Below are 57,671 nucleotides of genomic sequence, written 5' to 3'. Positions count from 1 at the left end.
ATGGTGTTACCGGCAAGTACTTGTTGGTACGTTACTTCTGTCCATTCATACTCAATACCTGTTGGTAGTGTGTCTGCGAGTACTTTTTCAATAGCAACTTGTGCTTGATCAGAGCTGTAACCTGGCGCTGGGCTACCATTTAGTTCTGCACTTGGGTAACCGTTGTAATGCATAACACGGTCAGGACCAATGGTTGGTGTTACTGTTAATACAGAGCCTAGAGGCACCATATTACCTGAGCGGTTACGTACTTTTAAATTAAGTATTTGATCAGGGTCTAAGCGGTAGTCAGCATCAGCCTGTGCATTTACTTGGTACGTACGACCAAACATATTAAAGTCATTTACGTACACAGAGCCTAAGTAAATTTGCAGTGCATCAAATACTTCATCAAGTGGAATGCCTTGAATTAGCGCTTGCTCACGGTCAATATCAATATCCATTTGTGGAACTTGGATACGGAAGCTTGAGTACAAGCCCATTAATGCAGGATCTTGTTGCGCCTTACCGATAACAGCTTGCAGACTATTAAATAAGGCTTCAAACCCTTTATTAGCTCTGTCTTCTATTTGCAGTTTAAAACCGCCGGTAGTGCCTAAACCTTGAATTGGCGGCGGTGGAAATACCGCTACAAATGCTTCATCAATGGCAGCAAAGCGTTTATTCAACTCGGCAGCAATCGCCATCGCTGATTGGCTTGGATCGGTACGTTTGTCAAAGCTTTCAAGTGGTGTAAATACAATGCCGCTGTTAGGGCTATTAGTAAAACCGTTCACTGATAAACCAGGAAATGCAACGGTATGTGCAACGCCTGGTACTTCTAATGCAATTTGCTGCATTTGAGAAAGCACATCTTCAGTACGGTCAAGGCTTGATGCATCAGGTAACTGCGCAATCGCCACTAAATACTGTTTATCTTGCTGTGGAATAAAGCCACCCGGTACAGCATCAAATAACTTAATTGTGCCACCAACAAGTGCAATGTAAGCCACCATTACAACAACGGTCATACGAATTAGTTTTTGTACCAGTTTTTCGTAACCTTTAGCACCACGATTAAATACGCGGTTAAATGGTTTAAACAACCAACGACCAAACAGTTTATTAAGTAAACGCGTGAACGCATCTGGTTTTGCATCATGCGGTTTTAATAACAATGCAGCAAGCGCAGGCGATAACGTTAATGAGTTAAACGCTGAGATAATAGTCGAAATTGTAATTGTAAGTGCAAATTGCTTATAAAATTGACCTGATAAACCGGTAATAAACGCAGTAGGAATAAATACAGCACTTAGTACTAGCGCAATTGCAATAATAGGGCCTGTTACTTCGCTCATTGCAACGCGGGTTGCTTCAAGTGGCGATAAGCCTTTTTCGATATTACGCTCTACGTTTTCAACAACTACAATCGCATCATCTACAACAATACCTATAGCCAGTACTAAGCCAAACAACGATAAGGTATTAATCGACACACCCAACCACTGCATTACTGCAAACGTACCAATAAGTGAAATAGGCACGGCTATTAGCGGGATGATTGATGCACGCCACGTTTGTAAAAATACAATAACAACAATAACTACCAGTACAATGGCTTCAAGCAAAGTGGCAATTACCGCTTCAATTGAGCCGCGAACAAATACCGTTGGGTCGTACACAATGTCGTATTCAACACCGGTAGGAAAATCTTTAGATAAGCGCGCCATTGTTTCGCGTACTTGATCAGATAGCTCAATAGCGTTAGAACCAGGGCGTTGAAATATTGGCATTGCAAGTGCTGGTTGGTTATCAAGCTCAGCACGAAGCGCGTATGTATCTTGACCTAAATCAACACGGGCTATATCAGATAAACGCGTTAACTGACCTTCATCGCCCACTTTAATAATAACTTGTTCAAATTCTTCAATACTGTTTAAACGACCTTTAACGTTTAACAATATTTGAAACTGACTGTCGTTTGAAATTGGTTGCGCGCCTAAGCTACCGGCAGCAACTTGCTGGTTTTGCGAGCGAAGTGCTGTTACTACATCTGTTGCAGTTAATTCGCGTGCAGCAAGCGCATCTGGGTTTAGCCATACTCGCATTGAGTATTTGCCAGCACCAAACATGCGAATATCACCTACGCCTGGTAAACGTGCAATTTCATCTTTAATATGCAAATCAGCATAGTTAGATAAGTAAGCTGTGTCATGCGTTTTTTCAGGTGAGTATAAATGCACTACCATGGTTAAATCTGGTGATGACTTTTCAGCCACAACACCTAAACGTTGTACTTCTTCTGGCAAACGCGGAAGCGCACTGTTTACACGGTTTTGTACTTGTACTTGAGCACGATCTAAATCGGTACCTAATGCAAATGTCACCGTTAGTGTCATGCGGCCATCACTGGTACCTTGCGAGAACATATATAACATGTTTTCAGTACCGTTAATTTCTTGCTCCAGCGGTGTGGCAACTGTTTGCGCTATAACGGTCGGGTTAGCACCCGGGTAATTAGCGGTAACAACCACTGTTGGAGGAACTACTTCTGGGTATTCACTTACTGGTAATTGGAATAGTGATATACCACCAGCAATTAAAATAACCAATGACAGCATGGCCGCAAATATTGGACGCTGTATAAAGAAATGCGAAAATTTCATCAATAAACCTTATTGCTTAGCCACAAATTGTGCGTTGTCATTTGACAATGTAAATGCCACACCACTTGTATCAATTGTTACTGTTTGCGGAGAGATTGGCATACCAGGGCCTACGCGAGCTGGGCCATTTACAGCAATAACATCACCTTCATTAAGGCCCGATGTAACCGCACGTAATGCACCGTAACGCTCACCAGTAGTGATTAGTTTGTATTCAAGTACGTTGTTTTCGCCAACCGTTAATACAAAACGATTTTTTAAGTCGGTACCAATTGCGCGTTCTGGGATAATAATCGCGTCACTAATAGAGTTGGCAGCAAGCTTAATACGTGCAAACGAGCCTGCGCGTAACTGGTTGCTGTCTTCATTAAATACTGCACGTACACGTAATGTACCTGTTGATGAATTAATTTGGTTATCAATAAAGTTAATGTAACCTTTGTATGCAAAATCGCTTTGACCCACTTTTTGCATTACAACAGTTTGATGGCTCGCAGCAGAAACATCATTAAAAGAGTGATTCCATGTGCGTTCATCAACATCAAAATAAGCGTACATAGCTTGGTTTGAAACAATTGACGTTAATACGCTTTGACCCGCAAGTATGTTATTACCTTTAGTAATATTTGCGCGAGAAATAATGCCGTCAATTGGTGATACAACTGATGTAAACTCTAAATCAAGTTCTGCTGATGTAAGTTGTGCTTGAAGTGCAGAAAGCTGTGCTTCGCGTTGGCGTAATGTTGAAGTACGCGCTTGTGCTTGCTCAGTTGAGATTGCTTTACGGTCTAATAATCGTACCGCACGTTTGTCTTCACTTTTAGCTTGCTCTAAGGCAGCTTGTGCGCTGTTGATTTGCGCTTTTAAACTAGCAACCACAGCAGCAAATGGGCGAGCATCTAATTGAAATAAAACATCGCCTTCTTTAACCACGTCGCCTTCTTTAAATTCAATGCTATCGATGATTCCTGATACACGCGGCATTAAGGCAACTTCTTGTGGAGACTCTAAACGAGTTGTATATGTGTGCCAGCTTTGTACTGGCTTAACAAGCACCTGTGCTACATCAATTGGTTGAAGTTGCTGTGCAGGTGCTGATTGAGCTGTGCTCTCATCAGCACAACCTGCTAGTGTTAAAGATGCCGCAGTAAGTGCTGCAGCAATTAGATGTTTGTTCATGAAGACGCTCCATTGTTGATTAGCCTCGCATAATACGGATTAAACCCGTGTGTAAAAACCATAGATTTTTAAATTCATTAATGCCAAAATGGCATCAATAGATTAGTTAAGGTGTAATAATGGATACAACAAGTCGACTTTTAATGTTACTTGAAGTGGTTGAGCAAGGCTCTTTTGCAAAAGCTGCAGAATTACGCAACATAGATCGCTCTGTTATATCTAAGCAAATTAGCCGTTTAGAGGATGAGCTAGGCGTTAGGTTGCTTAACCGCACAACGCGTTCGTTTTCGCTCACAGCGGCGGGCGCCGAAATGATAAAAAAAGCCGCTGAGCTTAGAGAGTTGCTCGGCGAAACAGTACGTATGGCTGAAAACTACCATTTAGAGCCACGCGGGGTGTTAAAAATCACGTCATCAACACTCATTGGTCGCCGTTATTTACAACCTGTACTTAATGATTTTCAAAAACGCTTTCCGCAAGTAGAAGTTGAACTGCGCTTAGACGATAGATTAGTAGATATAGTTTCTGAAGGGTTTGATTTAGCATTTCGTGTTGGTGAGCCAAAAGATTCATCCCTTATTGCACGTAAAATAGCGCGTAATCGCTTACTCATTGTTGCAGCACCAGAGTACATAGACACTTATGGTATACCCAAAGCAATGGAAGATTTAGCACAATTGCCAGCAGCAAGCTACGCCAGTAACTCTATTCGGATAGATGCTATAGATTACTACAACAGTAAAGGTGAGCCTTGCGAGCAAAAAATAAAAAGTGTGTTTAGAGCAAACGATGCAGAGTCATTACTGATGAAAACATTATCGGGCACCACTTACTTTGTCGCCCCTGCATTTATTATTGGTGATGAAATATCACAGGGTAAACTAGTGCCTTTATTGACTGATGTGAAACTCATGGAGTTTAGTGCGATGTATGCCGTGTATCCGCATCGAGATTTGCCGGTAAGAACTCGGTTATTTTTTGATGCTGTTCGCGAACATATAGGAAAAGATAAACCAATTTGGGAAAACGGGATCCCTAACTTCGAGCAAATGTATTAGATAATGTATTAGGTAAGGTAACTTAAGCAACTACCGCCTCACAGTCGTGATCTTTTTAAAGCTTACAATACACTTTATTACGACCAAATTGTTTTGCTTTGTATAACTGTTTATCCGCTTGGTTTACAAAGCTTTCCAATGAATTAGTACTTTTAAATTTTGCGATTCCAATACTCGTTGTAATATTGATAGCAAGGCCATCAATATCAAAAGTTGTATTTTCAAAACGTGCTCTTATTTGTTCAGCGGTATCTAGTGCAGCCTCTTCATTTGCAAAAGAGCTAAATAAAGCAAACTCTTCACCGCCAACTCTAAATACGTACCCCCTGCCAAGTGCTACCCTTAGTAAAGTGGCCACTTCGACAAGTACTTGGTCACCCACGCCATGTCCGTACTCGTCATTTACTTGTTTAAAAAAGTCTAAATCGAGTAAAAATAAATATAACTGTGACTTATCTTGTAGTTCTACTTCAAAGTAGTGGCTCATTGAAAGGCGATTACCTGCACCCGTTAATGGATCAAGTAACGCTAAATTTTTAAGTCGCTTTGAAAAATGTGAACGACTCCCTTCAAAAACATGAGAAATCGCCCAAATACTAAAATAAGCACAAATCAAATTTAGGGATAAGTTAAAGGTTTCAAAGGGTGAAAGTGTAGATTTACTCCCTAAAATAAACATTTGGATAGCTAATAAAGTTGCAGAGAAAATTACACCATATTGTTTACCTAACAACAGATAGTACAAAATAGGTAATGCAAACGACCATACAAATACACCGTTACGAGGAGATGCTAAAGCTGTAGCTAAAATAACTATGGACGTGATAAGTGTGCACATCACAACCGACTGCCAAAACTGTAGTGGACGGCGTGTAAGTGAAATATAAGTAAATATACAATAAATAGAAAAACAGATTTCGATATAGCCAAGCAATGGAAAGTTATTTACGGTTAAATTAAGCCCCGCAAATCCAGCTGATAAAAAACCAAAACAAAGGCACATCCCTCTCAGGACGTCCTTTCTTAATGATTTAGTGCTATTAAGAGCCGCGATATCCATTCTAATCACTTAATAAAAAATAAAAATTAAGTTTAACGGGAAAATATAATTTAACAAGCCTTGTCGATATAAAACCATGTAGATAAACCCTGTTATTACCTTTTTTTAGGATAATGTTATGCATTTTAGGAGCATGTTTGGCATTTTAGCTTCATCAAGCAACCTTAATAACTAGCCACCTAGCATGGATAAATTAGTCGTAATACCTGTATTACCTTGGTGTAAAAGGTGAGTTGGCTTTTTGGTTTTAATATAACGCGATAGCAATGCCATTAATTCACTGTTTGAACTATCGTTCATATATTCTCTTAATGAAATACCCTCTTCAGAAAACAAACATAAATGCAGATTCCCTTTGGCTGTTACTCTTAACCTATTACAGGTACTACAAAAGTCATTACTGTAAGGCATAATCAAACCAATTCTGCCTTGATAATCAGGATGTGCAAACTCTTGAGCAGGACCTGCTGATGCACTACGCGCAACTTGCTGCCACCCCGTTTGTAATAACTGAGCTTTTAACACCTGACCAGAAACATGGTTAGCATCAAAAAAGGCTTTGTTATCGTTTGTTTGCATCAACTCAATAAAGCGAATAGTAACGGGGCGATGCTTAACCCAATTTAAAAACGTATCAAACTCTTGCGCGTTATATTGCTTCATAAGCACGCTGTTTATTTTTACCGAATCAATCCCTGTTTCAAGCGCGGTATCAATACCTTTCATTACTGAGGTAAATTTATCGTGCCCAGTAATAGTGTTAAACATGCGTGGGTCTAAGGTATCAATACTTACATTAATTGCATTTAAGCCTGCATCTACCCAGTTATGAATGTTTTTATGAAGAGAAAAGCCATTGGTGGTCATTGCAATTGTTTTAATACCTGCAATATCTTTTGCGACGCGAATAACATCTATAAAATCTTTACGTAAGGTGGGCTCTCCGCCAGTGATCCTTACTTTTTCAATACCATGGTGAGCAAATGCTTTAAGCGTATTACTAATTTCATTCACACTTAAAAAACCACGGTCACTCCCGCCTTGATAACCGTCGGGTAAACAATAAACACACTTAAAATTGCATACGTCAGTAATAGACAAACGCAAGTAACTAAACTCTCGCCCTGTTGGGTCGATTAGCATAAACAAACCTTAACTAATATCAATAAGCCATCACTACCTAAACTGCTTTAGTTATTGATATAAAATAATAATTACAAAAATACGTGTAATAGCTAAAGGAACCTTCTAAAACAGGCCCCTTTAACTATTTTAATTATGCTTTACGCATCCAAGCCTTTTTTAACTGCGCTTGGCTTCATTGGTAGGTCACGTAAACGCACACCTACGGCATTAAATACGGCATTACCTATGGCTGGCGCAACACCTATAACCCCAGGCTCACCTAAACCAACCGGAAACTCATCACTTTGTAAAAATTCAATGTCTATATCTGGTACATCTTGCATTCTTAGCGGTAAATAAGTATTAAAGTTAGTAGCCGATACTTGCCCATCTTTATACGTATTTGACTCGTGTAAAGCAAGGCTGCTGCCCCATAATAATGAGCCTTCAATTTGCGCCAATGCCCCATCAGGATGAACAATTAAGCCTGCATCTACAACAACATAAAGCTTTTTAAGCGTTATTTTACCACTATCACGGTTAACATGAACATGTGCTGCGGTTGCAAGCCAAGCTGGCATTGTGCGCTCTTGCCCCGAACTCACTGAAAAACCAATGCCTTCACCTTTCGCTAATTTAACAGAAGCGACTTTATCAGACACTGTCTTAAGTACGTTACGTAAACGTAGCGCTCCACCAACACTCTCAGGTGCTTTACCTGCTTGCTTGCCTTTACCATCTAACATTTCGATTCTAAATTGAACCGGATCTTTGCCTTGCTTATGGGCAATTTCGTCAATAAACGACTCAAGGCTCCATGCAATCCAACCTGGTCCTACTGAGCGTAACCAGCCTGGAGTAAAGGTGCTTTGTGCAACTTCGTTATTAATAGCACGTGCTCGATGACTGCTCATGCTATACCAATGATCGGCGCCCGATGCTGAAAACGCATCAAATTTACCTTTACCATCAACACCTGGAGCTAAAAATCCGGTTGCCATTGCTTTGGTAGGCCAACCTGCCGCAAATGCATGTTCCATTCCTGTGAAAGTGCCGTTTTTATCAAACGAAGCTGTCATTTTTGCAGCAGATGCAGAGCGAGACTGATCAAATAAACTATCGTCTGCGCGTGTAAATACTAGCTTTACTGGTTTACCCACTGCTTTTGCAGTTAGGGCTGCCGGTACAGTCCAATCACCAAATAGTCGGCGACCAAAACCACCGCCTAAATAATAAGGGCGAATAATCACTTTCTCTTGGGCGACTTCAAGTGCTTTTGCAATAGCAGGTAACGTAAGCGATTGCCATTGGTTCCCCGTATGAATAATCCAATTACCGTCTTTAAATTCGGCAATTGCATTAAGTGGCTCTAGCTGATAATGACTCGCTGTTGCTGTGGTATACATTGATTCTAACGATTCATTGGCATCGGCTTGGGTTTTCTTTATATCGCCTTCATCAACAAACAAAGTACCCGAGTCGCGTTGCTCGCATAATCGCTTACCTTCGTTTTGAATATCAGCTTCAGATATATTTGCCGACTCACCCTTTTTATAACTCACCTTTAAAGCATCTACTGCTTTAATGGCACTTGGGTAGTTGTCCGCAAGTACAACAACCCAGCCTTGCACTGTGTTACTAGGGTCATTTAAAACTTCATAACCTTTGTAGCCTTTAATCGCTTTTGCTGCTGTATCGTCAACATTTGTCACCGTACTGCCATAACGGGTTGGCGGTATTACTGGGCGCGCGTACAGCATGCCTTCAACTTCTACATCTATACCATATACCGCAGTACCATTAGTTTTAGCCGGTATATCGAGCGCTTTAAAGTCTTGTTTAAGACCCGTTAAGTGACGTTTATTTGCAGGTTTTAGCGGCAGGTTTGCAACTTCATCACTGGTAAATGTACGATTAAACTCGCCTTTTTTAACAATATCAGCGTAACTAACCGATTTATCACCCGATACAATATAACCTTTTTCAGCGTGGCATTTATCCGCAGCCATACCTAGCATTTTCGCGCCTGCGTCTATTAACGCAATTCTGCCCGCAGCACCCGCTTGCGACAGAGGCTTAAAGCTTTGGAACACTGACCACGAACCGCCGGTAACCATGTAGCCCCATTTTTCGTGAGTATCTACGTAGGTAATTGATACTTTATCCCAATCACATTCAAGTTCATCAGCTACAATGCGCGCAAGAGCAGTACCAATATGTTGACCCATTTCAGCTTTAGCAATACTTACTTCTACGGCGCCATCGCTGCTCATAGTCCACCAAATGGTTGGTGAGAAAGCCTGTTGCGCAATTGATTCTTTTGCACTGAGCGAACCCGAAAATAACGCAGGGGCAAACGCCATGACTAAACCTGCGCTAGCAGTGCCAATCATAAACGAGCGACGATTTAAATTAACGGTTTCGCTATTTTTTTGAAATAATTTTTTCATTATCGGCTCCAGTTAAGCGTCTTGTGCATTTGGATCAAATATATTTACTACACTTTGTGACTCATCTGCAGCGCGTTGAATAGCCGTTTTAATACGCTTGTAAGCCATACAGCGGCAATAGTTGCCATTCATGTGGCTTACTATTTCTTCATCTGACGGGCTAGGGTTTGCAGCAAGTAATGTAGCAGCTTGCATTATTTGCCCAGACTGACAATAACCGCACTGTGGTACTTGCTCTTCAACCCATGCTTTTTGAAGTGGGTGTTCGTTATTAAGCCCTTCAATTGTGGTAATGTTTTTTCCTGCAATTGCGCCAATTGGTAAAACACATGAGCGAGTTGCTTGCCCATCTAAATGCACCGTACACGCACCACACATTGCAATACCGCAACCAAACTTCGTCCCTTTTAATCCAATTTCATCACGAATAACCCATAACAATGGTGTATCTTCACTTGCGTGTGATTCAACCACCTTGCCATTAATTGTAAACGTCACCATAGCTTGCCCCTTGATTAAGCTTTATAGCCCCAATATTAGTTAATACGTTGGCTTTTACCGTTAAAATTGTTGTAACTACTCACTCTAAAAACATCATTTACTGTGTAATACCCATTGTACTCACAGCTAAATACTTTAAACATAATCGTAGTTACAACTGATATAATTCAATTACTTTTTGTGTACTTTTAATTCATGCTTCGCTATAAAATTACTCAGCTGCTGTTGCGTATCTATATCTACACTCGCACTACTTAAATTAATTGTATTGACGACTTCACTGCTGGAACGCAGTAATTGCTGTGCCCCCTTATCAGAAGTTAAGCTTGTAAGCTTTGATAAATCAACCGCTGGAAATATAGCGGGTACACCTAAATGCTCGCCATAGTTTGCACACCAGCGCGTGGGTTCACGTGTAAAACCTGTAACTAATGCAGCTAGATCCTGCGTTTTAAGCTCAACCTGATCGGCAAGCATAAATAAAATTCCATTATAAGCAGGGTGTTTAGATAGCGCTTGCGAAGCGACAGCAATTGAAACACCTAAGCCGTCATCCCACCGTTTGTTTTCAATAATGTGTATATTTGAATGCCCGCTGAGTGCCTTTACTACCTCTGCATGCCACTTTCCTGTAACTACATATACGGGTGAATCATCAAGCGCTTGCAGCACTTCAACTGCTCGCTCAATCATTGTTTGCCCTAAGCCCACATCGGCTATTAGTTTACAACCATCAAAACGAGATGATTGACCTGCTGCCAGCACTACTTTTGCAATTAGCACAGCTCTTGACCCCAATTACTTAACGACTGTGCATTTTTATTGCTAAGCACCGCATGTATTTCACTAATGAGCGAAAGCGCTATGCTCTCTGGCGAATCCCCACCTAAATTTAGCCCTACAGGACCAAACACAGGAGCCTTAATTTGTTCACGTGTTGTACTTGCATGCTCTAGTACCTGTTCGCGTCTGTGCTTAGGCCCAAGTAACCCTATATATTTAAAAGCAACATCAGCAAATTGACTGAGCGTAATTGCATCTAGTTCAACGCTGTGAGCCATTAAAATAGCAGCATCGACTTTATTAGTTATACAATATTCTTTTAACTCACTCGGTGTAGAGCGTAAAATAGCATCTGCATTTTTAAAATATTGCCTTTTTGCATTGGCAGGGCGTGTGTCCCATACAGTTACACTCCAACCAAGCTGCTTTGCTAGAGCATAAACAGGCAATGCATCAGCGCCACCACCGACTATTAGTAAATGAGGCGGCGGATAAATAGAGGTTTGCAAGCACGTAGCGCCTTGTAATTCTACCAATTGCGCTTTGCGGTTCATTGATAAACCATGTGGCTCATCATTTTGCGTAAATACGCCACTACCCGCTGGCAAAATGGGGCTTACTTGTTGAAGGTATCGCCCTGGTTTATTCTCATTAAGTGCTTTAGATACAAGCTCTAACTGTAAATAGTCATTAGCTTTGTGAATGGGCTGCAGTAAAATATGTACTATGCCCCCACAACCAATGCCAAGCTGAAATGTTAAATCGTCTTCGTCTGTTGCGTCATAACTAATGGTTTTACTTGTTAAAGTACTCATTACTTGTTTAGCATGGCGCTGTATGTCAGCTTCTAAACAGCCACCCGAAAGCATCCCTAAGCGCTCGCCTAGGCTAGAAATAAGCATCATAGCGCCTAGTTTTCTGTAACTAGAGCCTTCTATTTTATACAAAGTAGCTAAAACCCATTCTTGATTATCTCTTTCGGGATACCATGAGTTTAAGATACTTTTTAAATCAGTAACCATATATTGCCTTTACAAAAACACTGTCTGCGGTTTAAAAATAACACTGTCAAAACAGCTCTTAAATAATTCATGCATTAAATTAGCTTTCTATTATATCGTTTAAGGTTTCGATTAACTCATCAAATTGATCATTTACATTTTGGCGTTGCTTTACGCTCAACGCCATATTTAATTCGTAGAGTAAGCTTATATATAAATTAAGGTTTTCTTCATTTATTTTGAGTAACTCTTGGCTCATATAAAGCTCGCGCTCTTTTATTACCGTACTCAATTGATCAATAAACTGGCTTTGCGTTAAGCTTTTATTTTCAAATATTTGTTTAGCAGAATCTAACCGGTTTTGCTTGTACTCTAGCCAAAGCGTATTTGAATCTTGATGTTGCTCATTGGCCGTGGTTATTAACGCTTTTTGCCCTTTACTGAGCTTACCCGCCCACTCTTCGTAGTATTCAAATTGTGACTCTAAACGCTCGGCTTTACGCTCATGCGCAGTTTGATCGTTAAACTCTTCTCGCTCTTCATCAATTTGTGATTGAATATTATTTAAAAGTTCATCTCGTTGCTCATCAGATAATGTTGCACCTAGTTCTGCAAGAGGAAGATGTGCGTACTCAAGTAAGTTTTGCCAATGCTTTTTTGCAAAAACGACTTGTTCTTTTAATTGATCGGTTTCGAGTGATTGATTAAAAAGCGTTTTAATATTTTGTATATCTAGCTTGTATGCAGGTAACTGAGTACGTCTATGCCACGTTTGAGTGGTCTTAATTATATCTTTTAGCTGCTCATTTTGTTTTTTATTCAAATCAATATAATCATCAACCCAAAACGATGAAAGCCAACTTAAATTGTTATACGTAAAGGATGCTGAGCAACTACATAAAAACAGCATACTTATAGCGAAGCATGAGCGTATTAGCTTTTTAGTTTTAAAATTATTAAGCATCACTTTCTCCTGATCGGCGCCATATAACTTGAGAATCTCAGCCATGTAATAAGATTTCAAAACAATAACTTAGCTTGTGTTCTTTATCGGTACTGCGCCTCTTAAATTGAGAATTATTTATAGCTAAAAACTGCCCCAACACAAATTCTCATCCAGCCAAAAAGTTCTCATTCTGCCTTGCAGATTCTCATTCTGCCACTGAAGAACTCTGACTTGATTTTAATGAGCACATAATTAAGTAGATTCTGTATTCGGTAAATTAGTGGCGAACACTATACGCTAATATTTACTTAGTAAAAGTGTAGTAAATCGATTAGAAAATGGATTTTTAGGATAAAGAGAAATGAAGCCATTTAAGTGAAAGTTAAAATGCAGATATGCGAAGCTTCATTTGTAATGTTGAGTTAATTCAAATTTGGTTTGATTTAGGTTTAGTTATGGATGAAGTTACTAAACCTTTATTAAAAAAGGGAAAGTTAAACTTATTGATATTCAGTCGATTAGTTTTAGTGAACTGCCGGTATTGTTATTAATAAAGCATAGACCGAGAACATGTCTCGGCCTAAAAATTAAAGTTGAAATTACAAAGTACTAAATGTCGAGTGATAGCTGTTTGTTTTGCGTTTTCGCCAACTTCAAAGTATCACAATTAAGTATACGTTTTGAATTATTGCCATGAATGTAAACGGGCCTGAGCTTACCGGTATTAATCAACCTCATTAGTTCTACCTTTGGTATACCGGTGACTTCAGCTACGTTTGCAACGGACATCGTTTTATCTCTTATAAGTTGAGTATGTAATTTACAAAAGGTATCGAATGCTTCAGGCAAAACGTGTATGGAATGCATTAAGTCTAATGAAGGTTTGTATGTTATTGATAATTCTTTATTTTTAGCAGCTATCAGTACATCAGTTATACAGATATTATGAAGAGCCATAAAGCGACGTAGCTCAGAAAGGGGGACGTAATCTTTATTGTGGCTGAACTCGGCTAAAAAGGTATAAACACCTGATATTTCAACGCGAGTATCTGTTCTTAAGGCCTTTTTTGAATCAGTTCTTATCAATCCAACTTCGACTAAAAGAGCGATTTGTTTAAAGGTTATCCCAATTATAGAGGAGGCTGTTTGAGCTTCAAACCAAAGCTGAGTTATGGGAGCTTTTGAACGAATATACTCGCTATTATACATTTCATATAGTGTGGATAATGACCCCCATTCACATAGCAAATTCTGAACAATAATTTCAATTTTGTGAAACTCAATGTTCAACGGTAGATCTGTTGGTACACGTTTAGCCCTTTCACTTAAGAATACTCTAGCACTATCTGGGTTATTAAGAATATCAGCCGCTCTATTTAATAATGTGGAGGTAATCTCCTTTGGTGGGAAACTCGTTCGTGTATTACTATCGTCAACTATCACTTTAGCTATGAGGTATGCATCGTGGACTTGTTCAGGTGATTTTAATTGATTATTCAATGGCATATGCGTTAAGCGTAAGCCGCACAAAGGTGATGTGCAGCGGCCATTTAGAAGATTAATGGTAAATTGCAGCGGTGAATTGCAATGAGGGCATTCGGATAACAGGGCACACTCATGAATAATACAGTGTCGTAAAAATGGATTTTGCCACTGGGCCCTAAAATACCCATATTGGTTAACACAATCTGGACAAACTTGTGGCGTTAGCAATCTCGCATGTGTCCAGCACTTTATCTTTAATGATGATAAAGTGCGAGTTATAGGAATAAGGTGATCAAGGAGTCCGTTCTTTGTTGATCTACCTTTGATGATACTGGTTAGCATAGCCTTATTGAGTACGCGAGATTCTGATTGTATGCCATTTCTTTTAAGTAAACGAAGTACATAACCAATACCTGACTCCGCTTCATAGTAAGAGGGTTTTATTGGGAAACGCATTAGCATAACCCCGAATAGAACTGACTTCTAAGGTTTTTATCTTGCTCATTTAGATATGCATCTAATTGTTTTTTTGTTAAAAGTTCATAATCAAATGGATTGACAGCCCCAATTGCATATTTCTCAAAGTTTTCAAATAAGGCTTCTATAAGCTGATCATAGTTTTTTGCATTTCGTGTGTTATTACGTAAAAATAAATCGCGCATTGTACTCATGGTGTGCTCACTGTACGCAAGGTAAATACGATCAAGTAGCTCACTGTGCTCATCCTTTGTTAAATTTGGCAACCCAACTTGTTGAATGAACCAATTACAACAGGCAATCCAGTTTTTCGTTTTAGGAAGGATTGGCTTAATTTCAATGGGGCGCATTTGTCGACGAGACATCTGCTCGTCATCGTCAAATTTACCGGCGGTTCTACCAAATGTAATAAGGCGCTTAGCACTGCTTGTACCGGCGAAAATAATCGAACAACGGATCTTGTTGCTATCGATCAGATAGCAAAAATATTTAATAATTCGTTGAAACTCTATCCCATCATAACTTGAGGCAATATTCTGAATTTCATCAAGAATGATTAGCTCCACTTCTAGGCCTTTGAGAAGTGAGATAAGTTGGGCATCCAATTCAGCTGCAGTAGTGCGAGAATTTTGTGTTGTTCCGTCTAGCTCTGAAATTAAAAATCGAGTTATCTCTGCAGTACTTTTTTTAAACTCCTTAAAAGCGACATAAAAGATTGGTTTTGTCGTTTTTTCTGGCTTAGTAACAGGTAAAAACTGAGCGTGATACTGCTTTAATATATACGTCTTGCCAGCACCCGAGGCACCATAAATAAGTTGAGCTCGTTTATCCTCTGAAGGTACGTGATACATATTGTGGATTTCCGCTATCCTTTGCCATATCTTCATTTGTATGTCACATGCGAAAATTGTACTGGGCATAGTTACCATTGTTTTTCATTTCCTTCATCATCATTATAACGGGTAGAGGCCATTTCTCTGGTTTTGCTCACTATCGTATCTGCGTAGGTATCTTGTTCACCTGAGTGCGATATCTGTGATTTAAGTTCATTCACTTTATGAGATTTTTTTATTCGCTCTACAATGGATAAGTTCTCTTTCGTATTTTTATTGAAAGACGCTACCTTTGGGCCTCTGTGCTGTTTGCGTTTGGGCTTTTGCTTTACGAATTCAGTTATTTCACCGACATAGTGACCAGTAGGAGTATGGGAGAAAGTTTCTGTATATATTCCGAGTTGGGTCAGAGTTTGATTGCCATTTAGTTCAGCAAAGCTGACTGGTAGTTTAGTATCATGATGGTCAATATTATCAGCCACTATTTCCACAGGATTGTTCTCGCCAGGCAGTGTTGCTTGAACTGTTACTTTTCTGGCATCTAGGTCGTCATGAAACACATAAACAGAGGGGTTTTCACCCAGCTCCATGTCTGTTTTAGTAGCCGCGTATAGTTGTTTTAGCTCATCACTGTAATAATCTTGACCTAAACATCTGATAGTTCCACGTTGCTGTAATTTATGTGAGGCCTGGGCTCTGGACACGTGGAAGCAATGTTGTAGCTGATCATATGTGAATGAAGGCATAGGCGTATCAATAATGGACTGATTCCATTTTTTGATAGGCGTATGGCCAGCCTGTTTATGGTGTTTGTGCATGTATTCTGTCAAAAATATATTCAGTAGCTTTGTAAAATCAGATACTTTTATATCCGCACGTTTAGCTAATGGAATTGTGTCGAGTGAGTTCGGGTTAGTACGTTTACCTGAATAACTTTGAAATCCAATACTCGTCTCACCACTTTGCGTTTCAATCTTCATACCCGAAAAAAAGTGATCTCTTAATACGTTAAAAAATGACTCAATGAATGGCTTTTTAGCAGGTTGATTTGAAGGTGTATAATGAATATTTAACTCAAGTCGCTCCGCAGCCTTTTTTATCAAACGATTATTAAACCCTGGGCCATTATCCATAATCAATGTAGTCGGTTTACGTCCATTCATTGTAAGATTACTATCCGCCATAAATATTTGACGTAAAAGGTTAAGCCCACCGGCAGAGTTTTCAGGTTCAAAGCTAAGCACCACAGAGATAGGTGCGCGTGTGTAAACGTCTATTGCTACATACAAAGAAATAGGCGGTGTCGGTAGACCTGTTTTATCATCAATTAAACACATATTTAGCACAACACGGTCGCATTCAACGCGTTGCATTGCGTAATAGGTTTTTATTCGTTTACGTAGCGTTGTTAGTCGCTTATTGATTTCCGCTTGTGAAAGACCTTTAAAATTAGCAAGTTTTTCGGCATCAGTAAGCTCTTGTAACCGGCGGTAAAAGGTGCGTTGTGATGCGATTTGAATCTCATTATTTTTCAAGCTAGCTTCTTGCGCTTCTCGTTTATAGTTACTGTAATATGCGCCTTTGAAAGCAGAGTTATTACACGAATAGACGGTAGCGATGTAGTGCTGTATGAAAGCCTCAGTGGCCGCATTTAGCCGTATAGGCCTATTACGCTTCACTCCCGCAAGCGCTTCATCATTAAAATCTGATTGAACCCATACGCGCCAATGGCGACATACCGTTTTCCATTGCGGGTGTTTTGTGGCTATAGTTGCAGGATGTTGACTCTCGACTCGTTTGATGAGCTCATCATATGTCTTCTTGGTTGTAGCAGGGTATCCTTCACTAACCAGTTCTTTCAAGATAGATTGATAAACCAATCGTGATGTAACCGTTAACTTTTGATATTCTGTTAGTTCAATATGTGGATGCTGTGCGCTTCTTAATATAAAGCCTTGATCATCAATTGATTTCTCAAAGTCGTCTCGAGGTAATAGGCGCTTCTTAGTCTCTATACCATCACCGGAAAGGAGTATTGATGTACTGTCAACAAACGCAATAGATTCAACGTTACCGTACTTATTAGTCAAGTCAGTACCCGTAGCATATCCGATCATTTGAGGTGACCTCGCATCAATGTAGTAGAGGCGTTTAACGGCTTCTCCATATCGAATTTATATACATTTGATGCAATTAGTCCATAAGCCTCTGCCACTGGGTTTTTAGCTATACCCTCCAAGCATTCGATGAGTTCACCAAAGGTTAAATCTCCATCAGGCAGCATTGTTAATGGGAATGAATGCTCCGAGTAATACATTGTTATCAGATTAAGGTTCGCCATAAAGATAGTATTGAGCTTATCGACGATGATTAACCGTAAACCTATTTGTGCTTTTTTTCGGGTGTACTCATTAAAAAGATGAATTTTCGAGTGATACTCTTTATCAACCTGAGACTCATGATGAACTTCAATATATTCAGCGAAGCCAGAATGATATAGGACTAAGAAGTCGGGTGTATAGCGGTAAACTTTTTTGTCTATAGTCACTTCTATTTGCTCAGGCTGGGTGGCAAACAGCTTCACATTAGGGTCACATTCCAGTTTAAAAGCCAGGATCAGCTCCTGAAATGACTCGGGATTAAGTGCGCACTGATTTTTATGGGAGTAAAATCGTATAATAAATCGACCTCTGTGAACGTTAGCGTTCGTCTTTGTAACGGTCATAATTTTACCTCCCAAAAAATAAATGTCTTTACACTATAGATAATGGGTGATAAATTAAAAGGTTTATCTTTAGAATAGTTGTTCTTGGTAAGCATTTTTACATTATTCCTTTCGTCATAATTAGGCTTATCAATCCTTGGAGCCACTGAAAATTTTGTTTTATTTTCAAGGGTTAATCTCACTTTAAAATTCAAAAGTTAAGTTCAATGTTTTTTCTACGGGCAAATTATTTATTCTCAAAAAAAATTTATCTTTAAAGTACTGTGAAGGTTTATCGAGTTGTTTTTACCTTATCCAAACCGATTTTATGTTTGTGTTTAACGTGACGTTGTTATGTTCAAGTAAAACACCCAAAGCGTAATTAATATTTAGCGTTACTCCCAAAAGCTTAAATTTAAAATTTCACACCTAGCCCCAGCAAGGTTAATGCTTTTCAAAAGGCAGTCGCTATGATTGCAGATATCGCAAAAATAGAGAAGGTTAAACTGGTCTGACCTCTTGGTATCTTCTTTGAATCTGGTTTTAAAATTCAACAAAGTGCCAATAAAATTAATCCTGGGTTCATATATGCTTCATTATTTTTGTGTTTTTTTAAGAAAAAAGAGGGGGTGTTCTCGCTTATTAGGTTAAGGTTAATGGAGGCTTAAATTTTTTTACAAACAAGATGGAGTGATATATGAAACACAAGCCAGAGGGGTGGGTTGTTTTAACGTTTCAAACTATAGATAGCAAACCCTGCTATGTGTTGTTTTGTTCATGGAAAAATGATGATGAATGGAGAGTAAGCTCAGGTTCAATGGTTCTACCTCACTTATCACCCTGTGGGAATTATTGGATTTGGCCTCAAATATCAGGCTCTGTTTATGAGCTTCCCGTTGATGAAGAAAATGGCTATACCTTTTACACCGGCGCTGTATTAGATGAATTATTAGTAAAAGGGTATCGCGATGGCACTCAGCTAAAACGCATTGCACTTAAAGATATTATGGAAGATAAATAAGGCGATTAACGCCTTGTAATCTATCTATTATATTTTACTTTTGGGGGTCGTGAGCTCTACATAATGGAAGATATTTAGGGGCTTTGGTAGGCAAAGATGAGAATCTGTATTATGTAAATGTTGCTAGTTTTATATTAAAAGCTAATAAATGAATACATTAAAAGCTAATAAATGAATACAGTAAAAGCTAATAAATGAATACAGTAAAAGCTAATAAATGAATAGAGTATAGGTATAACTAATGCGCACTCCTTTAGTAATCCAGCCTAATAAAATTTGGCTAATATCCAATGAGGTTCTGCTTGCGTTGCCGAAGGAGTTGATATTCTGGCTTCATTAATCTTTAATAAGCACAAATATTACTTCACAAAGGATTACTTATGAGAAAAGAACTCGATATTTATAAATTGCACAAACCAGATAGAACATACGATATAATTGACCTAGATATCGTATCGATGGCAGACCAAATTGCCGAAGAAAATAACCTCAGTTATAAAGAAGCAGTAATATTAGCCAAGATTGGCTTTCCAAGCGGCAAAACTAGAATAACGGATATAGTCAAAAACGGATTTAGCTGCAAAGTTGAAAAAGAAGCTTTATAGCAAGCCTACGACGTAAACTTATTTTCGAATTACCTTGTTTTGAACCATAAAGCGTATATTGCCCTAGGGAACTATCTGCAAGTTTACGGGGAATTTATACCGCTTAGGTGTGATAAAGAGCTAATTTTATTTAATCCACTCGTTTTCGAAGAAGAAGACGAATTTCTTACTGAAAAGGCTTACCTGAATGGTATTGAGGATGGCCTCAAATCCTTATCATTTAAATCAGACAAACATCTTGTTTTCAAATCATGCATTCAAGGCGGGACAGCACTTTATTGCAATGCTGAGTTTAAATCTCTGATTAATGAAAATAACTTAAGCGGACTTTCTTTTAATAGTGATTTAGTTAGCATTTTTGCTTAACAAGATAAGCGCGGAATGAATTCATTTAATAAGACCTAACCAAAACTGTCAGATTTGAACAAATAGAGTCAACCAAATCGAACAGACGCATTTGTGCCATGAGCTGCCTTTCCGATTTAACTCATTTCTGCCCCAAGACGAGTTAACGTAAATGCTCTAAGGGCAGCTTTTAGTGAAAACCAGTCATTGTAGTTCGAGCAATTTTACTTCGTATTGATATACTAATGTCATGATTAAAGTTGATTTTATGGTTGGACGATGAAAACAATAGGCAAGTTGGCTAAAGAACTTGATATAGGCGTAGAAACTATACGGTTTTATGAGCGGGAAGGCTTGATAAAACAGCCTCAAAAACCTCAAAATGGTTATCGTGTCTATGACGACTCAATCACCAAACAATTACAATTCATCTGTAAGGCCAAAGCACTTGGCTTTACTCTAAAAGAAGTGGCTTCATTGATGTCAATGGATGGCGATTGTGCCAAAGTAGAATCCCTAGGCTTGCTGAAATTGAACGTAATTCAAAATAAGATAGCTGACCTTCAACGCTTAGAAGTCGTCATAAAAGAAATGACTAATTCATGCCGCAACAATAACGATCAATCCCACTGCCCAATAATCGATTCGCTAAAATAGTATTGACTCCGTACCTACCTACGGAGTTCATACTCAAATCATTCAAATAATGTTAGACGTTAAAAATGATTAATAAGATTTTAGATAAAGTTAGCTCAGGTGGTGTTTGGCTTGCGGCTCTTAGTTGTACGGGGTGCTTCCCCGCACTCGGCTCGTTAGCATCAGCATTAGGATTAGGCTTTCTCTCTCACTTTGAGGGAATTGCTGTAAATACCTTGTTACCTATATTTGCAACTCTGGCATTGTTGGTAAATTTGTATAACTGGTATAAAAACCAAAATCATGCGAGAGGTATTCTTGGGGTTATTGGCCCTATAGCGGTTTTGTTAACCCTCTATCCACTATGGCAATACGAATGGAGCACTTATTTGTTTTATGTAGGTATTTGTTTGATGATTGTAATGTCCGTATTAGACATTGTTAAACCTTTGAAGGAGCAAACATGCAAAGTATAGAGTTAAATTCTACCATTACTTGCCCTGAGTGTGGCTTCAGTAAAACTGAAGAAATGCCAACCAACGCTTGCCAGTGGTATTATGAATGTGAATCTTGCAAAGTTCTCCTAAAGCCTTTGAAAGGCGATTGTTGCGTATATTGCTCTTATGGAACAGTGAAATGCCCGCCAATTCAAGAAGGTCAAAGTTGTTGCGATAGCTAAATGACAGTCTATTAATGGCAATGAGAAGGCATAAAAAGAAATAGTGAAATGTCAGCAATCGTATCATTGCAGCCTTTATCACTAAGTCACTCAAGGGCTGCTTTTGGCACAGAGCCGTCCTTCAGCTCTAACTCATTTTTGTCCAAAAACGAGTTTACCCGACCCTCCGCTTTTCGCTCAAATAAGACCCCGAAAAATGGCTCATATAGCTATCTAGGCCAACGCTTTCAAAAACAGAAGTATATTTCCGATAACTACCTTTGAATTCCTATAAACGGAAGTTTGCTTCCGAAATATAGCAATATTGGGTTAGAAACCGGAAGTTTACTTCCGTTTTGTACTTTAAGTTTATAAACCGGTGTTTAATGAAAGCTGGGAAGTCTAGAGGTACAAGCAAACATTGGGTTATTAAATTTAATAATTAGCTTTTAGCTAAATTTAGAAAAACTTTAAAGCTGGTAGTTTGATTATTTGAACTGACCTCTATATTTCCACCGTTTGCTTGCGCTAGAGCTTTAACTATTGCAAGCCCTAAACCAGCTCCATCGCTGTGTCGTTGGCGCGATTTATCGGGTCGATAAAAGCGGTCAAATAAATAAGGTAAATGCTCAGAAGGTATTCTCTCCCCAGTATTAATCACTGAAATACATATTTTATCAGCGGTAAATATTTCACTATTTACTGTGATTGATGAGCCTTTTGGGGCATACCTTATTGCATTGGATAGGAGGTTTGATAATAATTGGCGAAAGTGTAATTTGTCACAATAAAAACAAAGGTTTTGACCTTTTTTATTAAATGCAATCAATGAGTCTTCAGCCAAAGCGTCAAAATACTCAAATAACACTTCAATTTCATCATGGCTTTTTAGAGTGTTTTGAACTGGTTTAATTAGCCCGTTTTGAGTTTTGGCGAGCCAAAGCATATCACTAACCATTTTCGTTAATCGCTCGAGTTCTTCTAAGTTAGAAAATAATAATTCTTGATACTCTTCCAACTGCCTTTTTTTAGATAATCCAACCTGTGTTTGAGTAATTATATTCGTTAGTGGAGTTCGTAGTTCATGAGCAATATCACTAGAAAAATTTGATAAGCGAATAAATTCACCCTGGAGCCTGTCGAGCATTGAGTTAAACGACTGCACCATATTAACAAGCTCAATAGGCACTTTATTTTCATCGAGCCTTACATCCATTTTATTAGTTTGGATATCGTGTATTTTCTGACTTAAACCTCGTAAAGGGTTTAATCCTTGATGTACAGCAAACCAAGCCACCAATGAAATGAGTACCGCTGAGCCAAACATAATGGCCCAAAGGCTTTGTTGAAATTGATTGAGAAAGTGTAAATGAAAGCTCATGTCTATCGCTGTAGTAATTTTGTATTGCTGTTGCTCAGTACTTAAATTACTCACCAGAGCTCGGTAGGTGTGGGTATCATTTTGCCATGAGGTAATGTTGTTACGGTTAAAGCCAGTTGAAGCCTTAGCACTCATTACAAAATCACTAAAATCTCGTTCAGAGCTTTGAAAAATGAGATCTCCTTTTGCGGTATTTACCTGATAGTAAACACCGTGATGACCCGCTACAGCGTTAGATAATTCATTTTTAAATTTCAGGTTTGATTTATAGTGTTGTCTTAAAACTAATTCAATAGATTGATTAATAACATGCAGTTCACTACTATCTTGCTGGAAAAAATGATGTTTTATCGAACTATTTATTAAGGTGGCAACTAAAGTTAAGCACGCAATAACGGTTACAGCCACAAACAACACAACACGCATCGTAAGTGATAAAGGCCGTGACTTAATAGCCATCAGTTTCAACCTCTAATTTATAGCCCATACCGCGAACTGTATGAATTAATTTAATAGTAAAGTCATCATCAACTTTTGCTCTTAGCCTACGAATGGCAACATCAATCACATTGGTGTCGCTATCAAAATTCATATCCCATACTTGAGAAGCAATTAACGAACGTGGCAGTACTTCACCTTCGCGCCGTAACAATAGTTCAAGTAAGCTAAACTCTTTATTACTCAATAAAATACGCTTGCCTGCACGTTGTATTTTTCGCTTTGGAATATCCATTTCTAAATCAGCAACGATCAGTATATCGTCAACTGTTTGTACTGCACCACGGCGAATAAGAGTGCGTACTCTTGCTAAAACTTCAGCAAAAGCAAAAGGCTTTATTAAATAGTCATCAGCACCAAGTTCGAGCCCCTTTACTCTATCGTCTATGCTATCGCGAGCAGATAAAAATAGTACTGGGGTTTTGTTATCTGCTTCACGTAGCGACTGTAAAATTTTCCAACCGGATACGTCAGGTAACATGACATCAAGTATTATTACATCAAATAATTCGGTCATTGCTAGGTGATGACCGTCAAGACCATTGCGCGCCAAAGAAACCTGAAAACCAGCTTCACTTAGTCCCTGTTTTAAATAATCTCCCGTTTTTGCTTCATCTTCAACAACTAATAAGCGCATACAATTCCTTCATTAAAGTCCTAACAACTACCTCTGCAAATATTATGCAGTATCTGTCACTACAGCAACATGACACCAAGATTACAACTTTGTAATGTTCGCGTCATGTTGAAGACAGGTCTATTTTCTATACTCAATACATATTCTGCTATGAAGGAGTAAGGAAATGGGGTTTAAAAAGTCATCACAACAGGTTAGCACACCACGAAGACGATTTGTTCAAGGCTTAATTGCAGGAGGTGTACTTGCTGCTTTTCCGAGTGTATTACATGCTGCATCATCTTTAGTAGCAGGAACAATAACAGGCACTGTGCCCGAACTTAGCGGCGAAGTAATTGATCTGGTTATAGATGAATCGCCGGTTAACTTTACTGGCGTAGTACGTATGGCGACAACTATCAATGGATCTATACCCGCTCCTACCTTGCGCCTCAAAGAAGGCGATGACGTTACTATTAGAGTAACAAATAAGTTATCAGTACCGAGTTCAATTCATTGGCATGGCATTATTTTACCGTATCAAATGGATGGCGTACCAGGTATCAGCTTTAAAGGCATTATGCCGGGCGAAACCTTTGTTTATAAATTTAAACTGCAACAAAGCGGTACATATTGGTATCACTCACATAGTGGCTTTCAAGAAATGACAGGCATGTACGGTGCATTAATTATTGAACCGCGAGAAAACGATATTATTAGTGCAGATAACGAGCATGTTATTCAATTATCTGATTGGACTGATGATGACCCAATGGCGCTGTTCCGTAAATTAAAAGTACAGAGTGATGTATTTAATTTCAATCAACCCACTGTCCCAGAGTTTTTCGATGACGTTTCAAGCAGCAGTATTTCAAATGCTCTACAGCGCCGAAAAATGTGGAATCAGATGCGAATGAATCCTACAGATTTAGCTGATTTATCTGCATCAGCAATGACTTTTTTAATGAACGGTAGTACTCCAATGGCAAACTGGCGTGGATTATTTAAAGTCGGTGAAAAGCTTAGGTTAAGGTTTATTAATGGCTCTAGTAATAGCTTTTTTGACGTGCGTATCCCCGAGTTAAAACTAACGGTTGTACAAGCAGATGGGCAAAACGTTGAACCAGTGACAGTTGATGAATTTAGATTCGGCCCTGGTGAAACCTACGACGTAATTGTTGAGCCTAAAAATGATGCCTATACGATTTTTGCTCAAAGTATGGATCGCTCTGGTTACGCAAAAGGAACTTTATCAAGCTCGCCTAATATTGATGCGCCAGTACCTGCACTTGACCCTGTTGAATGGTTAACGATGACCGATATGATGGGCAATATGACCCACGGCGGTGAGCACTCTGCAATGGCTGGTATGGCAGGCATGTCAGGTATGAACTCTAAAGAAATGGATCATAGCGCTATGGGCCACGGTGCAATGGCGATGGATCATAGCAAACATGGTATGTCTGAAAACCCATTAGCGGTTGCCAGCTCTAAAGTGCGTCATGCAAAAACGGAGTATGGAGCTTCAGTTGATATGCGCGTTGATATGCCTAGAACAAATCTTGATGATCCTGGTATTGGTTTACGTAAAAATGGTCGTCGTGTTTTAACACTTGCAGATTTACACTCACTTGAAGGGATCACTAACCAGCAAGAGCCAGAAGCTGAAATTGAGCTGCATTTAACCGGAAACATGGAGCGTTATAGCTGGTCATTTGATGGCTTAGAATTTGGTAAAAGCACGCCAGTGCATATGAAGCATAACCAACGTTTAAGAGTTATTTTACAAAACGATACCATGATGACGCACCCTATGCATTTGCATGGTATGTGGAGTGATTTAGAAAACGAGCAAGGTGATGTGCAAGTGCGACGTCATACGATACCTGTTCAACCCGCACAAAGAATCAGCTTTTTAACCACCCCTCACGATGTAGGTCGCTGGGCTTGGCATTGCCATTTATTATTCCATATGGATGCCGGTATGTTTAGAGAGGTAGTCGTATCATGAAACAATTAAAACTATCTAAATCATTAGGTTTATTAATGTTAACAGGGGCTTCATTAATTAGTTTCCCTTTATTAGCGCAAAGTGAAATGGCACAAATGAATAGCGCTAAGATGCAACCACAAGGAGGAAGTGCACCTAAAGATGCAAGAGACCCCCATGCTTACTCTGCGGGAACAACTTTAACAGAAGGCCCATATGCGCTTGAGGGCAATGAGCGATTAACACTCGCTGATGAGCATCCATTTTACGCATTACTAGGCGATCGTCTTGAATATAACGAGCAAGCAAACGCAGGTGTATTTGACTTACAAGCATGGTACGGCACTACCTTTGATCGATTGGTAATTAAAACCGAGGGTGATTTCAGCGAAGGAAGTATTGAAGAAAACCAAACCGATATTTTATGGGGTCACGCCGTATCAGCATATTGGGATACTCAAGCAGGTGTTCGTCTTGATTACAATAAAGAAGGTGAAAATCGGCAATGGTTGGCTTTTGGCTTACAAGGTTTAGCCCCTTATTGGTTTGAACTTGATATGACAGCATACGTAGGTGAGCGAGGCAATACCGCATTTACGTTAGAGGCAGAGTACGAACTATTACTCACGCAAAAGCTAATTATACAACCGCGAGCCGAAATTACACTTTATGGCAAAAACGATAAACAAAACGAACTTGGAAGTGGCCTATCAAGCAGCGCGATTGGCTTTAGGGTTCGTTATGAATTTACACGCCAGTTTGCGCCCTATATTGGCGTTGAATGGAGCAATAAATTTGGCAATACCGCCGACTATGCCACATCAAGTGGACAAAGTAGCAACAACACCGCATTTGTTACGGGTATTAAATTTTGGTTTTAATCATTTTAAATAAGAGGTAATTATGAAGTTTTTTAATTCTGCAGTAGCTATTTTAGGTTTAGTACTTACATTTTCCGCATCAGCGCATATATCACTCAAGCAATCAACACCTGCGCAAGAAGCCATGTTAATGAAAAGCCCAGAGCAACTTTCGTTAACTTTTGGTGGTGAAGTAAGGCTAGCAAAAGTCATCATCAAAGATGAAAAAAATAAATCAATAAACTTTGATTTCAAACCAAGCTCTACCCCAAGCACAGACTTTAGTTGGTCATTGCCGAGCTTAGTCCAAGGCACTTACACGGTTAAATGGACAGCACTGGGTGGTGATGGACATAAAATGACCGACACGTTTAGATTTATGGTACACAAAAGTGAATCGCATAAGATGATGCAAGAACAATCTAATACCCACAGCAAACATAATCATTAAGTAGCAACATAATGCAATTAAGTGAATGGTCAGTACTCTTACTATTATTAAAACTAGCAAGCTATATCGCAATTTCAGGGCTTGCGGGCACTTTATTAATGCGCTTTATGTGTGGCAACAGCAATGTTGCAGGGCATCACTTAATTAGCTTTTATCAGTTCTTAAAACGTTGGCAAATTACGTGTGTAGTTACAGGTAGTATTGCTGCACTTTTACAAGTACCAATAGAAGCTGGAGCAATGGCTGAATCAGGCTTTATGGGAATGTTTGACCCCTTTATGCTTGAAATTGTTTGGCAATCAGTCATAGGTGACCAAGCAACGTTTAGAATACCAGCGCTTATTATTGCTCTAATTAGCGCATGTATGTGGAGTGTGGAATCAGATGATAACGTAGCAGGTTATAAAAACGTTGCCGTTATACTAATCATGCTTGGGTTTATCGCTTATAGCTTCACTTTTACTGGGCACAGTGCAAATGAAAATGGGTTAGTGAAAAGTATTTTAACCTTTCACCTTATTGCCATTGCGAGCTGGTTAGGGTCATTGTGGCCGCTTTACAAAAGCTGCACTTTACTACCTACCAGTGAAGTAAAGCGGTTAATGCATTACTTTGGTCAACTCGCTATTGTTATTGTATTTGTACTACTTATTTCGGGCTTAACTCTGCTCCTGCAGTACCTAGAGTCATTTTCTGCATTGTTTACATCAAATTATGGGCAACTAATTTTATTAAAGCTGTTACTCGTCAGCGCGATGCTGTTACTAGGTGCATGGCATAAGCTTTTTTTAGTCCCGCAAATCACTCAACAACACCATATAAGTATATTAAAACGCTCGATCACTGTTGAAATATTAATTGCCCTATTTGTACTTATTACAACAAGTGTATTTACAACACTTGTTGGTCCGCCTATTTAACGATTAATAAAAAAGGAAAATGTATGTTAATTAAATCCTCTAATTTAAAAATTTTATTGCTACTAATTTTTAGCGCTGTTAGTTCTTTTGCTGTGAACGCACACACCCATGAAGAGCACACAAAAAAAGGCTGGGTCTTTGTTAATGTTGATAGCGAAGCTGCAAAGGCAGTTAGCTTATTTCATGCATCCCTAAAACAAGGCGATGCCAAAGGTGCCCGTAAATTACTGGCCGACGATGTCGTCATTTTTGAAGGCGGAATTGTTGAGCGTTCTGCAGATGTATACGCGAACCATCATATGATAGCGGATATGAAATTCTTAAGTGCAGTTGATAGTGAACTGCTAGAGCATCAAGTTCACACAAATGGAGACATAGCTTACTCAATTTCAAGAAGTAAAACTCAAGGAAAGTATAAAGGGAAAGATATTAAGTCTACGGGAATGGAATCAATCACATTAAAAAACACCGATAAAGGTTGGAAAATCACTCATATTCACTGGTCTAATTAAGGAGTTAACAATGCGAGTAATCTACATTACCTCAGCGTTTTTTTTATCATTAACTATGTCATTTTCGGCAATGAGTATCGAAAAACAGCATAAAACATCAATAATCTATGAAAATTCAGAAAAACCTGAAATTGAGCTTACCGTTTATAAAAGTAAAAATTGTGGATGTTGTAATAAGTGGATTGCTCATTTGAGTGAAAACAATATTCAAACAAAAGCAATTAACGTTAATGACATGGGGTCGATTAAATCTCAGTATCAAATAAAACCTAATATGCGCTCATGCCATACAGCCGTGTCAGCCGATGGATTTGTATTTGAAGGTCATGTTCCCGTTAAACATATAAAACAGTTTTTATCTGGGCAACACGCTCCGCACATTACAGGCTTAAGTGTACCAGCCATGCCTATTGGCACTCCCGGAATGGAAATGGAGGGTATATTTCACAAATATAATATTGAACTACTCACTGACAACTCAAATGAAGAAACCTACAGGTACATAAGTAAATCCAGCGAGCAATTTTAGCCTAACGGCATAATTTTTGATTTAATTGTTAAATACCCATTTTACACAACAGGAAACACTGATTTGTGAGCTTGATAGTGTAAAAATTACTCACATGTAAAAACAAAATACAAAACTTTTAAGGAGCAATACAATGTCACACTATTCAAAATTTTTTTTAATGATAGCAACATCCACAATAACCATGTTTGTATTGATGTATTTGAACACCTACCAACTTAGTCATGTTTATTTTAGTGAAACTCGTACTTATATGGCGCTTTATATGGGAGCCACGATGGCAGTGATAATGCTACTTTTCATGCTCAATATGTATAAAGATAAAAAGAAAAATATAACAGTACTCATTGCTAGTGTTGCCGTATTTGCAGGAAGTTTATTTTTAGTTCGCTCACAAGTGACTGTTGATGATAGCTCATGGATGTCGGCGATGATCCCACATCATTCAATTGCCATACTCACCAGTGACAGGGCAAAAATCAAAGATAAACGCGTTCAAAAGCTTGCTACAAATATAATTGAAGCCCAAGAGCGAGAAATAAAAGAAATGCAATGGCTCCTAAAAGATATAGAGCAAAACGGCATTGCACAAACCAATGCTCAAGCACAATTAAGAGCTGTTCCAGATTTCAATTCAAATAAATAAATAAACCGCATAACATAAGGAGTAAAGCATGAGTAAATCAGCCCAACTTTTTAGAATGGCAACAGATGAGCATATTTGTCCGTTTGGTTTAAAATCAAAAGACCTACTAGAGCGAGAGGGATATACAGTTGATGATCAGCTTTTAACTTCTCGAGAGCAAACAGATGAATTTAAAAAACAACACAGTGTAGAAACTACACCTCAAGCATTTATTGATAATAAACGTATAGGTGGCTACGACGATTTACGTGATTACTTTAATAAGCCACAAGCAGCCCAAGAAGGTACAACTTACACGCCCGTGATTGCGATTTTTTCGGTTAGTTTTTTGCTTAGTGTGGCATTTAGTTTTGCATCGGATAATAGCTTATTATCAATGCAAACCGCTGAACTGTTTGTAGCCCTAACAATGGCAGTGTTAGCAATACAAAAGCTTCAAGACTTATTTAGCTTTACTAATTCATTTATAACCTATGACTTAGTCGCTATGAAAGTAGTCAGGTACGCTTATGTTTACCCATTTTTAGAAGCATTTGTTGGCATTGGAATGATAGCCGGGTTACCAGCCTATATTATTGCCCCTATTTCATTATTCATAGGTGGGGTTGGTGCTGTTTCAGTGATAAAAGCAGTCTATATAGATAAACGAGAGTTAAAATGTGCGTGTGTAGGCGGTGACAGTAACGTACCACTAGGGTTTATCTCCCTAACAGAAAACCTGTTTATGATCGCTGCCGGTATTTGGATGTTTGTTAAGTAAACAACAGCTTTAATTTAAAAACATGATGATGTACTAGTGTGATTACCAAGGGATTATGTCGCTCTAATTACCGAGCGACTTTGTCGTAAATAGCATATCAGCTGTACTAGCTCATATCAGATCTTACAGTTTAAGTGAATAAGTTTAGACTTCATCAGGCAGACTGCTATGAGCGAGAAGCAGACGTCCATACAAACTCGTTTTTGGACATAAATACGTTAGAGTATCTAATCAGTAACGTCCTTTGTTGAAGCGTTTGTTAGGATTCTCTTCGACTAGGGTGAACTTTTTCTTTCAATATAGTAGTCAATTGCGCAAGGTTTAACGGCTCATAAGACAAAGTTTGTCTTATTGGTTCAAATGCACTTAACATTCTTTTATGACCGTCAATTGAAGGGCAATGACTATTGAAGCTCCGACCACTAAACTCTTGAAATCTTTCCAATTCGTTAACTAGAAACATTGCTGTTCCCATATACTCAGTTTCATTATTACCATCAAAACCAATGAATTTGGGGTCTTTACCAAAATAAGGAACGTCAGATTCTAGTTTGGCTTTTTCTTCTTCGTTCAGCTTGCTATAGGCGTGTTCTATAAAGCTCCACATATCTAAAATATCAACAACCTCTTTAACAATTTCAGGATCGTCCGACTCTTCAAATGGAATGCCACTGTATTTCCATTTTACGCCCCATAGTTGATCACTGAAAATAGCTGATTTAATAAAATCTGGTTCTATTTCACCTTTAACATCTAATTTTTCATAAAGCTCGCTAAGCATTAAAACAATTAATTTTTCGCCGTCTGATAATTTCATAGTTTTTCCTTTACTTTTTCCTTAAGCCCGTTCTTTTTTTTCATCGGAAAGCTGTTTAACAAAGGGCATAAAGTTTTGAATTTTGTAGTAGATACTTTTGCCATAATTTTTTTTGTCTTCAAAATTAATTGCTTCAGACAATGATTCAATGTCATCTTTTAAATCATTACAAAGTTCTTTTGCTTTGTTCTCAAAAAAATCAGTGAAATGACCGCTTTGTTCAAAAATGAAACTAGCATACACCTCAACTTCTTTTGCAATATCAGCGCAGTTAACTCCCTTGAGAAGTTTGGCATTACATGAAGGACCGACTTTTGACACAACAGATAAAACACGCTTTGTTTCGGAGTGAACTTGCGATACTTCAACCATTTTTCTACGGCTTATAAGTTCATCACGAAGCTTTTCTGCTTTACTGGCTGCGTTTACCGATTTCTTAGCTTCGACAAATGCCCATACAGCACCACCTATTGAAGCGATAGATCCGATTATTGAAATGACACTTTCCATGCTCAAAATTTGACACCTTTCTCCGTGAAGCCTAACGGCGTATTACCGAAAATTCCCGTTAACACTCAATGTGTCAATTTCCAGAATTATCAAAATACGATTTTTATTAATTTAATTATTAATAACTTACACATAGCCTAAAGGAATTACAATTTTTTTAGACTCTCCTATAACCGAGAATTTACTTATTCGAGAATGGGTAAAAGTACATTACGAAAACACGCATAAAAAATAGCTTTGAAATTAACAACTTAAATTTTATGAAAATTTTAACGAGAAGCTAATTATATTACATAACAAGAATTGATTATTTATTCATTCATTAATACTTTGAATACCTGCTTCGCTCAAAGCTGTCCTTAGAGTATTTACGTTAACTCGTCTTGGGGCAAAAACGAGTTGGACTGCCGAGCTTTCATTAGATACCTACTTATAATCTTAAAGTACAAAACGGAAGTAAACTTCCGGTTTCTAACCCAATATTGCTATATTTCGGAAGCAAACTTCCGTTTATAGGGATTCAAAGGTAGTTATCGGAAATATACTTCTGTTTTTTGAAAGCGTTAACCTAGATAGCTATATGAGCCATTTTTTGGGTCTTATTTGAGCGAAAAGCAGACATTGACCGTTAATCGTTTCAACGACGGCAATTAGCCATACGTTGCATGTTTGCTCCCTTACTGGTTTTACGATATCCAAAACCGACATAACGACCATTAAGCAAATACCAAAGTAAAATAGGTATGTGCTCCAATCATATAGCCAAAGAGGATAAAGCGTTAATAGCACTGCTACAGGCCCTAGAATGCTGAAGACAGCTCTGGTATGGTTTTTATTTTTGTGCCAGTTGTATAAGTTTACCAATAGTTCCAAAGATGCAAAAATAGGTAAAAGCGTATTTACAGCTATTCCTTCGAAGTGAGAGAAGAAGCCTAGTCCTAATGCCGATGCAAGTGACCTTAATGCAGGGAGGCAGGCCGTGCCGCTAGCCAAACGCCACTAGAGCCTACTCTGTCTAATATTTTATTTATCATTTGAAAGTCTATTGGTTGATATTACCATCATTCTAAACTCCGTATACAAGTACGGAGTCAATCATTTTAATGAGTCAATTATGGGGCAATGTGTTGGATCTTCGTTTTGCATACAGGTATTTGTCATACCCACAATTACTTTCTCTAAACGTTGAAGGTCATTAATTTTGTCTCGAATGATTGCTAACTTTTGTCGGTTTAATAGCTCAACTTGAGCGCAGTTGCTGTCCATAGACATTAGCGATTTTATTTCTCTTAACGTAAAGCCGAGCGCTTTGGCTTTTGTGATAAACCTAAGTTGTCCTGCTATTGATTCGTCATATTGTCTATAACCAGATATTGGTTTTTCAGGTTGTGTAATCAGTCCTTCTCGTTCATAAAAACGAATGGTTTCTACATTTAAATTTAATGATTGTGCTAATTTGCCAATGGTTTTCATTATTGCCTTTGTGAATACTACTAATCTAAAGTTATATTTAGTTCAACTATCTAATGACTTGATAATGCCACAGACTTCAATTGTACCGTCAGACCCGCAAGAGCTTGCCATTAGTTTTAACTCTTTTTTGAGTGCATTCAATTCCTTCATTCGTTGATTAACTAAAGTTAGTTGCCGATCAATTAATGCATTTACACTAGAGCAACTCTCCTCTGGCTTGTTTTTTAATTCAATGAGTCGCTTAATATCATTAAGCGGAATATCTAAACTTCGACAATGCTTTACGAACTCTAGCTCTTTAAATGCCTTATTAGAATACAACCTGAAATTCCCTTCAGTGCGATCAGGATCTGACAGCAAGCCCTCCTTTTCATAATATCGGATGGTTTGTACTGAATACCCCGATGTTTTCGATAACTCACCAATTTTCATAAAATTTCCAAATAAACTTGACCCTATAGTCACTATAGGATTTATAGTTAGAGCATACAAGTTAATCGGAGATGAAAATGAGCGATTGTGGGTGTGAAGTTGAGCTAAAAGATAACCAGCAAAAAACGGTGCTTTATTGGCTTCTGGCTATCAATGCCTCGATGTTTGTTTTTGAAATTGGCTTTGGTTGGTTATCAGAATCAACGGCTTTAATTGCAGATTCGTTAGACATGCTAGCGGATGCAATCGTCTATGCAATTGCACTATACGCGGTGGGAAAGTCAATCCAACATAAGGCTAATGCTGCTTTAGTGAGTGGCTATTTCCAACTGGGGTTAGGCGTGCTAATTCTAATGGATATTGCTAGAAGGCTGTATGGTGAAAGTGAGCCTCACTCTTGGTTTATGATTGGCGTAGGCATGGTTGCTTTAGTTGCAAATGTGATTTGTCTCATCCTTATTCGAAAGCACAACAACGATGAAGTACATATGAGAGCTAGCTGGATATTTTCAGCGAATGATGTAATTGCAAATCTTGGTGTCGTTATCGCAGGCATACTCGTTATGGTGCTGAAACAGCGTTGGCCTGATATCGTCATTGGTAGCATCATTTCAATGTTAATTCTTCGAGGCGCTTACCGAATACTAAGCGATGCTAAACAAGAATTAGCTGTTGCTGAGAAAACACGTTAAACACCAAATGAAGATAAACAATCAACCTTTGGTTGTTCAAAGTAAGGAAACATCAATGAATAGCAAATATCTAGAAAAAACCAAGATAGTAAATTTTGAACACTCTACAATTCAATCATTAATTTCTGAGCGTAATTGGCAAGAACTCGATGACTTCAACAAAATTGGTGCAGCCTACCAATTTGTTAAAGATGAAATATTATTTGGTTACAATGAGAGTGATGATATTTCAGCAAGCAGTGTTTTAGCCGATGGTTACGGACAATGCAATACCAAGGGTAACTTGCTGATGGCTTTGTTACGAGGATTAGGTATTCAATGTCGTTTTCACGGCTTTACTATTGAGCAGCGATTACAAAAAGGAGCTATTCCAACTTATGTATTTTGGTTAGCACCTAAATATATCATTCATAGTTGGATTGAAGTTTATTTCAAGGATCGTTGGATAAACTTAGAAGGCTTTATATTAGATGAACAATATTTAAGTTCACTACAGCACAAATTTAGTCAAATAAAAAACGAATTTTGTGGTTATGGTGTTGCAACAAAGTGTTTCTCTTCGCCAGATACAGATTGGCGTGGTCAAGATACCTATATACAAAAAGAAGGTATTCATGATGATTTTGGTGTTTATAATTCCCCTGATGAGTTTTATCTCGAAAAAGGAACTAACTTATCAGGAATCAAACGTTGGATGTATCAACGAGTGATCCGTCACTTTATCAATTTTAACGTAGTCAATGTAAGAAATTTAAAAGTTCTTGAGGTGGAAAATGCACAATCATAGCCATAGCCATTCGCATGGAAAAGACGACCGTATAGGTTGGACATTTTTCCTTAATGTTTCATTTACTATTATCGAATTTATTGGTGGTTGGCTAACCAACAGTACCGCTATTATGGCTGATGCTGTACATGACCTGGGTGACAGTTTATCTATAGGATTCGCTTGGATACTGAGTCGTTTCTCGGATAAAGAAGCATCCGATAGATTTAGCTATGGCTATCGTCGTCTTACCCTGTTTGGCGCATTAATTAACAGTATTGTATTAGTTATTGGTTCTGTCTGGGTGCTATTTGAAGCAATACCAAGATTATCTAATCCTGAAATGCCAATGGCTGAAGGAATGTTGGGTCTTGCATTACTTGGGGTTGCTGTTAATGGGTATGCAGTATTTAAACTAAAAGCGGGTAAAACGCTGAACGAAAAAGTACTTACGTGGCATTTGCTTGAAGACGTACTTGGCTGGGTTGCAGTCCTAATTGTTTCTATCGTGCTGCTTTTTGTAGATCTACCAATATTAGATCCTTTGCTTTCTATAGGCTTTACACTGTTTATATTGTTTAACGTTTTGAAAAACCTGAAAACAACATTGGCACTATTTCTTCAAGCTACACCTGATGAAGAAGTGCAGAATAATATTGAAAAAGCGATAAAGGCTATACCTGAAATTAATGGGATTCATCATATGCACTTTTGGTCATTAGACGGGGAAAGTCACGTATTAACTGCTCACCTAGAGTTAGCCCATAACTTTGAGGTTGATAAATTAATTAGGCTAAAACAACAAGTGGCTAAGGAACTTTCTTCTTATAATTTATCTCATACAACCATTGAGTTTGAGTTTCCTCAAGAAACTTGCCGTGACGAGCATGAAAAACATGCGCATGGCTAGTTTAGAAAACCTTTTTTTGATATTATAATTTTTCATATTTAAGTAGGTGTTTATTTTGAAATTCAATGTTGCGTTAAAAATACTATTAGTCGTTTCGATTGTTTTGCAATCGTTAACTGCTGTTGTATCCGCAACACCTGAGAATCACCAAATAGATATAGAGCACCTTCAAATTCAACATGATCATGCAGATGATCGAAATGTCTCAAATGATAATGTAGGTGATGAGCAGCATAATGAAAAAGATTGTCATCACTGCGGACATTGCAGTGGCAGCCACTTATCTTGGATTTTAGTCAGTAATTCAAATACCACGGGCAAACTAAACATTATCAATAAAACGCCTTATCAAATTGATCAAACAAGTACCTTTCTTGAAGCGATACTTCGTCCGCCTATTTCTTAATTAGATTAATTTTTAATGACCTATTTATCCTTTAATAATGGATAAAGGTTTCGTGTTTATTAATTTTAAAATTAAGAATTTTTATGTATATATATTTAAAAAATGCAGGTTTAGTCCTGTCTTTATGTATGGCTGTGAGTTTTTCAGTTGCCACTTATGCCAAACAGAAAAGTATTTCATGGCTAGATAGTCAAATAAATAAAGATCCCGAAGTTGTTGCGGCTAAAGAGTTACTTAATGCAAGTAATCATAGAGCCAAGAGCTTAACTAAAGCCGTATATAACCCAGAGCTTGAAGCAAGCTATGAAAAAGAGGGTGATTTTGATAATTATTCTATTGGTATCAGTCAAACGATTGATTTTTGGGATAAGCAATCAGCAAATAAAAGCATTGGTGAAATTGGTGTTTATGCAAACCAGCAACAATTGTTATCTCTACTCGATTCTAAAAAGGCTAACGCTTTAACTGCAATAGTTAATTGGCAAGCAGCAAAAAAGGTGGCTCAGTTACTTTCAGTAAGAGAAAATCAATTACAAACGCTCGTTGGAATTATTGAAGATAAGCGAAAAGCAGGACTTTTAGAGCCACTTGACGCTGAACTGGTTTATTTAAACTTGTCCCAAGTTTTCAGTGAAATATCTGAGTCGCAAATTGCTTTGAAAAATGCAGAGGTAAATGTTCAGGAGTTATTGCCTGATTGGACGCCTAATACTACCAATTTGTTTTCATTTACTTTTGGAGCAACAAACTATTCATTTAACTCTCAGTGGGTTGAGGAACATCCAAAAGTTAAACTCGCTAGAGCGCAATGGAAGATAAAACAATCTAAAGCTCAACTAACCACTATGGAATCTAAAGCCAATCCAACCATTGGAGTTAACGCAGGGAAAAGTGGAGATGAAGACTTGATTGGCGTGACTTTCTCAATGCCTTTAAATATCAGAAATAACTATTCAGATACTGTTAAAGCCGCTTATTCAGAAGCAATTGCAGCAGAGGCTAACTTTCGGTCGGTTTATCGAAAGCAGTCATTTGAAGCAAAAGCTAATTATGAATCGCTTATTGTCAGTAAAAAATATTATGAGCAATGGCAAAAACTGACAAAAGGCAGATTAGATAGCAGCGAAAACTTATTAAATAAGCGCTGGGAAGCTGGTGACATTAATACTTCTGACTACTTACTTGCATTAAATCAACGTGCGGAAGGGCTTCATGCAGGAATACGTTTGGAAAATCAATTCAAGCTTGCAGAAATATCCTTCATTTTAAGTATGGGTCAGTTATCCAAATTTGAGATTTGAGCGCTTTGTTTTTTCAGTAGCGAAAAACGAAATCTTAAATTTATTAAAAATATAGGTTACAAAAATGAATACAGTAATTAGTAAAAAATTTTTAGCCGTAGTAATTAGCTGCCTGTTAGTTGGGTTTACTACAAATCATGATGCTTTTGCACAGTCGTCAGATGGAACTGGTTCTGTCACAAACGTTTCGAAACAAGAAGAAAAAGAACATCAAGATGAGCATGAACACGAAAAGGGACATGAAGAAGATAAAGGTGACCATGACGAGCACGGCCATGAAGGTGGTAATAAAGAGGGAGAAGAAGGACATGAAGAAGGTATCACTATTGATCCAAAGAAGATGTCGCTTGCTAACATTAAAGTGGAAAGTGTTAAGCCTGAATATCAATTTAGCTCCGTATATGCACCTGGCGAAATAAAAGCTAATGGCTATAAAAGTTATGTGGTATCACCACGTACAGAGTCAGTCATTATCAGTCGCCATGCAGCGCTTGGCGAGTATGTAGAAATAGGTCAGAAGTTAGTTACATTATTTAGTGAAGCAATGGCACAAGCACAAGCTGACTATTTAATCGCTTCAACCGAATGGCAACGTGTAAAAAAGCTGGGTAATAAGACGGTGAGTGAAAGTCGATTATTACAAGCTGAAACAACATACAATGCGAGCTATGGCAAGCTCATTGCTTTAGGGTTAACTGAAAAAGCAATAAATGGTATTTCTAACAAAGACATTAAAGCATTTGGACAATATGCATTAACGGCGCACCGTGAAGGTGTCGTGCTTCAAGACGACTTTATCCAAGGGCAACGTGTTGATGCTGGGGATTCAGTCATGTTGTTAGCTGATGAAAAACAACTATGGGTTGAAGCAAAAGTTTCTCCAAATAAAAAGCTAAATTTATCAATTGATTCTCCTGCGGTACTTAAATTAGAAGGCCAGAGTTACAATGCCAAAGTTATCCAAGAAGCCCATACAATTGATCCCGTAACTCGTACAAGAATTATTAGATTGGGGGTACAGAATGCTGATGATAACCTTCATTCAGGTATGTTTGTAAAAGTTTACTTTCAGTTTGCCACAAAGCAGAAAGTGATGGCTGTGCCAGAAGAAGCATTGATCCGCAGCGCAGATGGTGATTGGACCGTATTTGTCGAAGACCACCCTGGAGAATTTAAAGCTGTAGAAGTAGAACTAGGCCGAGCCTTAGGTGATTTTAGGGAAATCATTGGCCTTGATAGTGGGACGCGAATTGTAACCAAAGGCGCATTTTTTGTTGCTTCTGAAATCGCTAAAGGCGGATTTGATCCGCATAACCACTAAGGAGCAAGACTATGTTTAATAAAATAATAGATTGGTCTGTTAATAATAGACTCCTGATTTTGATTGCGCTGTTTGCCACAATTGTCGGCGCAATTATGGTTATACCAAAACTAAATTTAGATGCCTTTCCTGATGTTACTAATGTTCAAGTTGCTGTAAATACTGAAGCGCCAGGACTAGCTGCTGAAGAAGTTGAACAACTCATTACGTACCCCATTGAAGCGGTCATGTATGCCTTACCTGATGTAGAACAAGTGCGCTCAATTTCTAAAACAGGCTTGTCTGGCGTCACGGTTGTTTTCAAAGAAGGCACCGACATTTACTTTGCAAGACAACTTGTATTTGAGCGTCTTCAAGCCGCAAAAGAACTGATACCAGAAGGTGTCGGCACACCCGAAATGGGGCCAAACACCTCAGGGCTAGGCCAAGTATTTCAGTACCTTCTTATTTCAGATAAAGATGCAGGCTATGATGCTATGGCACTCAGGAGTCTCAATGATTGGGTAGTAAAATTACTCGTTATGCCTGTCGATGGTGTTACTGATGTACTCTCCTTTGGAGGTATTGTTAGGCAGTACCAAGTAAATGTAGATCCATCTAAGCTTCTTTCTTATAACCTAACGCAAGAAGACGTTGTTGGTGCCCTAGATAACAACAATGCCAATGTTGGCGGATGGTATATGAACCGTGGGCAAGAGCAGCTTGTTATTAGAGGTGCAGGTTGGTTTGAAAGTGGTGACGCTGGTATTAGTAATATCAAACAAGTTCCCGTCAAAACAGTTGATGGGACAGTTGTGACGGTTTCGGATATTGCTAAAGTTGAAATGGGCAGTGAAATTCGTCAAGGTGCTGTCACAATGACGCGCAAAACCGAAGACGGTAAAGTCGAAAATTTAGGTGAAGTTGTCTCTGGCATTGTCTTAAAACGCATGGGGTCTAATACTAAAGCCACCATTGATGGTATCAATGCAAGAATCCCATTGATTAATCAAGCATTGCCTAAAGGTGTTCGCTTTGAACCATTTTATGATCAGGCTGATTTGATTGAAAAAGCCGTTGATACAGTAGTTGATGCACTATTACTAGCATTTATTTTCATCTGTATTGTATTAGCACTATTTTTAATGAATATACGTGCAACCTTCCTTGTCCTAATATCTATTCCAATTTCAATTGGTATCGCGTTAATGATCATGGCTTGGTGGGGCATTTCTGCAAACCTTATGTCATTGGGTGGCATTGCCGTAGCCATTGGTATGCTAGTTGATGGTTCAGTCGTGATGGTTGAAAACATGTTTAAGCATTTAAATAGACCAGACTCTACCCATTTAAAAACTGTAAAAGAAAGAGTGCCTAGTGCTGATACTGATCCACATGATGTAGAACAAGATGAGCATGGTATTAAGTTACGTCTTCAAAATGCGGGTAAAGAAGTGGCTCGTCCCGTATTTTTTGCAGCTTCTATTATTTTAGTCGTATTTACGCCTTTATTTAGCTTTGAAGGTGTTGAGGCAAAGTTATTTCAACCTATGGCAATAAGCATCATTTTAGCTGTTATATCTGCTATTGTGGTTGCGTTGTTTGTTGTACCCGCTTTAGCTACTTATTTATTTAAGTCAGGTGTAAAAGAGAGGGAAAGCTTTGTTCTTAGGCCATTAGACAAACTCTACAGAAAAGGGCTTACATTCGCACTAAAACGCACCAAATTAGTCATTTCAGCCGCACTTATATTAGTTTTCTCTGCCTTTGCATTAGTTCCATTAATTGGTACTGAATTTGTACCTGAGTTAGAAGAAGGGACGATAAACTTAAGAGCAACGCTTGCACCTTCTTCCAGTTTAGATACCGCGCTCACTGTGGCACCAATTCTAGAAGAAAAACTAATGGCTTTCCCTGAAGTAACCTATGCATTAAGCCGAATTGGTCGAGCAGAAATAGGTGGAGACCCAGAGCCTGTGAATAACATCGAAATTTACATAGGGTTGAAGCCTGTTTCTGAGTGGACCAGTGCATCTAATCGATATGAACTTCAAGGAAAAATGGAGAGATCTTTAGAAGAATTCCCTGGGTTGCTACTCAACTTTTCTCAACCTATTGCGACTCGTGTCGATGAGCTACTATCTGGTGTTAAGGCTCAGTTGGCGATAAAGTTGTTTGGGCCTGAACTTGAGGTACTGGCGGCTAAAGGTCAAGAAATAGAAACAGCAATTAAAAACATTGAAGGTGCAAGGGATGTTGCATTGGAGCAAATTGCTGGTGAAGCGCAATTGGTGATAAGTCCTAACAGGCAAGAACTATCACGCTTTGGATTGTCTGTGAGTGACATAATGGAGGTTGTGCGTGATGGTATTGGTGGTGTTGAAGCCGGACAAATAATCAATGGTAATGAACGTTATGATATTTACGTTCGCATAGAGGAAGAGTACCGAAGTAACAAAGAAGCTATTGCTGATATTCGGCTTCAATCACCTACTGGTGCTTGGGTGCGGCTGGGTGACGTAGCCTCAGTCTCATTTGAGTCAGGCCCACCACAAGTTAGACGCGATGATGTACAACGAAGAGTCGTTATCCAAGCAAATGTACAAAATCGAGATATGGGAAGCGTGGTTGCCGATATCAGAACGGTAATTGCTGAAAAGGTTGACTTACCTTCAGGTTATTCTGTTTCGATTGGCGGCCAGTTCGAAAGTCAAAAACGTGCTCAAAATAGGTTAGCTATAGTTGTACCTTTATCGTTAGCACTAATCGCACTACTACTTTACTTTGCCTTTGGTTCTGTTGGTCAAGCTATGCTGATATTGGTCAACGTGCCGCTTGCTGTAATTGGCGGAGTTTTCTCCTTATATTTATCTGGACAATACTTGTCTGTACCAAGCTCCGTTGGCTTTATTACCTTATTTGGTGTAGCGGTATTGAATGGGGTCGTTATGGTAGAAAGTATCAACCAACGTATTAAAGACGGTCTAGAAGCATCTAAAGCCGTTTTTGAAGGCGCTACTTCAAGATTAAGACCTGTACTTATGACTGCTATAACATCAGCTTTAGGTTTGATACCGATGTTAATGTCTAATGGTGTTGGTGCAGAAATACAGCGCCCATTAGCGAGTGTTATTGTTGGCGGCTTGGTAACTGCAACACTGTTAACATTATTTGTTTTACCTGTTTTATATCGCTGGTTTTCAGAGAAAAAAATAAAAGAGCTATCCAGATAAAATTACTGTGAACTCTAACCCCACGCTAAAGTCACGTTTAGCGTGGGGTTATTGAGTAGATGAACGAAAAGAAAGATTAGATTTAACAATAAACTAATAGTCATGACTGCTTTGTCGGAATATTTGTCGTTAAACAGGCCAAAGCTAACTTCCGCTTTCGTATCTTTGCAGTCTTAATCTCTATGTGTCTCAAGGTCGGATTATGGCACAGAGCAGACCGCCGGTAATTATTGAGTGATGCAATCCACGGCTATAACTGCCCATGAATACAAGTTCTTTATGTAATGAAAAATAAAGATGCGCTGTTGCTACTCCGCAAAGTATCGGCCTAAATAAACTCTACCTCGAAGTAAACCGATTAGCTTTCGTATAACAGATAGGCAAATTATCAATTCAAATCACTTACTGTAATAGATGTTTTCAAGCGATTTCTCGTTGTTTAAGAAATTTACCTAATAAAAAACATAATTATTTTTAGAGTGTAATTTAGTTAATAAATCTCAATTTAAGTGCCATATTTCAATATAAATCAACAAGTTCTCAACGCGCCGTGAATTCTCGATTTAAGTGGCACTGATCACTCCATTTTAAAATTGTATAGTAAAGACAACACTTATATGATAATAATTATCATTTAAGTATTGACTTGCATTTAGAACTAACTGATAATCGTTCGCATAAACACAGTGTAACGACCTCAGTGCCTATGGAAGAAAATTCAGCAAGGATGCTGACACATTAAAAGAAGAGCGTGCCGCTTCGTGTTATTACTTACTCGACCCAAGTTATAACATCAAATATCACATTTACTTGCTACATTGCTCATATTAGTGACGGTTAATATGACCCCAAAAAGCCCTAACGGGCTTTTTTTATTTCTTTAATTTTTCTATAAAATCTGTATCTTACACTTCTAATTGATGTGCTTGCCTTCTACACTCGCTATCTTAAACAGCATCGCCTTGCGTTTATACTAAAGCAGGCGTAAAACATAATAGTAGGCACTCTTAAGCACTTATTTGTCGTTAATTATCAGTATTAAACGCTTGAAACACGCGAATAGTGCAAAAAATTAATAAATTAGCATCTAATTAATACCTATCGTAACTATTACTAATTGGAGACATTGTTATGTCACAGTTTAATTTTAAAGCACTCGTTCTTGCTGGCGCTTTACTTGCCAGCCCTTTTGCTCATGCCACATTAGAAGATGGCATAAGAGCAGCTAACGAAGGTGAATTTGCAGTCGCCCTAAAAGAATTTGAATACCTTGCCGATAAAGGCTTTGCACCAGGGATTTACGAACTAGCCAAATTGTATGAAGGTGGATACGGTGTAACACGTGATTACTATAAAGCGGCTGCACTTTATCAGCAAGGCGTAAAAAAGAACCACCCGGATTCTATGTTTGCTTTAGCGGTTTTATATGACGAAGGTAAAGGCGTTAAGCTTGATCACCAAATGGCCGTTACCTTATTTGAAAAAGCTGCAAATAAAAACCTACCTGCAGCTCAGTTTAATTTAGGCGTTATGTACTCTAATGGCGTGGGCGTTACACGTGATTACGAAGCTGCACGTAACTGGTACGAAAAAGCGGCGGCTAATAACTACTCTTTAGCACAATTTAACCTGGCACTTATGTATTTTGAAGGCCTAGGTATGCCAAAAGATTTAGAAAAGTCATACATTTGGAACACGATTGCTGAGTACAACGGCAACATGGAAGCGAGCCACAGCCGCAAACTTGATGAGCGTAAAATGCTACCTAAAGAAATTGAAGAGGCTAAAGAGAAAGCCGATGCCATTTATGCAAAAATTCAAGTAGGCACGTATGCCGGTGAAGGTCGCTTATTTTAAGTTCAAGAGTTTAGTTTAAAACTAATCTAAAAAAGGCTGAATTACATAACGTAATTCAGCCTTTTTAATATATCTTGATTGAGCAAGTTAAAAATCTATTTAACTTTATAAAATCAACACCCTATTATTTTATGTAAAGCCATTTTAATAACTTAATAATAAGCTTATTTTGTTTAAGTAACAGATTAATACGAGGATTAAACGATCCTGATACTAACGTATTTTTAGCGTGGCTAAACGTTAAAAACCCTTCAACACCATGATAGTGCCCCATACCTGAATGCCCCACTCCACCAAAAGGGACATCATCGGCAGTCACTTGTACAAGCGTGTCGTTTACTGCCACAGTGCCACTAATAGTTTGCTTCATAATGTATTTTTGAGCGTGCTTATCTTGCCCTAAAATATAAAGCGCTAACGGGTGATGATGTGCTTTAATGTAATCAATTACAGTGTCGAGCTTTTCATAACTCATTATTGGTAATATTGGACCAAACAACTCGTCTTGCATAAGCTGCATGTCGTCAGTAACTTGAGTAACAATATGAAGCCCCATACGATGCTTTTCTGCATCTTGTTGGTTTTGTTCAAGTGGCTTGATGATGTTTGCGCCAAGCTCTTGTGCTTGCTCTAAGTAACTTGCTAAACGTTTATAGTGCGCATCACTAATAATAGAGGTTAAGTTTTTACCTTCAACACCTTCTTTAAAATGCTTTTTATATAGCTCACATAATTGCTGAATAAGTTGATGCTCAAGCGCTTTGGGTACAAATACGTAATCGGGTGCTACACATATTTGCCCTGCGTTGGCCATCTTGCCAAACAGTAAAGCTTGCGCCGCTTTTTTAATATCGGCATTTTGGGTAATAATAACTGGCGATTTACCACCGAGCTCAAGCGTTACGGGTGTTAAATTACGACTAGCCGAAGCCATTACTAATTTACCTACGGCCGTTGAGCCCGTAAATAATAAATGAGCAAATGGGAGCGATGAAAACTGCGCGGCTACGTCGCTACCGCCTTGTATTATTTTGCAATGCGTTTGCATGTCGTCTTTAAATATTTTTTCGATAACGGCGTTTGTATGCGGTGTAAATTCGCTTAATTTAAGCATAACTCTATTACCTGCTGCTATCGCGGTAAGTACAGGTACTAACGCTAGCTGAATTGGGTAATTCCACGGTGCAATAATACCGACTACACCCTTAGGCTGGTAATTAACACTGACTTTTGAAGGCCATAAGCTTAAACCCACAGAGCGATTACTTGGCTTTGCCCACTTTGGTAGCTTTTTAATAATGTGCGCGAGTGTTTGCACTGTAGGTAATATGTCACCAACTAATGTATCGAAAGCGGTTCTATAACCAAAATCTTTTGAAGCAGCATCCACTAGCTCTTGCTCAAATTCAGCAATACGAGTGCGTAGTTTTTTTAATAAAACGAGACGTTTATCAACTGGCAAGTAAGGCGTTTCGAGAAAGCTTTTTTGCAATTCATCAAATTGGGGAATTAAAGGCATTGCGTGTGGTGTGTCGGTGCTCAAAATAGATTACTCAATTTTTAAAGTTACCGCAGACTATAACCTTGTTCTGTTTTTTGAGCAATAACACTAATTATCTAAAAAAGAGCTTCTTGAGCAATATAAATAAGCATAAAGAGTAGCTTTGTTTAAAATTATAAATATAAACAAAACTACTCTGGTATAGGTTGGTTGGAACTAATTTAGTACGGCTTTAAAAGCCAAATACCTGAGCTGCGATCGTCATTGTTACCAGCGTTATTAAAACAATAGCGACAATATTGAGTACAAATCCTGCTCGGATCATATCGCGCATTTGTATTTGCCCAGAGCCAAACACAATGGCGTTTGGAGGCGTGGCTACCGGCATCATAAACGCACAACTACACGCTATAGCAGCAGGTATTACCCACACTAAAGGTGAACCCGTAATTGACTCTGCAACAGGCCCTAGTAATGGTAAAAAGCCAGCTGCTGTGGCTGTGTTACTGGTGATCTCAGTTAAAAAGGTAATTAATGCAACAACCACTAATATACTCATCACAAGCGGGATAGTACTTACACCCTCAATCATTTGGGCAATAAAATCAGCAAGACCTGATGACTTTATTTGAGACGCGAGTGTTAATCCGCCTCCAAACAATAATAATACGCCCCACGGTACTTCTGACGCGTGATGCCAATCAAGAATACGCTCATCTTTATCTTTATTCGCTGGCATTACAAACAACAGTAATGCCGCTGCAATTGCAATTCCCGTATCCGAAATTTTAAGACCTGTCATATCACTAAGTAAAGGTCTAAAAATCCAGCAAAGTGCAGCCAGCGCAAATACAAACAACACGCCTTTTTCAGCACGTTGCATTACACCAAGCCCTTTTAACTGCTCTGAGAATACGGCTTTTGTGTCTGTTTTTTTATCTTTATTAACGCCTGAATCTACTTTATAAGCAAACTTAGTAAGCCAAATCCAACTGATGAATAACATACTAAAAGAAAGTGGCACACCTACAATCATCCATTGTGCAAAGCCTATTTCTATTTGATAACTATCTGATAAATAAGCAGCCATTAACGCATTAGGCGGTGTTCCAATAAGTGTTGCTATGCCACCAATACTGGCGCCATAAGCAATCGACAACAGCAATGCTTTGCCAAAGCCTTCGTTTTCAGGATCTGATTGCTTAACTAAACTAGTGATCGAAAGCGCGATAGGTAACATCATTACTGCCGTTGCAGTATTGGACATCCACATTGATAAAAATGCGGTAACGAGCATCATCGCTAAAATTTGTAAGCTTGGCTTACTGCCCGCGTACGACATAGTGCTAAGTGCAATTCGTTTGTGCAAACCCCAACGCTCCATAGCAATGGAAATTAAAAAGCCGCCTAAAAATAAAAATATTAACGGATGTGCGTACGGTTCAGCTACACTTTTTATTGCTGCAATATCAGCAAGTGGTGATATTACCAGTGGTAACAAAGCAGTTGCAGGAATTGGTACTACTTCGCTCACCCACCACGATGCCATCCAAAATGCTAAACCTGCGGTTTTAAATGCGGCTACAGACATACCCGTTGGTGGATCGAGTAAACATGTTAATAGCATTATTAAAGGGCCTAGTATTAAAAAAAGCCATTGAAAATTTCTTTTCTTATCGGGTTCTTGTGTGAGTATATTATCTGTCATGGCAGGCCTCTAAAATTTGTATTTAAGACCAAGCGCAACACTGCTGTCGTCTTGTTCTTCTAAATTAAGATCGGTGTATAAAAGGTAAGCAGTTGTTTGCTTATCAAACACGTAGTCAAGCCCAGTAGTCCATTGTGTGGCATCTGAAGCTTGACGAAGTGCTGAATCATCTTTTGCAAACTGAATTTTTGGTACCCACTTATCAAGTGTATAGCTTAAACTTACAACATAGCCATTGCCTGATTTAATGCCATCTTCCGATTCTGAATGCTGGTACAGAGCGCCTAATTGTAATTGTTCAAACTTATAAGCGCCCGCAATACGACTTGCGGAGATGTTGTTAAGCGATTCTACATGACTCAAAGATACATAATATGCTGTATTGCTTAAATTACGATCACCATAGATAAGCGTAGCAGCAAAACCCGCTTCGTTATCTTTATTGTCATCTTTTGGGGCGTAGGTAAATGAAAACTGTGCGTTATGCCAGTATTTAGAGGTGTAAGTTAACGTATCACCGAGTCTGTCTTGCCCAGCAATAACTTGAGCTATATCGCCTTGGGTTTCGTTAAAGTTATCAACTTTTCCTTCTGAGTATTTAAAACGTGTATCGTTTCTTCCTACTACAACTTCACCAAACGCGCCTTTTAAACCTAAGTAAGTATTACGTGCAGTGAAAGGTTCGTCGGTATCGTCTTCTTCAAAGCCTTTTACTTGTACTTCATATTTAAAAACAACGCTTAGATATTCGTTAAGTTTGTGGTCGCCTTTAATACCAATACGCGAGAATGGCGCTTCTATTTGTGTGCCTTCATCTGCGTAGCGCATTATACCTGTATCGGTATTAGCAATTTGTACCTCAGCTTTACCATATACAGCATATTCAGCCGCTTGAGCAGAGTACGAGCAAATAGCGAGGCCACTAATTGAGGTGAGTAAAATACAGGGATGTGTAAACTTTATCATTGTGTGTCCTGATTATTAGAATCTACTTGTTGTCAGTTCTAATAGAGCAACTTTACTGCCAATGATATAAAGTTATTAAATTTCAGATGGTTGGCTTTATTAATCAATAATAAAAGGAGATAATGTGCGGTTTTCCACACATTAAAATAATTAGATTGTCACAAATACCGCACATATTAGTCAGTGAACATATCACGGTTTAAATGGTATTTACTCATTTTATCGTAGAGGGTTTTACGGGCAATTTGCAGTGTTTCCATTGTATTTTTAATGCTGCCATGGTGTCGCTCTAACGCCTCTTCTATTAGGGATTGTTCATAAAACGAGACTTTTTCAGATAGACTTAAATCGGGAGATAGTTCACCTTGAGACTGCGTTTTTGTAAAGACAAAAGCAAGCTCAACACCGAGTAAAACGGCGCGCTCAGCTTGGTTTCTGAGCTCCCTTACATTACCTGGCCAATCGTATGCAATTAAGCGCTGCTGTAATTCGCTATTAAGGGGGGCTGGTGGTTTATGGTAACGCGTTGCTGCAATAGAGCTAAAATGCTTAAACAAAAGTAATATGTCGGCTTTTCGGGCGCGCAGTGGCGGTATGTCCACTTTTACTAAGCTGAGCCTGTAGTATAAATCAGCTCTAAATTCGCCTTTTTCCACTAACGAAAGGAGGTCTACTTTGGTCGCTGCCACAATTCGTATATCTAAATTAATTGCTTTATTATCACCAATAGGGGTTACTTTGCGCTCCTCTAATACACGCAGTAATTTAACTTGTAGCGACATAGGCGTACTTTCAATTTCATCTAAAAATACGGTGCCGCCTTGCGCAAATTCAAACTTACCTTTGCGAGCATGAGTTGCTCCCGTGTAGGCACCACTTGCTGCACCAAATAACTCACTTTCTATTAATTGCTCAGGCACTGCGCCGCAATTAATCGCAACAAAGTTAGAACTAGAACGAATGCTTTGGTCGTGTAAATAACGTGCTACAAGCTCTTTACCCGTGCCTGTTTCGCCTTCAATCATCACATCAGCAGGCGTATCAATCACGGTATTTAGCAAATGCATCATGTCTTGCATTTTAGGCGTATCACCCAATATGCGAACGCCGGGTGCTGAGGTTTTTTGTACAGCTAATTTTAATGCGCGGTTTTGAATCACAAGGCTGCGTTTATCGCAGGCCCTAGCTATGCAGTCGAGTAGTGTTTCATTAAGTGGCTTTTCAAATAAATCATAGGCCCCTAGTTGCATCGCTTTTACAGCAATTGTTACATCGGCATAACCTGTTAAAAATATAACCGGAAGCTCACTGTCAAAGGCAGTTACTTGCTCAAGCAGTGTTATCCCATCCATTGTGGGCATATTTATATCGCTAAGCACCACGCCCATAAAACGGCGGTTGAGCTTGGTTAAGGCGGCGCTTGCATCGCTAAAACACTCAACTGTATAGCCCTCAAGGGTCAGTAATTGCTTTAAAGAATCTCTGATCATAGCTTCATCATCAATAATAATGATGTGCTTACATGTTGATTGTTCACTCATCTGCTTTATCCTGCGTACTCGATAAGCTTATTATAAACTCAGCACCTCCTTCTAATCTATTATGTGCACTTAAAGATCCACTAAACGAATCAATAATTTGCTTTGATATAGATAGCCCAAGCCCTAAACCATTACTTGCTTTAGTACTGTAAAATGGTTCAAATAAATTACCAAATGCATGCTGTTCGATACCCGAACCGGTATCTAAAATTGAGAGTTTTACACGGTTATCAAAGCATTCAACCTTAAAGCTCAATTTACGAACTATTGAGCCATTCATTGCCTGACTTGCATTAGTAATCAGATTAACTAGCACTTGCTCAAATTTAAGCGAATCTACCCATACAATCAACGCGCCATCTATTTGAGGTGGCTCAACCTGCACGTTATCTTGCTTTAATTGCGAGCTGGCTATCATTAAAGCATTATTAATTAAACCCGCCAGTGGGTGAGGCCGTAACTGAGTTTGTGAGGGTTTGCTAAAATGCTTTAACTGTCCGACTATTTTGTGCACTCGCTCTACAAGCCCTTCAACAACATTAAGGCTCTCAGCTAGAGCGCTATAGTTTTGCTTAGCTAATAACCTTTTAGCACTTGCAAGGTAGGTGTTAATTGCACTTAATGGCTGATTTATTTCATGATTAATGCCCGCACTTAACTGCCCTATTGTGGCCAGCTTAGCAGATTGCACTAGCGCAACTTGTGCTTTTTCAAGCTCTTGTGTTCGCTCAATTACTTTTGTTTCTAGACTGTGTCTTGAATATAAAAGTTTTTTATAGCCAGCAAAACGAGCCAGTAAGCTATAGCCTATAGTAGTTATTAAACCGTAAATAACACTAACCCAAAATAATCGAGGTAATTGCGCCGAATTTACAGAGGTTACATCAACAAGCACATACATATTTGCGCTAAAGTAACGCAGTGGTTTAGCTGCGCTTACATATAAATTTTTATTTATTTTATAATGCGTTATACCTTCACTAATATATTGAAATTGCTCAACATATGCAGGTTGATGATCTAAATACGCTCTGCGTAATTTAATATCACGACGTTGCGTGATATTAAACTTACTAAAACTATTTAAACGCCAAGCTGGCACATCAGACATAGCAATAACGTCATCAGCAAGCTGCAAGTAAAAATGACTCGCCATTGATGTATTTAAAAGCTCTCTATCATTTTCAAATTTACTTACATTAACCTTTAATACCACAACACCTACCGCTTTGTTATCATGATAAACCGCTTGTGAAAAATAAATCCCTCGCTCTTTTGAGCGCATACCTAAGGCAAAATAGGCCACTTTTTCGCCTGCAAAAGCACGTTTAAAATAAGGTCTAAATGCAAAGTTACTACCTAAAAAGGTGTAATCGGCTTGCCAATTACTACTTGCTGTTACTGCGCCCTGGGCATTAAGTACAAATATATCTGATGCACCACTGGCTTGTTGTATATCCGCTAAGTAGTTATTTATGGCGTTGTAATGGGCTTGGTCGCCGTTTGCAAATTCAATCATTAACTGATTATAAGTAAGTAGCTGGGGAATAGCCGAAAAACGAGCGAGTTCAGTATCAATGTAATTATTTAATTGAGTAACCTGACGCTGCGCTTGAGTTGTTGCTTTTTCAATATCGTGAGCGCGGCCTACCCAAAATGTAACAACTAAAATTAATACTAATAATAAACATACTGTAATTATTCTTTTAGAAAACGAAAACATGGCCTGCCCGAGAAATAGCCTAAAAATTAAAGGCCGCTAGTGTAACGACTTATAGGATACAGAGATATAAACTTTTTGTTAACAAAAGCATTTAATTATACTTACTAACTAAATTTAATCCTAAAAAGAAAAAACACCGCAAACAGTTATGTTTGCAGTGCCTAAAATGTAGAACAAAATTAATACTTTATTAATTTGTAGCTAAAGCTGATCTGTTTTTTAAGTATTTGTATAAACCGATTAATGATGCGGCTATCCAAAATATTTCAATCACAAAGCTTGCTAAATTAAAGTTATAGCAAAGGCTAATTAACAATAAAATCGCCCCTGTTAAATTCATCATATTATACGTTAGGCTAGCTGGAGATGTTTTACCTAGCTGCAGTAAAAAAAATGAACCAACTACTAAAAAAGTACCTGTCATGCCTATGATGTCAAATAAGAGTGCTATCACTAAACTATCCTTTATCCATTTTTAAATAACCCAATAAACTGGCCCGATCCATGGGGAGGGTGTTTTTTCATTCATTGAAACAGCAAACCGGACGATTCTATCAATATGGTAAATTCTGACAAGGCCATATGTCCGTATGAAGAAGCCTTTACTTCAAAACTTTATTTAAACGTTACTTTTCCGCCGATAATTTTATAGGCTGGTGCACCACGAATAATAGCTTCTCGAGCAAATGGGCGACTACAGTTAGGACAAATACATGGCTCACTTGTAAAGTCTTGACTAATACGCTCTTTAAAACACTTAACTAATGCCCCCTTTCCCCCTTTTCGGTATTTAAATAACGAAGCTTTACAGGCTGAGCAAAAAATATCGACCGTTTTAGTAGGGCCTTTTTTATTGGGTTTTGCCATTACGTCCTGCGGTATTATATAAACAGTTATTAGCAATTATATCAGTTTAGATAGGTAAAGGTTACCACATCTAACTTAGAGTTTAGGTACGGCATACTTAATTTATAAAGGCCGATCAAATGTAACCCTTATAAAATAGACTCATCCTAATCATTTAAAAATAAGCGTTTTAGCTGTGACGACAATATATTCATATTAAAAGGTTTTACTATAAAGCCAGAAACCTTAGCCGCAATGATTTGTTTAACTTTATCTGTACCGTCTTCACAAGTAACCATTAATACTGGAATATCAGCGAGAGCTTTATCCTTTCGAATATTTGCGAGTAGATTAACGCCATCCATTTTTGGCATATGAAGGTCTGTAATAACCAAATCAAAATGCTGATTGCGTAAAAAAGCCAAAGCTTGCATTCCATTAGTTGCTTCAACAATATCGCTATACTCTAGTCTTCTTAGCATATTAATTAATACATGACGCATAAGCGGCATATCATCAACAACTAATATTTTCATTAATACCTTTACCAAATCATGTAAATGAAGATTATATAAAACTACTCTACTCGTAGATAACAATCAAATTAGGCGTTAATGGTTATTCAAATTTTACGGCCATAGCCCTAAAATAAGCCCCATTAACGAAAACTGTAAAATATGATAGCCCCCGTTAATTAAAAAAAGCTTTAAAGGGCGTTGCTCAAATATATAGCTTAGCCCTAATGAACTACCAATCCAAAAAAAACCGATAATAAAGCCCGTTCCTATACTTTCACCTAAACTTGCATCTTTACCTAAAAAAAGAGACAGCATTAAAGCCGCTATAAACACTAAAAAAAAGCTGCCGCCAAATATCAACTTAGGATTAGCTGACTGCAAATCTTGGTCGGTTAAGCCAATACTTTCTAGCCATGCATTTTTAAATAAAGCTTTTGAATACCATATACCGCCAAGCATAAAAGATGAAAGTGCAGCTACAAGTATTGCAAAATAATCAACATCTAAAAGGTTCATACAAACAGCCGTATATAAAAGTGTAATACCGTTTGGTATTAAATATTAACGATATAAAGATACTCTAAATGTAGCTATAAATAGGGGATTGAGCAAATGGCTTAACTTGAATTAATTACCCGTATAGAAGGTAATTATACAAAATAAAGTCTATAAATTACCAAATTTAGCGTTCGTTAAAAAAGCCAAATCAGTTGGTGAGAGTGCGATTTCTAAGCCTCGTTTTCCGGCGCTCACATAAATAGTGCTAAACAGTGAAGCACTACTATGAATAAACGTAGCTAGGCGTTTTTTTTGCCCAAGAGGGCTTACTCCACCTAAAATATAACCCGTGCTAGTTTGGACTTTTTGTGGAGCAGCCATCGCTACTTTTTTAGTACCACATAGTTTTGCTAGCTGTTTTAAATTAACTTGTTGCGACACAGGAGTAACAGCAACAATTAGCTGCCTTTCATGCGTTTCAAGTACTAAGGTTTTAAATACTTGTGCACTGTCTAAATTTAACTTTTCAACAGCTTCAAGCCCATAATGGCTATTACTTGTATCGTGTTCATAGCTGAGCACTTCAAAGGAAATTTTTTGTTTTTTTAATAGTTCGATTGCTGGTGTCATAATCATTTATCATATTGCTGAATTAATATTAAAGTAGCACAATTTTAAGCAAAAAAAACGACGCTAAAAGCGTCGTTTTTTGTTTATAATAATTTAAATTTATTTAGTTAAATCGTCAAAAAACTTTTTAACACCGTCAAAAAAGCCTTGCTCTTTAGGTCGGTTTTTTGAGCTGTCTGTGCCCATACTTTCATCTAACTCTGTCAATAGTTCACGTTGACGCTCGTTTAAATTAACTGGCGTTTCGATTACTACCTTACAAATTAGATCGCCCTGAGCGCCGCTGCGTACAGACTTAACACCTTTGCCACGCATACGGAACATTTTGCCTGTTTGCGTTTCAGACGGTATTTTAAGTTTTGCACGACCATCAAGTGTTGGCACCTGAATTTCGCCACCAAGGCCTGCTGTCGTAAAGCTAATTGGTACTTCACAGTATAAATTATTCGCTTCACGTACAAATATTTCATGTTCACGAACCGATACTTGCACGTACAAGTCGCCTGATGGCGCGCCATGCATTCCGGCTTCGCCTTCACCCGTTAAGCGGATACGATCGCCTGTGTCAACGCCAGCTGGAATTTTAACTGAAAGCGTTTTAGTTTTTTCTACGCGGCCCTGGCCATGACATTTGTTACAAGGGTCTGAAATAATTTGCCCTTGTCCCTGACACGTTGGACACGTTTGCTGTACAGCAAAGAAGCCTTGGCGCATTTGAACTTGGCCAGCACCATGACATGTTGTACATGTTTTAGGTTTAGAACCCGCTTTAGCACCGCTGCCATCACACGGCTCACAGCCAACCCATGTAGGTACTTTAATTTCAACTTCTTTACCACGAACCGCTTCTTCTAAGCTTAGGTCCATGTTGTAACGTAAATCAGATCCACGTTGCTGACGAGATTGACGTCGGCCACCGCCACCACCAAAAATATCACCAAACACGTCGCCAAATACATCACCAAAGTCGCCATGCCCGCCACCAAAACCACCGTGGCCACCGCCGCCACCTTGTTCAAATGCTGCGTGACCATGTTGATCATACATTTGACGTTTTTGGCTATCAGTTAAAATTTCGTACGCTTCTTTAACTTCTTTAAACTTTGTTTCGAGATCTTTATCGCCTGCGGTACGATCTGGATGATATTTCATCGCTAAGCGTTTATACGCTTTTTTTATGTCTCGCTCACTCGCATCTTTGCTTACGCCGAGGACTTCGTAATAATCGCGTTTTGACATATCTATCACACTACTCTTTTCTGTTTACAGCATAAGCTGCAGGATAAACCGATAAATCGCATCGATTTATCATTGAATTTTTGAACCTTAAACACATGCAAAAGGCGCGACAAGCTATTGCTCGCGCGCCTCAATTGTTCATCCTAACCTAAACAACTAACGTAGTTAAGTGTTTTTGGTTAGCGAGAAGCGGTAGCAACAATTACTTGTCGTCTTTCACTTCTTCGAACTCTGCATCAACAACGTCGTCGTCTTGCTTAGCTGATTGCTGTTGCTCGCCTGCATCTGCTGAACCTTGCTGTGCTTTCGCTTGGGCAATTTCCATCAGTTTTTGAGACTTTTCAGCAAGCGCTTGAGTTTTAGCTTCAATCTCTTCTTTATTGTCGCTCTTAATTGCAGCTTCTAAATCTACAACAGCAGCTTCAATCGCTTCTTTATCTTCGCTTGGTAATGCATCACCAGCTTCTTCAATTTGCTTACGAGTACCGTGAACTAAAGCATCAGCTTGGTTACGAGCAGCTACAAGTTCTTCAAACTTTTTATCGTCCTCAGCATGTGCTTCTGCATCACGAACCATTTTTTCAACTTCTTCATCGCTTAAGCCAGAAGATGCTTGAATCGTAATTTTTTGCTCTTTACCTGTATCTTTATCTTTAGCAGATACATGTAAGATACCATCAGCATCAACATCAAATGTTACTTCAATTTGCGGTGTACCACGTTGTGCTGGGCGAATACCTTCTAGGTTAAATTGACCTAAAGATTTATTATCGCTTGAACGTTTACGCTCACCTTGTAACACGTGAATTGTTACAGCAGATTGATTGTCTTCAGCTGTTGAGAATGTTTGCGATTTCTTAGTAGGAATCGTCGTATTTTTCTCAATCAATGCAGTCATTACTGAACCCATTGTCTCGATACCTAGAGATAATGGAGAAACATCAAGTAATAGTACATCTTTAACGTCACCAGCAAGTACACCACCTTGAATCGCTGCGCCTACTGCAACTGCTTCATCAGGGTTAACATCTTTACGAGGTTCTTTACCAAAGAACTCTGCAACCGTTTTTTGTACTAAAGGCATACGTGTTTGGCCACCAACAAGAATAATGTCGTTGATGTCGCTTACTGATAAATCAGCATCAGCAAGTGCACGTTTAAGCGGCTCTAGAGACTTCATTACTAAATCTTCAACTAGTGACTCAAGCTTAGCGCGTGTTAGTTTCACGTTCATGTGCTTAGGGCCAGATGCATCAGCAGTTACATACGGAAGATTTACTTCAGTAGACTGTGCAGATGAAAGTTCAATTTTTGCTTTTTCAGCAGCTTCTTTAACACGTTGCATTGCAAGAGGATCAGTTTTTAAGTCTAAGCCTTGATCTTTTTTGAATTCAGCTACTAGGTAGTTGATTACGCGGTTATCGAAATCTTCACCACCTAAGTGAGTGTCGCCGTTTGTAGCAAGTACTTCAAAAGTGTGCTCGCCTTCTACTTCATCAATTTCAATGATTGATAAATCGAAAGTACCGCCACCTAAGTCATATACTGCAACTACGTTTTCGCCACGGTTTTTATCCATACCGTAAGCAAGTGCCGCAGCAGTTGGCTCATTAATAATACGTTTAACTTCAAGGCCCGCAATACGACCCGCATCTTTAGTTGCTTGACGTTGTGAATCGTTAAAATATGCAGGTACTGTGATTACGGCTTCAGTTACTTCTTCACCTAAGAAGTCTTCAGCAGTTTTTTTCATTTTTTTCAGTACTTCAGCAGAAATTTGTGGTGCAGCGCGTTTTTCGCCGCCCGCTTCTACCCATGCATCGCCGTTGTCAGCTTTAACAATTTTAAACGGCATGATGCCGATATCGCGTTGTACTTCTTCGTCTTCAAAACGACGACCAATTAAACGCTTGATTGCAAATAATGTGTTTGTCGGGTTAGTAACCGCTTGACGTTTAGCTGATTGACCAACTAATGTTTCACCGTCTTGCGTATAAGCAATAATAGACGGGGTTGTGCGATCGCCTTCAGCGTTTTCAATAACACGTGCTTTGCCACCATCAAGTACTGCAACACAAGAGTTTGTAGTACCTAAATCGATTCCGATAATTTTACCCATGAAACTTCTC

General features: G+C 38.6%; 55 protein-coding genes (1 of these 55 only partly in view). 23 read left to right on the top strand and 32 right to left on the bottom strand.

From position 1 onward, the window contains the following. Both PX700_RS15155 and PX700_RS15150 read right to left on the bottom strand, forming a co-directional pair. Positions 1 to 2,645, bottom strand: the 5' portion of a protein-coding gene (locus PX700_RS15155) for an efflux RND transporter permease subunit (RefSeq protein ID WP_479521132.1). 508 nt of this gene lie to the left of the window's left edge; 2,645 of the gene's 3,153 nt are visible here — the first part of the coding sequence; the start codon lies at positions 2,643 to 2,645; its stop codon lies beyond the left edge, outside the window. Positions 2,646 to 2,654: 9 nt separating this feature from the next. Continuing rightward, positions 2,655 to 3,824, bottom strand: coding sequence for an efflux RND transporter periplasmic adaptor subunit (locus PX700_RS15150; RefSeq protein WP_479521131.1), 1,170 nt, complete (start codon positions 3,822 to 3,824; stop codon positions 2,655 to 2,657). A gap of 119 nt (positions 3,825 to 3,943) precedes the next feature. Between PX700_RS15150 and PX700_RS15145 the strand changes: the two genes are divergently transcribed. Next, on the top strand, positions 3,944 to 4,882 hold the full coding sequence (locus PX700_RS15145; protein WP_479521130.1) for a LysR family transcriptional regulator: 939 nt from the start codon (positions 3,944 to 3,946) through the stop codon (positions 4,880 to 4,882). A gap of 55 nt (positions 4,883 to 4,937) precedes the next feature. Here PX700_RS15145 and PX700_RS15140 read toward each other — a convergent pair whose 3' ends face one another. The 11 genes from PX700_RS15140 to PX700_RS15090 all read right to left on the bottom strand — a co-directional run bounded on the left by PX700_RS15140 (position 4,938) and on the right by PX700_RS15090 (position 18,268). Further along, positions 4,938 to 5,942 (bottom strand): GGDEF domain-containing protein, encoded by a 1,005-nt coding sequence (locus PX700_RS15140; RefSeq protein WP_479521129.1) that lies wholly within the window; start codon positions 5,940 to 5,942, stop codon positions 4,938 to 4,940. Positions 5,943 to 6,113: 171 nt separating this feature from the next. Then, the gene (gene moaA / locus PX700_RS15135; RefSeq protein ID WP_479521128.1) at positions 6,114 to 7,085 is read right to left on the bottom strand and encodes a GTP 3',8-cyclase MoaA; all 972 of its coding nucleotides are present in this window, start codon (positions 7,083 to 7,085) and stop codon (positions 6,114 to 6,116) included. 140 nt (positions 7,086 to 7,225) lie between these two features. Next, positions 7,226 to 9,517 carry a xanthine dehydrogenase family protein molybdopterin-binding subunit gene (locus PX700_RS15130; RefSeq protein WP_479521127.1) on the bottom strand — a complete coding sequence of 764 codons (2,292 nt, stop codon included), beginning with the start codon at positions 9,515 to 9,517 and terminating at the stop codon, positions 7,226 to 7,228. Between the two features lie 12 nt (positions 9,518 to 9,529). Next, a complete protein-coding gene (locus tag PX700_RS15125) occupies positions 9,530 to 10,018 on the bottom strand; it encodes a (2Fe-2S)-binding protein (RefSeq protein WP_007582016.1) in 489 nt (162 codons plus the stop codon). Between the two features lie 171 nt (positions 10,019 to 10,189). After that, positions 10,190 to 10,801, bottom strand: coding sequence for a nucleotidyltransferase family protein (locus PX700_RS15120; protein ID WP_479521126.1), 612 nt, complete (start codon positions 10,799 to 10,801; stop codon positions 10,190 to 10,192). Then, positions 10,795 to 11,823 carry an XdhC family protein gene (locus PX700_RS15115; protein WP_479521125.1) on the bottom strand — a complete coding sequence of 343 codons (1,029 nt, stop codon included), beginning with the start codon at positions 11,821 to 11,823 and terminating at the stop codon, positions 10,795 to 10,797. The genes PX700_RS15120 and PX700_RS15115 overlap by 7 nt, the downstream gene beginning before the upstream one ends. Before the next feature lie 79 nt (positions 11,824 to 11,902). Next, positions 11,903 to 12,766, bottom strand: coding sequence for a DUF6279 family lipoprotein (locus PX700_RS15110; RefSeq protein ID WP_479521124.1), 864 nt, complete (start codon positions 12,764 to 12,766; stop codon positions 11,903 to 11,905). A 591-nt stretch (positions 12,767 to 13,357) separates the two neighbouring features. After that, on the bottom strand, positions 13,358 to 14,689 hold the full coding sequence (locus PX700_RS15105) for a TniQ family protein (protein ID WP_139129352.1): 1,332 nt from the start codon (positions 14,687 to 14,689) through the stop codon (positions 13,358 to 13,360). After that, positions 14,689 to 15,597, bottom strand: coding sequence for a TniB family NTP-binding protein (locus PX700_RS15100; RefSeq protein WP_164834667.1), 909 nt, complete (start codon positions 15,595 to 15,597; stop codon positions 14,689 to 14,691). Before PX700_RS15100 ends, PX700_RS15105 begins: the two co-directional genes overlap by 1 nt. 35 nt (positions 15,598 to 15,632) lie before the next feature. Beyond that, positions 15,633 to 17,660, bottom strand: a complete 2,028-nt coding sequence (locus PX700_RS15095) for a DDE-type integrase/transposase/recombinase (RefSeq protein WP_214552594.1) — start codon at positions 17,658 to 17,660, stop codon at positions 15,633 to 15,635. Further along, on the bottom strand, positions 17,657 to 18,268 hold the full coding sequence (locus tag PX700_RS15090; protein WP_069438782.1) for a TnsA endonuclease N-terminal domain-containing protein: 612 nt from the start codon (positions 18,266 to 18,268) through the stop codon (positions 17,657 to 17,659). Before PX700_RS15090 ends, PX700_RS15095 begins: the two co-directional genes overlap by 4 nt. A gap of 676 nt (positions 18,269 to 18,944) precedes the next feature. Between PX700_RS15090 and PX700_RS15085 the strand changes: the two genes are divergently transcribed. From PX700_RS15085 to PX700_RS15060, 6 genes are all read left to right on the top strand, one after another. Next, positions 18,945 to 19,268, top strand: a complete 324-nt coding sequence (locus PX700_RS15085; RefSeq protein WP_069438783.1) for a hypothetical protein — start codon at positions 18,945 to 18,947, stop codon at positions 19,266 to 19,268. Between the two features lie 380 nt (positions 19,269 to 19,648). Continuing rightward, complete coding sequence (locus PX700_RS15080; RefSeq protein WP_069438784.1) at positions 19,649 to 19,873, top strand: hypothetical protein; 225 nt, start codon at positions 19,649 to 19,651, stop codon at positions 19,871 to 19,873. Positions 19,874 to 19,912: 39 nt separating this feature from the next. Continuing rightward, complete coding sequence (locus PX700_RS15075) at positions 19,913 to 20,239, top strand: hypothetical protein (protein ID WP_055011433.1); 327 nt, start codon at positions 19,913 to 19,915, stop codon at positions 20,237 to 20,239. A 258-nt stretch (positions 20,240 to 20,497) separates the two neighbouring features. Further along, entirely contained in the window at positions 20,498 to 20,875 is a 378-nt protein-coding gene (locus tag PX700_RS15070) for a MerR family transcriptional regulator (RefSeq protein WP_010557530.1), read from the top strand. 65 nt (positions 20,876 to 20,940) lie between these two features. Then, on the top strand, positions 20,941 to 21,330 hold the full coding sequence (gene merC / locus PX700_RS15065) for an organomercurial transporter MerC (RefSeq protein WP_024601094.1): 390 nt from the start codon (positions 20,941 to 20,943) through the stop codon (positions 21,328 to 21,330). After that, positions 21,318 to 21,533, top strand: coding sequence for a GDCCVxC domain-containing (seleno)protein (locus PX700_RS15060; RefSeq protein WP_076916053.1), 216 nt, complete (start codon positions 21,318 to 21,320; stop codon positions 21,531 to 21,533). The genes merC and PX700_RS15060 overlap by 13 nt, the downstream gene beginning before the upstream one ends. A gap of 421 nt (positions 21,534 to 21,954) precedes the next feature. Here PX700_RS15060 and PX700_RS15055 read toward each other — a convergent pair whose 3' ends face one another. Continuing rightward, positions 21,955 to 23,352 carry a heavy metal sensor histidine kinase gene (locus PX700_RS15055; RefSeq protein WP_479521123.1) on the bottom strand — a complete coding sequence of 466 codons (1,398 nt, stop codon included), beginning with the start codon at positions 23,350 to 23,352 and terminating at the stop codon, positions 21,955 to 21,957. Continuing rightward, positions 23,342 to 24,028, bottom strand: a complete 687-nt coding sequence (locus PX700_RS15050; RefSeq protein ID WP_010388408.1) for a heavy metal response regulator transcription factor — start codon at positions 24,026 to 24,028, stop codon at positions 23,342 to 23,344. Before PX700_RS15050 ends, PX700_RS15055 begins: the two co-directional genes overlap by 11 nt. 166 nt (positions 24,029 to 24,194) lie before the next feature. Here PX700_RS15050 and PX700_RS15045 point away from each other — a divergent pair, with 166 nt between their 5' ends. The 8 genes from PX700_RS15045 to PX700_RS15010 all read left to right on the top strand — a co-directional run bounded on the left by PX700_RS15045 (position 24,195) and on the right by PX700_RS15010 (position 30,675). Beyond that, positions 24,195 to 26,018: a copper resistance system multicopper oxidase gene (locus PX700_RS15045; protein ID WP_010388409.1), complete on the top strand. Its 1,824-nt coding sequence runs from the start codon at positions 24,195 to 24,197 to the stop codon at positions 26,016 to 26,018. Then, entirely contained in the window at positions 26,015 to 26,878 is an 864-nt protein-coding gene (locus PX700_RS15040; protein WP_002963237.1) for a copper resistance protein B, read from the top strand. Before PX700_RS15045 ends, PX700_RS15040 begins: the two co-directional genes overlap by 4 nt. A 22-nt stretch (positions 26,879 to 26,900) precedes the next feature. Continuing rightward, positions 26,901 to 27,308, top strand: a complete 408-nt coding sequence (locus tag PX700_RS15035; RefSeq protein ID WP_010558009.1) for a copper resistance CopC family protein — start codon at positions 26,901 to 26,903, stop codon at positions 27,306 to 27,308. Positions 27,309 to 27,319: 11 nt separating this feature from the next. Further along, positions 27,320 to 28,228 (top strand): copper resistance D family protein, encoded by a 909-nt coding sequence (locus PX700_RS15030; protein ID WP_010388414.1) that lies wholly within the window; start codon positions 27,320 to 27,322, stop codon positions 28,226 to 28,228. A 23-nt stretch (positions 28,229 to 28,251) separates the two neighbouring features. Next, positions 28,252 to 28,740, top strand: a complete 489-nt coding sequence (locus PX700_RS15025) for a YybH family protein (protein ID WP_002963057.1) — start codon at positions 28,252 to 28,254, stop codon at positions 28,738 to 28,740. Between the two features lie 10 nt (positions 28,741 to 28,750). Next, positions 28,751 to 29,269 (top strand): DUF411 domain-containing protein, encoded by a 519-nt coding sequence (locus tag PX700_RS15020; protein ID WP_002963058.1) that lies wholly within the window; start codon positions 28,751 to 28,753, stop codon positions 29,267 to 29,269. A gap of 133 nt (positions 29,270 to 29,402) precedes the next feature. Next, a complete protein-coding gene (locus tag PX700_RS15015) occupies positions 29,403 to 29,915 on the top strand; it encodes a DUF305 domain-containing protein (RefSeq protein ID WP_010388415.1) in 513 nt (170 codons plus the stop codon). A 28-nt stretch (positions 29,916 to 29,943) separates the two neighbouring features. Further along, entirely contained in the window at positions 29,944 to 30,675 is a 732-nt protein-coding gene (locus tag PX700_RS15010) for a MauE/DoxX family redox-associated membrane protein (RefSeq protein ID WP_375278819.1), read from the top strand. Between the two features lie 259 nt (positions 30,676 to 30,934). Here PX700_RS15010 and PX700_RS15005 read toward each other — a convergent pair whose 3' ends face one another. The 5 genes from PX700_RS15005 to PX700_RS14985 all read right to left on the bottom strand — a co-directional run bounded on the left by PX700_RS15005 (position 30,935) and on the right by PX700_RS14985 (position 33,907). Continuing rightward, on the bottom strand, positions 30,935 to 31,492 hold the full coding sequence (locus tag PX700_RS15005) for a YfbU family protein (protein WP_055011429.1): 558 nt from the start codon (positions 31,490 to 31,492) through the stop codon (positions 30,935 to 30,937). Between the two features lie 21 nt (positions 31,493 to 31,513). After that, positions 31,514 to 32,008 carry a hypothetical protein gene (locus PX700_RS15000; RefSeq protein WP_152965225.1) on the bottom strand — a complete coding sequence of 165 codons (495 nt, stop codon included), beginning with the start codon at positions 32,006 to 32,008 and terminating at the stop codon, positions 31,514 to 31,516. Between the two features lie 570 nt (positions 32,009 to 32,578). Then, positions 32,579 to 32,995, bottom strand: a complete 417-nt coding sequence (locus tag PX700_RS14995) for a MerC family mercury resistance protein (protein ID WP_235575552.1) — start codon at positions 32,993 to 32,995, stop codon at positions 32,579 to 32,581. Between the two features lie 102 nt (positions 32,996 to 33,097). Next, a complete protein-coding gene (locus PX700_RS14990) occupies positions 33,098 to 33,475 on the bottom strand; it encodes a MerR family transcriptional regulator (RefSeq protein ID WP_004588890.1) in 378 nt (125 codons plus the stop codon). 42 nt (positions 33,476 to 33,517) lie between these two features. Continuing rightward, positions 33,518 to 33,907 carry a Cd(II)/Pb(II)-responsive transcriptional regulator gene (locus PX700_RS14985; protein WP_004588889.1) on the bottom strand — a complete coding sequence of 130 codons (390 nt, stop codon included), beginning with the start codon at positions 33,905 to 33,907 and terminating at the stop codon, positions 33,518 to 33,520. A gap of 77 nt (positions 33,908 to 33,984) precedes the next feature. Between PX700_RS14985 and PX700_RS14980 the strand changes: the two genes are divergently transcribed. The 8 genes from PX700_RS14980 to PX700_RS14945 all read left to right on the top strand — a co-directional run bounded on the left by PX700_RS14980 (position 33,985) and on the right by PX700_RS14945 (position 44,372). Next, on the top strand, positions 33,985 to 34,599 hold the full coding sequence (locus tag PX700_RS14980) for a cation efflux transmembrane domain-containing protein (RefSeq protein WP_004588888.1): 615 nt from the start codon (positions 33,985 to 33,987) through the stop codon (positions 34,597 to 34,599). Positions 34,600 to 34,654: 55 nt separating this feature from the next. Beyond that, the gene (locus PX700_RS14975; protein ID WP_004588887.1) at positions 34,655 to 35,386 is read left to right on the top strand and encodes a transglutaminase-like domain-containing protein; all 732 of its coding nucleotides are present in this window, start codon (positions 34,655 to 34,657) and stop codon (positions 35,384 to 35,386) included. Next, on the top strand, positions 35,373 to 36,275 hold the full coding sequence (locus tag PX700_RS14970; protein WP_004588886.1) for a cation diffusion facilitator family transporter: 903 nt from the start codon (positions 35,373 to 35,375) through the stop codon (positions 36,273 to 36,275). The genes PX700_RS14975 and PX700_RS14970 overlap by 14 nt, the downstream gene beginning before the upstream one ends. Positions 36,276 to 36,330: 55 nt before the next feature. Then, the gene (locus PX700_RS14965) at positions 36,331 to 36,681 is read left to right on the top strand and encodes a hypothetical protein (protein WP_004588885.1); all 351 of its coding nucleotides are present in this window, start codon (positions 36,331 to 36,333) and stop codon (positions 36,679 to 36,681) included. A gap of 83 nt (positions 36,682 to 36,764) precedes the next feature. Further along, entirely contained in the window at positions 36,765 to 37,982 is a 1,218-nt protein-coding gene (locus tag PX700_RS14960) for a TolC family protein (RefSeq protein WP_008468875.1), read from the top strand. Positions 37,983 to 38,046: 64 nt separating this feature from the next. Further along, complete coding sequence (locus PX700_RS14955) at positions 38,047 to 39,303, top strand: efflux RND transporter periplasmic adaptor subunit (protein WP_002962258.1); 1,257 nt, start codon at positions 38,047 to 38,049, stop codon at positions 39,301 to 39,303. An 11-nt stretch (positions 39,304 to 39,314) separates the two neighbouring features. After that, positions 39,315 to 42,515: an efflux RND transporter permease subunit gene (locus PX700_RS14950; RefSeq protein WP_004588883.1), complete on the top strand. Its 3,201-nt coding sequence runs from the start codon at positions 39,315 to 39,317 to the stop codon at positions 42,513 to 42,515. 1,131 nt (positions 42,516 to 43,646) lie between these two features. Further along, on the top strand, positions 43,647 to 44,372 hold the full coding sequence (locus tag PX700_RS14945; protein WP_479521122.1) for a tetratricopeptide repeat protein: 726 nt from the start codon (positions 43,647 to 43,649) through the stop codon (positions 44,370 to 44,372). A 124-nt stretch (positions 44,373 to 44,496) separates the two neighbouring features. Here the strand turns inward: PX700_RS14945 and PX700_RS14940 are convergent, their stop codons facing one another. From PX700_RS14940 to dnaK, 12 genes are all read right to left on the bottom strand, one after another. After that, positions 44,497 to 45,891: a coniferyl aldehyde dehydrogenase gene (locus tag PX700_RS14940; RefSeq protein WP_479521145.1), complete on the bottom strand. Its 1,395-nt coding sequence runs from the start codon at positions 45,889 to 45,891 to the stop codon at positions 44,497 to 44,499. A 214-nt stretch (positions 45,892 to 46,105) separates the two neighbouring features. Beyond that, the gene (locus PX700_RS14935) at positions 46,106 to 47,581 is read right to left on the bottom strand and encodes an SLC13 family permease (protein ID WP_479521121.1); all 1,476 of its coding nucleotides are present in this window, start codon (positions 47,579 to 47,581) and stop codon (positions 46,106 to 46,108) included. Between the two features lie 9 nt (positions 47,582 to 47,590). Next, entirely contained in the window at positions 47,591 to 48,547 is a 957-nt protein-coding gene (locus PX700_RS14930; protein ID WP_479521120.1) for a porin, read from the bottom strand. A 176-nt stretch (positions 48,548 to 48,723) separates the two neighbouring features. Beyond that, the gene (locus tag PX700_RS14925) at positions 48,724 to 50,088 is read right to left on the bottom strand and encodes a sigma-54-dependent transcriptional regulator (RefSeq protein ID WP_479521119.1); all 1,365 of its coding nucleotides are present in this window, start codon (positions 50,086 to 50,088) and stop codon (positions 48,724 to 48,726) included. Further along, the gene (locus PX700_RS14920; protein ID WP_479521118.1) at positions 50,081 to 51,811 is read right to left on the bottom strand and encodes an ATP-binding protein; all 1,731 of its coding nucleotides are present in this window, start codon (positions 51,809 to 51,811) and stop codon (positions 50,081 to 50,083) included. Before PX700_RS14920 ends, PX700_RS14925 begins: the two co-directional genes overlap by 8 nt. Before the next feature lie 190 nt (positions 51,812 to 52,001). Next, positions 52,002 to 52,265, bottom strand: a complete 264-nt coding sequence (locus tag PX700_RS14915) for a CBU_0592 family membrane protein (RefSeq protein WP_024605495.1) — start codon at positions 52,263 to 52,265, stop codon at positions 52,002 to 52,004. Positions 52,266 to 52,426: 161 nt separating this feature from the next. After that, positions 52,427 to 52,678 (bottom strand): hypothetical protein, encoded by a 252-nt coding sequence (locus PX700_RS14910; RefSeq protein WP_024598562.1) that lies wholly within the window; start codon positions 52,676 to 52,678, stop codon positions 52,427 to 52,429. 146 nt (positions 52,679 to 52,824) lie between these two features. Continuing rightward, positions 52,825 to 53,193: a response regulator gene (locus tag PX700_RS14905; protein ID WP_479521117.1), complete on the bottom strand. Its 369-nt coding sequence runs from the start codon at positions 53,191 to 53,193 to the stop codon at positions 52,825 to 52,827. A 93-nt stretch (positions 53,194 to 53,286) separates the two neighbouring features. After that, positions 53,287 to 53,691: a DUF1761 domain-containing protein gene (locus PX700_RS14900; RefSeq protein ID WP_479521116.1), complete on the bottom strand. Its 405-nt coding sequence runs from the start codon at positions 53,689 to 53,691 to the stop codon at positions 53,287 to 53,289. A gap of 150 nt (positions 53,692 to 53,841) precedes the next feature. Then, a complete protein-coding gene (gene ybaK / locus PX700_RS14895) occupies positions 53,842 to 54,303 on the bottom strand; it encodes a Cys-tRNA(Pro) deacylase (RefSeq protein ID WP_479521115.1) in 462 nt (153 codons plus the stop codon). A gap of 99 nt (positions 54,304 to 54,402) precedes the next feature. Beyond that, positions 54,403 to 55,542 (bottom strand): molecular chaperone DnaJ, encoded by a 1,140-nt coding sequence (gene dnaJ, locus PX700_RS14890; RefSeq protein WP_166420074.1) that lies wholly within the window; start codon positions 55,540 to 55,542, stop codon positions 54,403 to 54,405. A 202-nt stretch (positions 55,543 to 55,744) separates the two neighbouring features. Beyond that, positions 55,745 to 57,661 carry a molecular chaperone DnaK gene (gene dnaK / locus PX700_RS14885; protein ID WP_415637107.1) on the bottom strand — a complete coding sequence of 639 codons (1,917 nt, stop codon included), beginning with the start codon at positions 57,659 to 57,661 and terminating at the stop codon, positions 55,745 to 55,747. Positions 57,662 to 57,671: the final 10 nt, after the last annotated feature.

The organism is Pseudoalteromonas sp. TP27, from assembly GCF_056470645.1.
Note: the sequence above shows the minus strand (reverse complement) of the source record. Positions and strands in the feature narration are given on the sequence as shown.

What these genes read in the sequence shown, in the direction of transcription:
- PX700_RS15130 (WP_479521127.1), bottom strand. Translation starts at nt 9,517, where the DNA reads ATGAAAAAATTATTTCAAAAAAATAGCGAAACCGTTAATTTAAATCGT.
- PX700_RS15070 (WP_010557530.1), top strand. Translation starts at nt 20,498, where the DNA reads ATGAAAACAATAGGCAAGTTGGCTAAAGAACTTGATATAGGCGTAGAA.
- dnaK (WP_415637107.1), bottom strand. Translation starts at nt 57,661, where the DNA reads ATGGGTAAAATTATCGGAATCGATTTAGGTACTACAAACTCTTGTGTT.
- PX700_RS15035 (WP_010558009.1), top strand. Translation starts at nt 26,901, where the DNA reads ATGAAGTTTTTTAATTCTGCAGTAGCTATTTTAGGTTTAGTACTTACA.
- PX700_RS15100 (WP_164834667.1), bottom strand. Translation starts at nt 15,597, where the DNA reads ATGAAGATATGGCAAAGGATAGCGGAAATCCACAATATGTATCACGTA.
- PX700_RS15095 (WP_214552594.1), bottom strand. Translation starts at nt 17,660, where the DNA reads ATGATCGGATATGCTACGGGTACTGACTTGACTAATAAGTACGGTAAC.
- PX700_RS15085 (WP_069438783.1), top strand. Translation starts at nt 18,945, where the DNA reads ATGAAACACAAGCCAGAGGGGTGGGTTGTTTTAACGTTTCAAACTATA.
- PX700_RS15060 (WP_076916053.1), top strand. Translation starts at nt 21,318, where the DNA reads ATGCAAAGTATAGAGTTAAATTCTACCATTACTTGCCCTGAGTGTGGC.
- PX700_RS14955 (WP_002962258.1), top strand. Translation starts at nt 38,047, where the DNA reads ATGAATACAGTAATTAGTAAAAAATTTTTAGCCGTAGTAATTAGCTGC.
- PX700_RS14975 (WP_004588887.1), top strand. Translation starts at nt 34,655, where the DNA reads ATGAATAGCAAATATCTAGAAAAAACCAAGATAGTAAATTTTGAACAC.
- PX700_RS15045 (WP_010388409.1), top strand. Translation starts at nt 24,195, where the DNA reads ATGGGGTTTAAAAAGTCATCACAACAGGTTAGCACACCACGAAGACGA.
- PX700_RS15115 (WP_479521125.1), bottom strand. Translation starts at nt 11,823, where the DNA reads ATGGTTACTGATTTAAAAAGTATCTTAAACTCATGGTATCCCGAAAGA.
- PX700_RS14910 (WP_024598562.1), bottom strand. Translation starts at nt 52,678, where the DNA reads ATGGCAAAACCCAATAAAAAAGGCCCTACTAAAACGGTCGATATTTTT.
- PX700_RS14985 (WP_004588889.1), bottom strand. Translation starts at nt 33,907, where the DNA reads ATGAAAATTGGTGAGTTATCGAAAACATCGGGGTATTCAGTACAAACC.
- PX700_RS15140 (WP_479521129.1), bottom strand. Translation starts at nt 5,942, where the DNA reads ATGGATATCGCGGCTCTTAATAGCACTAAATCATTAAGAAAGGACGTC.
- PX700_RS14990 (WP_004588890.1), bottom strand. Translation starts at nt 33,475, where the DNA reads ATGAAAACCATTGGCAAATTAGCACAATCATTAAATTTAAATGTAGAA.
- PX700_RS14960 (WP_008468875.1), top strand. Translation starts at nt 36,765, where the DNA reads ATGTATATATATTTAAAAAATGCAGGTTTAGTCCTGTCTTTATGTATG.
- PX700_RS15040 (WP_002963237.1), top strand. Translation starts at nt 26,015, where the DNA reads ATGAAACAATTAAAACTATCTAAATCATTAGGTTTATTAATGTTAACA.
- PX700_RS14935 (WP_479521121.1), bottom strand. Translation starts at nt 47,581, where the DNA reads ATGACAGATAATATACTCACACAAGAACCCGATAAGAAAAGAAATTTT.
- moaA (WP_479521128.1), bottom strand. Translation starts at nt 7,085, where the DNA reads ATGCTAATCGACCCAACAGGGCGAGAGTTTAGTTACTTGCGTTTGTCT.
- PX700_RS15125 (WP_007582016.1), bottom strand. Translation starts at nt 10,018, where the DNA reads ATGGTGACGTTTACAATTAATGGCAAGGTGGTTGAATCACACGCAAGT.
- PX700_RS14900 (WP_479521116.1), bottom strand. Translation starts at nt 53,691, where the DNA reads ATGAACCTTTTAGATGTTGATTATTTTGCAATACTTGTAGCTGCACTT.
- PX700_RS15015 (WP_010388415.1), top strand. Translation starts at nt 29,403, where the DNA reads ATGTCACACTATTCAAAATTTTTTTTAATGATAGCAACATCCACAATA.
- PX700_RS15145 (WP_479521130.1), top strand. Translation starts at nt 3,944, where the DNA reads ATGGATACAACAAGTCGACTTTTAATGTTACTTGAAGTGGTTGAGCAA.
- PX700_RS14940 (WP_479521145.1), bottom strand. Translation starts at nt 45,891, where the DNA reads ATGCCTTTAATTCCCCAATTTGATGAATTGCAAAAAAGCTTTCTCGAA.
- PX700_RS15050 (WP_010388408.1), bottom strand. Translation starts at nt 24,028, where the DNA reads ATGCGCTTATTAGTTGTTGAAGATGAAGCAAAAACGGGAGATTATTTA.
- PX700_RS15010 (WP_375278819.1), top strand. Translation starts at nt 29,944, where the DNA reads ATGAGTAAATCAGCCCAACTTTTTAGAATGGCAACAGATGAGCATATT.
- PX700_RS14920 (WP_479521118.1), bottom strand. Translation starts at nt 51,811, where the DNA reads ATGTTTTCGTTTTCTAAAAGAATAATTACAGTATGTTTATTATTAGTA.
- merC (WP_024601094.1), top strand. Translation starts at nt 20,941, where the DNA reads ATGATTAATAAGATTTTAGATAAAGTTAGCTCAGGTGGTGTTTGGCTT.
- PX700_RS15105 (WP_139129352.1), bottom strand. Translation starts at nt 14,689, where the DNA reads ATGCGTTTCCCAATAAAACCCTCTTACTATGAAGCGGAGTCAGGTATT.
- PX700_RS14950 (WP_004588883.1), top strand. Translation starts at nt 39,315, where the DNA reads ATGTTTAATAAAATAATAGATTGGTCTGTTAATAATAGACTCCTGATT.
- PX700_RS15020 (WP_002963058.1), top strand. Translation starts at nt 28,751, where the DNA reads ATGCGAGTAATCTACATTACCTCAGCGTTTTTTTTATCATTAACTATG.
- PX700_RS15005 (WP_055011429.1), bottom strand. Translation starts at nt 31,492, where the DNA reads ATGAAATTATCAGACGGCGAAAAATTAATTGTTTTAATGCTTAGCGAG.
- PX700_RS15080 (WP_069438784.1), top strand. Translation starts at nt 19,649, where the DNA reads ATGAGAAAAGAACTCGATATTTATAAATTGCACAAACCAGATAGAACA.
- dnaJ (WP_166420074.1), bottom strand. Translation starts at nt 55,542, where the DNA reads ATGTCAAAACGCGATTATTACGAAGTCCTCGGCGTAAGCAAAGATGCG.
- PX700_RS14925 (WP_479521119.1), bottom strand. Translation starts at nt 50,088, where the DNA reads ATGAGTGAACAATCAACATGTAAGCACATCATTATTATTGATGATGAA.
- PX700_RS14980 (WP_004588888.1), top strand. Translation starts at nt 33,985, where the DNA reads ATGAGCGATTGTGGGTGTGAAGTTGAGCTAAAAGATAACCAGCAAAAA.
- PX700_RS15110 (WP_479521124.1), bottom strand. Translation starts at nt 12,766, where the DNA reads ATGCTTAATAATTTTAAAACTAAAAAGCTAATACGCTCATGCTTCGCT.
- PX700_RS14970 (WP_004588886.1), top strand. Translation starts at nt 35,373, where the DNA reads ATGCACAATCATAGCCATAGCCATTCGCATGGAAAAGACGACCGTATA.
- PX700_RS15055 (WP_479521123.1), bottom strand. Translation starts at nt 23,352, where the DNA reads ATGGCTATTAAGTCACGGCCTTTATCACTTACGATGCGTGTTGTGTTG.
- ybaK (WP_479521115.1), bottom strand. Translation starts at nt 54,303, where the DNA reads ATGACACCAGCAATCGAACTATTAAAAAAACAAAAAATTTCCTTTGAA.
- PX700_RS15090 (WP_069438782.1), bottom strand. Translation starts at nt 18,268, where the DNA reads ATGACCGTTACAAAGACGAACGCTAACGTTCACAGAGGTCGATTTATT.
- PX700_RS14930 (WP_479521120.1), bottom strand. Translation starts at nt 48,547, where the DNA reads ATGATAAAGTTTACACATCCCTGTATTTTACTCACCTCAATTAGTGGC.
- PX700_RS15150 (WP_479521131.1), bottom strand. Translation starts at nt 3,824, where the DNA reads ATGAACAAACATCTAATTGCTGCAGCACTTACTGCGGCATCTTTAACA.
- PX700_RS14905 (WP_479521117.1), bottom strand. Translation starts at nt 53,193, where the DNA reads ATGAAAATATTAGTTGTTGATGATATGCCGCTTATGCGTCATGTATTA.
- PX700_RS14945 (WP_479521122.1), top strand. Translation starts at nt 43,647, where the DNA reads ATGTCACAGTTTAATTTTAAAGCACTCGTTCTTGCTGGCGCTTTACTT.
- PX700_RS15030 (WP_010388414.1), top strand. Translation starts at nt 27,320, where the DNA reads ATGCAATTAAGTGAATGGTCAGTACTCTTACTATTATTAAAACTAGCA.
- PX700_RS15025 (WP_002963057.1), top strand. Translation starts at nt 28,252, where the DNA reads ATGTTAATTAAATCCTCTAATTTAAAAATTTTATTGCTACTAATTTTT.